This window comes from Paenibacillus sp. AD87, from assembly GCF_001659845.1.
Taxonomy (GTDB): domain Bacteria; phylum Bacillota; class Bacilli; order Paenibacillales; family Paenibacillaceae; genus Paenibacillus; species Paenibacillus marchantiae.
In genome coordinates this window covers 1-57,671 of sequence record NZ_LXQN01000016.1, presented here as the reverse complement: position 1 = coordinate 57,671, position 57,671 = coordinate 1, and the positions used below count along the sequence as shown (strand labels likewise).

General features: G+C 46.9%; 45 protein-coding genes, 9 tRNA genes, 1 rRNA gene and 1 other RNA gene (1 of these 56 running past the window's edge). 5 read left to right on the top strand and 51 right to left on the bottom strand.

All coding sequences use genetic code 11. The features are described 5' to 3' along the window. Positions 1 to 463, top strand: partial view of a hypothetical protein gene (locus tag gpAD87_RS23340; RefSeq protein ID WP_372829537.1) — the 3' portion only. Its footprint begins 218 nt before the window's first position; only the last 463 of its 681 coding nucleotides appear in the window; its start codon lies off the left edge, out of view; it ends in the stop codon at positions 461 to 463. Between the two features lie 323 nt (positions 464 to 786). Here gpAD87_RS23340 and gpAD87_RS23335 read toward each other — a convergent pair whose 3' ends face one another. After that, a complete protein-coding gene (locus gpAD87_RS23335) occupies positions 787 to 1,881 on the bottom strand; it encodes a carbohydrate kinase (RefSeq protein WP_064641209.1) in 1,095 nt (364 codons plus the stop codon). A gap of 327 nt (positions 1,882 to 2,208) precedes the next feature. Here gpAD87_RS23335 and gpAD87_RS23330 point away from each other — a divergent pair, with 327 nt between their 5' ends. Both gpAD87_RS23330 and gpAD87_RS23325 read left to right on the top strand, forming a co-directional pair. Beyond that, positions 2,209 to 3,390 (top strand): NupC/NupG family nucleoside CNT transporter, encoded by a 1,182-nt coding sequence (locus gpAD87_RS23330; protein WP_064641207.1) that lies wholly within the window; start codon positions 2,209 to 2,211, stop codon positions 3,388 to 3,390. A gap of 23 nt (positions 3,391 to 3,413) precedes the next feature. Further along, positions 3,414 to 4,343 carry a nucleoside hydrolase gene (locus gpAD87_RS23325; RefSeq protein WP_064641205.1) on the top strand — a complete coding sequence of 310 codons (930 nt, stop codon included), beginning with the start codon at positions 3,414 to 3,416 and terminating at the stop codon, positions 4,341 to 4,343. 184 nt (positions 4,344 to 4,527) lie between these two features. On the opposite strand, the gene ssrA is transcribed toward gpAD87_RS23325, so the two are convergent. The 10 genes from ssrA to gpAD87_RS23275 form a co-directional block, all read right to left on the bottom strand. Continuing rightward, positions 4,528 to 4,892: a transfer-messenger RNA gene (gene ssrA, locus gpAD87_RS23320) on the bottom strand. A 662-nt stretch (positions 4,893 to 5,554) separates the two neighbouring features. Next, positions 5,555 to 6,037: an SsrA-binding protein SmpB gene (gene smpB / locus gpAD87_RS23315; RefSeq protein WP_024629496.1), complete on the bottom strand. Its 483-nt coding sequence runs from the start codon at positions 6,035 to 6,037 to the stop codon at positions 5,555 to 5,557. A 180-nt stretch (positions 6,038 to 6,217) separates the two neighbouring features. Beyond that, on the bottom strand, positions 6,218 to 8,995 hold the full coding sequence (gene rnr / locus gpAD87_RS23310; protein ID WP_064641204.1) for a ribonuclease R: 2,778 nt from the start codon (positions 8,993 to 8,995) through the stop codon (positions 6,218 to 6,220). 451 nt (positions 8,996 to 9,446) lie between these two features. After that, complete coding sequence (secG, locus tag gpAD87_RS23305) at positions 9,447 to 9,680, bottom strand: preprotein translocase subunit SecG (protein ID WP_024629498.1); 234 nt, start codon at positions 9,678 to 9,680, stop codon at positions 9,447 to 9,449. 219 nt (positions 9,681 to 9,899) lie between these two features. Further along, positions 9,900 to 11,186 (bottom strand): phosphopyruvate hydratase, encoded by a 1,287-nt coding sequence (gene eno, locus gpAD87_RS23300; RefSeq protein WP_063566488.1) that lies wholly within the window; start codon positions 11,184 to 11,186, stop codon positions 9,900 to 9,902. A 239-nt stretch (positions 11,187 to 11,425) separates the two neighbouring features. Beyond that, positions 11,426 to 12,970 (bottom strand): 2,3-bisphosphoglycerate-independent phosphoglycerate mutase, encoded by a 1,545-nt coding sequence (gene gpmI, locus gpAD87_RS23295; protein WP_063566489.1) that lies wholly within the window; start codon positions 12,968 to 12,970, stop codon positions 11,426 to 11,428. Next, a complete protein-coding gene (tpiA, locus tag gpAD87_RS23290; protein WP_063566490.1) occupies positions 12,970 to 13,722 on the bottom strand; it encodes a triose-phosphate isomerase in 753 nt (250 codons plus the stop codon). Before tpiA ends, gpmI begins: the two co-directional genes overlap by 1 nt. A gap of 33 nt (positions 13,723 to 13,755) precedes the next feature. Continuing rightward, positions 13,756 to 14,937, bottom strand: a complete 1,182-nt coding sequence (locus gpAD87_RS23285) for a phosphoglycerate kinase (protein WP_024629502.1) — start codon at positions 14,935 to 14,937, stop codon at positions 13,756 to 13,758. Positions 14,938 to 15,086: 149 nt separating this feature from the next. Next, positions 15,087 to 16,094, bottom strand: coding sequence for a type I glyceraldehyde-3-phosphate dehydrogenase (gene gap, locus gpAD87_RS23280; protein ID WP_024629503.1), 1,008 nt, complete (start codon positions 16,092 to 16,094; stop codon positions 15,087 to 15,089). A gap of 108 nt (positions 16,095 to 16,202) precedes the next feature. Continuing rightward, the gene (locus tag gpAD87_RS23275; RefSeq protein WP_063566491.1) at positions 16,203 to 17,228 is read right to left on the bottom strand and encodes a sugar-binding transcriptional regulator; all 1,026 of its coding nucleotides are present in this window, start codon (positions 17,226 to 17,228) and stop codon (positions 16,203 to 16,205) included. 483 nt (positions 17,229 to 17,711) lie between these two features. On the opposite strand from gpAD87_RS23275, the gene gpAD87_RS23270 reads away from it, so the two are divergent. Continuing rightward, a tRNA-Arg gene (locus gpAD87_RS23270) sits at positions 17,712 to 17,786 on the top strand. Between the two features lie 177 nt (positions 17,787 to 17,963). Next, positions 17,964 to 18,560, top strand: a complete 597-nt coding sequence (gene clpP / locus gpAD87_RS23265) for an ATP-dependent Clp endopeptidase proteolytic subunit ClpP (protein ID WP_064641202.1) — start codon at positions 17,964 to 17,966, stop codon at positions 18,558 to 18,560. A gap of 190 nt (positions 18,561 to 18,750) precedes the next feature. Here the strand turns inward: clpP and gpAD87_RS23260 are convergent, their stop codons facing one another. The 40 genes from gpAD87_RS23260 to gpAD87_RS23065 all read right to left on the bottom strand — a co-directional run. Beyond that, entirely contained in the window at positions 18,751 to 19,848 is a 1,098-nt protein-coding gene (locus gpAD87_RS23260; RefSeq protein WP_064641200.1) for a PdaC/SigV domain-containing protein, read from the bottom strand. Between the two features lie 364 nt (positions 19,849 to 20,212). Then, the gene (locus gpAD87_RS23255; RefSeq protein ID WP_064641198.1) at positions 20,213 to 20,968 is read right to left on the bottom strand and encodes an SIMPL domain-containing protein; all 756 of its coding nucleotides are present in this window, start codon (positions 20,966 to 20,968) and stop codon (positions 20,213 to 20,215) included. A gap of 147 nt (positions 20,969 to 21,115) precedes the next feature. Further along, a complete protein-coding gene (locus gpAD87_RS23250) occupies positions 21,116 to 21,385 on the bottom strand; it encodes an HPr family phosphocarrier protein (RefSeq protein WP_017691248.1) in 270 nt (89 codons plus the stop codon). Between the two features lie 257 nt (positions 21,386 to 21,642). After that, complete coding sequence (gene whiA, locus gpAD87_RS23245; protein ID WP_063566495.1) at positions 21,643 to 22,581, bottom strand: DNA-binding protein WhiA; 939 nt, start codon at positions 22,579 to 22,581, stop codon at positions 21,643 to 21,645. Positions 22,582 to 22,587: 6 nt separating this feature from the next. Further along, positions 22,588 to 23,574: a gluconeogenesis factor YvcK family protein gene (locus gpAD87_RS23240; protein ID WP_064641196.1), complete on the bottom strand. Its 987-nt coding sequence runs from the start codon at positions 23,572 to 23,574 to the stop codon at positions 22,588 to 22,590. A 13-nt stretch (positions 23,575 to 23,587) separates the two neighbouring features. Next, a complete protein-coding gene (rapZ, locus tag gpAD87_RS23235; RefSeq protein ID WP_053782949.1) occupies positions 23,588 to 24,487 on the bottom strand; it encodes an RNase adapter RapZ in 900 nt (299 codons plus the stop codon). Positions 24,488 to 24,538: 51 nt separating this feature from the next. Beyond that, a complete protein-coding gene (locus gpAD87_RS23230) occupies positions 24,539 to 25,489 on the bottom strand; it encodes an ROK family glucokinase (protein WP_064641195.1) in 951 nt (316 codons plus the stop codon). A gap of 490 nt (positions 25,490 to 25,979) precedes the next feature. Next, on the bottom strand, positions 25,980 to 27,011 hold the full coding sequence (locus tag gpAD87_RS23225; RefSeq protein ID WP_082935328.1) for an AI-2E family transporter: 1,032 nt from the start codon (positions 27,009 to 27,011) through the stop codon (positions 25,980 to 25,982). Positions 27,012 to 27,171: 160 nt separating this feature from the next. After that, positions 27,172 to 28,131, bottom strand: coding sequence for a thioredoxin-disulfide reductase (gene trxB / locus gpAD87_RS23220; protein WP_064641193.1), 960 nt, complete (start codon positions 28,129 to 28,131; stop codon positions 27,172 to 27,174). A 170-nt stretch (positions 28,132 to 28,301) separates the two neighbouring features. Further along, positions 28,302 to 30,035 carry a tetratricopeptide repeat protein gene (locus tag gpAD87_RS23215; protein ID WP_064641307.1) on the bottom strand — a complete coding sequence of 578 codons (1,734 nt, stop codon included), beginning with the start codon at positions 30,033 to 30,035 and terminating at the stop codon, positions 28,302 to 28,304. 194 nt (positions 30,036 to 30,229) lie between these two features. Then, on the bottom strand, positions 30,230 to 31,984 hold the full coding sequence (locus gpAD87_RS23210; RefSeq protein WP_064641191.1) for a hypothetical protein: 1,755 nt from the start codon (positions 31,982 to 31,984) through the stop codon (positions 30,230 to 30,232). Positions 31,985 to 32,079: 95 nt separating this feature from the next. Continuing rightward, on the bottom strand, positions 32,080 to 32,952 hold the full coding sequence (locus gpAD87_RS23205; protein WP_063566505.1) for a carbohydrate ABC transporter permease: 873 nt from the start codon (positions 32,950 to 32,952) through the stop codon (positions 32,080 to 32,082). Positions 32,953 to 33,014: 62 nt separating this feature from the next. Next, entirely contained in the window at positions 33,015 to 33,911 is an 897-nt protein-coding gene (locus gpAD87_RS23200; protein ID WP_063566506.1) for an ABC transporter permease, read from the bottom strand. 136 nt (positions 33,912 to 34,047) lie between these two features. Then, complete coding sequence (locus tag gpAD87_RS23195; protein WP_064641190.1) at positions 34,048 to 35,649, bottom strand: extracellular solute-binding protein; 1,602 nt, start codon at positions 35,647 to 35,649, stop codon at positions 34,048 to 34,050. A 336-nt stretch (positions 35,650 to 35,985) separates the two neighbouring features. Further along, the gene (locus gpAD87_RS23190; RefSeq protein ID WP_064641188.1) at positions 35,986 to 38,238 is read right to left on the bottom strand and encodes a helix-turn-helix domain-containing protein; all 2,253 of its coding nucleotides are present in this window, start codon (positions 38,236 to 38,238) and stop codon (positions 35,986 to 35,988) included. A 291-nt stretch (positions 38,239 to 38,529) separates the two neighbouring features. Then, positions 38,530 to 39,477, bottom strand: a complete 948-nt coding sequence (locus tag gpAD87_RS23185) for a ribose-phosphate diphosphokinase (protein WP_063566509.1) — start codon at positions 39,475 to 39,477, stop codon at positions 38,530 to 38,532. Between the two features lie 270 nt (positions 39,478 to 39,747). After that, positions 39,748 to 40,572: a histidinol-phosphatase HisJ gene (gene hisJ / locus gpAD87_RS23180; RefSeq protein ID WP_064641186.1), complete on the bottom strand. Its 825-nt coding sequence runs from the start codon at positions 40,570 to 40,572 to the stop codon at positions 39,748 to 39,750. An 11-nt stretch (positions 40,573 to 40,583) separates the two neighbouring features. Further along, positions 40,584 to 41,312 carry a bifunctional phosphoribosyl-AMP cyclohydrolase/phosphoribosyl-ATP diphosphatase HisIE gene (gene hisIE / locus gpAD87_RS23175; protein WP_064641184.1) on the bottom strand — a complete coding sequence of 243 codons (729 nt, stop codon included), beginning with the start codon at positions 41,310 to 41,312 and terminating at the stop codon, positions 40,584 to 40,586. Next, positions 41,305 to 42,066: an imidazole glycerol phosphate synthase subunit HisF gene (gene hisF / locus gpAD87_RS23170; protein WP_063566512.1), complete on the bottom strand. Its 762-nt coding sequence runs from the start codon at positions 42,064 to 42,066 to the stop codon at positions 41,305 to 41,307. Before hisF ends, hisIE begins: the two co-directional genes overlap by 8 nt. Positions 42,067 to 42,297: 231 nt before the next feature. Further along, positions 42,298 to 43,032: a 1-(5-phosphoribosyl)-5-[(5-phosphoribosylamino)methylideneamino]imidazole-4-carboxamide isomerase gene (gene hisA, locus gpAD87_RS23165; protein WP_064641182.1), complete on the bottom strand. Its 735-nt coding sequence runs from the start codon at positions 43,030 to 43,032 to the stop codon at positions 42,298 to 42,300. Positions 43,033 to 43,377: 345 nt separating this feature from the next. Next, on the bottom strand, positions 43,378 to 43,998 hold the full coding sequence (gene hisH / locus gpAD87_RS23160; RefSeq protein ID WP_064641180.1) for an imidazole glycerol phosphate synthase subunit HisH: 621 nt from the start codon (positions 43,996 to 43,998) through the stop codon (positions 43,378 to 43,380). 3 nt (positions 43,999 to 44,001) lie between these two features. Further along, positions 44,002 to 44,631 carry an imidazoleglycerol-phosphate dehydratase HisB gene (gene hisB / locus gpAD87_RS23155; RefSeq protein ID WP_064641178.1) on the bottom strand — a complete coding sequence of 210 codons (630 nt, stop codon included), beginning with the start codon at positions 44,629 to 44,631 and terminating at the stop codon, positions 44,002 to 44,004. Continuing rightward, positions 44,624 to 45,928, bottom strand: coding sequence for a histidinol dehydrogenase (gene hisD, locus gpAD87_RS23150; RefSeq protein WP_064641177.1), 1,305 nt, complete (start codon positions 45,926 to 45,928; stop codon positions 44,624 to 44,626). The genes hisB and hisD overlap by 8 nt, the downstream gene beginning before the upstream one ends. Positions 45,929 to 46,035: 107 nt before the next feature. Then, positions 46,036 to 46,695, bottom strand: coding sequence for an ATP phosphoribosyltransferase (gene hisG, locus gpAD87_RS23145; protein ID WP_064641175.1), 660 nt, complete (start codon positions 46,693 to 46,695; stop codon positions 46,036 to 46,038). Position 46,696: 1 nt separating this feature from the next. Then, a complete protein-coding gene (locus gpAD87_RS23140) occupies positions 46,697 to 47,911 on the bottom strand; it encodes an ATP phosphoribosyltransferase regulatory subunit (RefSeq protein WP_064641173.1) in 1,215 nt (404 codons plus the stop codon). A gap of 477 nt (positions 47,912 to 48,388) precedes the next feature. Then, positions 48,389 to 48,916 (bottom strand): acyltransferase, encoded by a 528-nt coding sequence (locus tag gpAD87_RS23135; protein ID WP_064641171.1) that lies wholly within the window; start codon positions 48,914 to 48,916, stop codon positions 48,389 to 48,391. Then, positions 48,913 to 49,563 carry a pyrophosphatase PpaX gene (ppaX, locus tag gpAD87_RS23130; RefSeq protein ID WP_064641169.1) on the bottom strand — a complete coding sequence of 217 codons (651 nt, stop codon included), beginning with the start codon at positions 49,561 to 49,563 and terminating at the stop codon, positions 48,913 to 48,915. Before ppaX ends, gpAD87_RS23135 begins: the two co-directional genes overlap by 4 nt. Before the next feature lie 6 nt (positions 49,564 to 49,569). Continuing rightward, the gene (lgt, locus tag gpAD87_RS23125; protein ID WP_064641168.1) at positions 49,570 to 50,607 is read right to left on the bottom strand and encodes a prolipoprotein diacylglyceryl transferase; all 1,038 of its coding nucleotides are present in this window, start codon (positions 50,605 to 50,607) and stop codon (positions 49,570 to 49,572) included. A gap of 126 nt (positions 50,608 to 50,733) precedes the next feature. Beyond that, on the bottom strand, positions 50,734 to 51,672 hold the full coding sequence (gene hprK, locus gpAD87_RS23120; protein WP_063566521.1) for an HPr(Ser) kinase/phosphatase: 939 nt from the start codon (positions 51,670 to 51,672) through the stop codon (positions 50,734 to 50,736). A 263-nt stretch (positions 51,673 to 51,935) separates the two neighbouring features. Then, positions 51,936 to 53,060 (bottom strand): ABC transporter ATP-binding protein, encoded by a 1,125-nt coding sequence (locus gpAD87_RS23115; RefSeq protein WP_063566522.1) that lies wholly within the window; start codon positions 53,058 to 53,060, stop codon positions 51,936 to 51,938. 103 nt (positions 53,061 to 53,163) lie between these two features. Next, positions 53,164 to 54,231: a PucR family transcriptional regulator gene (locus tag gpAD87_RS23110; RefSeq protein WP_231952798.1), complete on the bottom strand. Its 1,068-nt coding sequence runs from the start codon at positions 54,229 to 54,231 to the stop codon at positions 53,164 to 53,166. A gap of 291 nt (positions 54,232 to 54,522) precedes the next feature. Beyond that, positions 54,523 to 54,595, bottom strand: a tRNA-Lys gene (locus tag gpAD87_RS23105). A gap of 7 nt (positions 54,596 to 54,602) precedes the next feature. Next, positions 54,603 to 54,688, bottom strand: a tRNA-Tyr gene (locus tag gpAD87_RS23100). A gap of 9 nt (positions 54,689 to 54,697) precedes the next feature. After that, a tRNA-Phe gene (locus gpAD87_RS23095) sits at positions 54,698 to 54,773 on the bottom strand. A gap of 20 nt (positions 54,774 to 54,793) precedes the next feature. Continuing rightward, a tRNA-Asp gene (locus gpAD87_RS23090) sits at positions 54,794 to 54,871 on the bottom strand. A gap of 9 nt (positions 54,872 to 54,880) precedes the next feature. Continuing rightward, positions 54,881 to 54,956 (bottom strand) — tRNA-Thr (locus gpAD87_RS23085). Positions 54,957 to 54,961: 5 nt separating this feature from the next. Further along, positions 54,962 to 55,037: transfer RNA gene (locus gpAD87_RS23080), tRNA-Val, on the bottom strand. Positions 55,038 to 55,046: 9 nt separating this feature from the next. Beyond that, a tRNA-Met gene (locus tag gpAD87_RS23075) sits at positions 55,047 to 55,123 on the bottom strand. Between the two features lie 47 nt (positions 55,124 to 55,170). Then, positions 55,171 to 55,262, bottom strand: a tRNA-Ser gene (locus gpAD87_RS23070). An 86-nt stretch (positions 55,263 to 55,348) separates the two neighbouring features. After that, positions 55,349 to 57,671 (bottom strand): 23S ribosomal RNA (locus tag gpAD87_RS23065); the annotation flags it as partial.

Here is a 57,671-nt window from a genome sequence, read left to right as displayed (position 1 = left end):
TAGGGAAATTGAAGATGCATTGCTCTTTCCCCGCACATTGCCCGTTAGTGAACAATACCCGGAAAACATTCTAACGAATATACGGCGCTTGGTTTTTTCAAGCTATGGACTGCTCGCAATCAACTTCCGAAGATTTTTTGTTCAAATTCTTGAATCCAATGTTGGGGAGCCCCCAACGACCACTCCGTTCTGGGAAGGGTCGACCTTTTCTCAAATCGAGCCTGCCATGGCCTTTCAATTTGGTATTCCAATCTTATTAGTGAGGGAGAAGGGAACGGACGTCAGTAATGGAATTTGGGCTGGAGGAATCACACCTCTCAACATATTTGTTGACTGGGATTCCGACAACCAATCCGTAGACGATTTCTTTAACAGTGTTCAATGGAGAGAGGTCTTTGCTTATTGGGCTGCAGAGGTAAGGGGTAACTATTTGCTTCGCACGGAGCCGTTGTTCAATAATTAATATGAGTTAAGAGATTTACTGCCGTTGACGATGGAATCGTTGCGTAGAGTGCAATGACGTAATCGTTCACCTCATACCTGTGTAAGAGGTGACTTTGGATTCGCCCTTTTTTGACCTTATAGATGCCAGTTTATTTGATGTTGCCTCAACCACACGATTTCACCATCCCCGACAGATTACGGAAAAGCAAAAAAGCGACCTAATACGGTCGCTTTTTTCAAAGTTGGTGGAGGCATGGGGATCGCCTACATAGTTATTGTTAAACCATGGTCCTATTTGACTCGCCATAGACATCGCCCATTAATGTAGCGAACAAGTAAATGTTATCGTGAATACACCTGTACGACTTCATGTATTTTTTCAGGTTTTAAAGATGTGCAAATCGATTCTTCCGTTTGAAGGGTAAGAACAGCACCTGCAAGTCCCAGCTGGCACGCGCTATGAAGCGATTCATTGTTCATGATTCCATATATGGCACAAGAAGAAAACGCGTCACCAACCCCTGTGGTATCCACAATATCCGTCAGGATAGAAGGCAAATGTCCAGATTCCTCCGAGGAAGAATAATACGCCCCCTGATCGCCAAGCGTAATCATTACTTGTTTAACGCCACGTCCTCTAATTTTTTCACAAGCGATCTGGCAATCCTCAATTGAGTCAATTCTCATGTCGGCAAGCACCTCTGCTTCAACTCGGTTGGGGAGCAACAGTTCTACTCCGTCGAGACGAAATGGAAGTTTTTGCGCTTTGGCTGCAGATGTAGGATCTATGTACAAAGGAATATGTTCATCGGCACAACGTTTAATGATATAGCTGATACATTCCTTAGGAATATTCGTATCCATAAAAACGGCTTGCGAGGAAACGATGTAGGACCACTTCTCCTCAAACATGGACGTCGTCATTTTTTCGTATATTTGCATATCATCCATCGAGACCACGCTCTCACCGGTTGGATCCAGAAGAGTGATGAAAATCCCAGTCCGCTCAGTTGGCAGCACCCAAACTTGACTAACATCAACACCTTGGCTCTTTATTTCATTTAGGATCCAGTCGCCTTCTTTATCGTCTCCGACACAAGTCATAATGGAAGTATTACAATTGAGCCGGCTTAAATTTTCAGCAACGTTGCGTGCTGCGCCGCCGCAGGATTCATTGATTTTTACCGGATTGGATGAAGAATAACTGATCATCTGATTCGATCGTGCTTTCTTGTCTATGTTGGCCCCTCCAATACAAACAACCGACGAGTCTTCCCGCAAAATATAAGCCCTTCCCTTGATTTCACCGCGTCTGGTCAAGCTGGCAATATAATTGGCAACCGTCGGACGGGATAAACCAACCTTAGCGGATAACTCTTGTTGAGATATATAAGGATTCATTTTTATATAGTCTAAAATTTGTTTTTCTTTATCCACGAAGTAACCTCATTTCTTCTTATATTCCTCAATACAACCGCGTGTTTGTCCCTCGTATTCATTATACAACTAAAATTACCTTCAAATGAATTCATGCAGTCGTGCCATGCAAAATTTAGCCATTTGTTATGGATTGTTATGGATCTCTAGCATCATGATTTAATTTTGTGTATTGACACAATAAAATGAAAGCGTATACTAAACATATGTTTTATATATAAACATTTGTTTATAACTATTAGGAGGTGTACATTGGCTGTTAATTATCTTGTGGACAGACAAGTCAATCTTGCATGAGACATTGGCATTAACATGGAGGAGATATACATGAATTTTGTTTTCTTACTAACTGGCCTTCTTCTTGTTTTTATTATTGGTTTTGCAGTAAGCAACAATCGCAAAAAAATAAAATACAACCGTGTTCTGATCATGTTGGTCATACAGATCCTTTTGGTTTACTCTATGATGAACACGAGTATAGGGATCATTGCGATTACAAAAGTGGGCTTGTTGTTTGAAAAGCTGATGGGGATTGCCAATGCGGGAATACAGTTTGTATTTGGCGGCTTGGCGAATGAAGGTCAAGTCCCGTTTTTCCTTGGCGTGTTAATGCCTCTTGTGTTCATGTCTGTATTGATTGGAATTCTGAATTATATCAAAGTATTGCCTTTCCTCATTAAATATTTAGGTCTGTTTCTAAGCAAAATAACGGGAATGGGCAGACTTGAAAGTTATTTTGCCATATCTACATCTGCACTTGGACAACCGGAAGTATTTTTAACCATTCTCAAACAAATCCCTCATCTGTCCAAAGAAAGATTATATACGATTTGTACATCTGCAATGAGTGCAATAAGCATGGCGATGGTTGGAGCATACGCCAATATGCTGGAGCCCAAGTTTGTTGTAACGGCTGTTGTATTGAATATTTTCAGCGCTCTTATCGTTGCCAATATCATTAATCCATATGATCTGGATGAGGATGAGGACTTAGTTGAAATTGAGGAAAAAGAACGGCTACCATTCTTCCGAATGGTTGGGGAAAGCGTAATCGATGGTTTTAAAATCGCCATTATTGTTGGTGCCATGCTGCTAGGATTTATCTCCCTGATGGAGCTGGTCAATGTGATTTTCCAAAGCGCATTACACGTTTCATTCGTTACGGTAATTGGTTATATTTTTGCGCCAATCGCCTTCTTAATGGGAGTTCCGTGGACAGAAGCTGTACAAGCAGGCGGAATTATGGCTACCAAACTGATTACGAATGAATTTGTTGCTATGTTGAGCTTTGGTGATATGTCGAACCAATTCTCCTCGAAAACGGTCGCTATTATATCTGTTTATTTAGTTAGTTTCGCAAATTTCGGAACGCTAGGCATCATCTCCGGATCAATCAAATCGATCAGCGACAAACAAGGAGACCATGTTGCGAAGTTTGCTCTTAAATTGCTGTTAGGTTCAACATTAGCATCTGTTATTTCAGGCACAATGATGGGACTTGTTATGTAAATAAAATGTAGAGGTGAAATATAATGACAACAAGAAAAGTGATTATGGATTGTGATCCAGGACACGATGACGCCATTGCGATTATTTTAGCTGCTGCACAACCGGAATTGGAGATTCTAGCGATTACAACCGTTTCCGGAAATGCAGAAATTGAAAAAACGACTCAAAATGCTTTACAAATTTGTGATTTGATTTCGTTAAATGATGTTGTGGTTTCAAAAGGGGCCAGTGAGCCTTTGGTCCGTTTACGTGAAAATGCGCCTGGCATTCATGGGGATTCAGGCTTGGATGGTCCTAAGTTTCCTGAACCTTCCCGCAGCTGGAGCGAAGAACATGGCGTTGATACCATTATTAGACTTGTAAAAGAGTCGACAGAGCCAGTTACCCTTCTTCCAACAGGACCGTTAACCAATATTGCGTTAGCTTTAACAAAAGCACCGGAAATTAAAAGCAATATTGATGAGATTGTACTCATGGGCGGCGGAACTATTGGCAACTGGACACCAACTGCTGAGTTTAATATTTGGGCTGATCCAGAAGCTGCAAAAAAAGTGTTTGATAGCGGTATTCCAACCGTAGTAATGGGACTGGATATTACACATCAAGCCTTGGCGACCAAAGAAGTGATCGACGAAGTAAATAAGATCGATAACCATGTCGCTAAAATAGTGGGCGAACTACTCGTATTTTTTGCATCGACCTATAAAGAAATGTTCGATTTTGATGGAGCACCGGTACACGATGTCTTGACTGTGGCCTATTGTGTGGCACCCGAATTGTTCAAGACTAAAGATGTGAATATTGTCGTGGAAACGAAAGGTGAGTATACCGCGGGAACAACCCTAGTTGATCTGCACGGGGTCACTGGTAGAAAAGTTAATGCCAAGTTTGGCTTAGAACTTGATGTAGACGGTTTTTGGAAACTAATGATTGACGCACTTAAAAAATACTAGAATCTAGTGATAGCACCTTTGGTTTGCTTCGTTGCATGTTGATTTGCTTTTTTTAAAATTTCCTGGAGGTGTTTTCGATCTTCAAACGTCTTGACCACCTCCGTTTTTATTATTGTTAAGGTTATTTATATTAAAAACCAAAAAGCCACCATCCAGATCACTGGTTGGTGGCTTTTACTAACTCTAATGGAGGCGAGGGGAGTCGAACCCCTGTCCGAAGATAACGACACATAAGCTTCTACGGGTGTAGTCACAGTTTTGATGTCACCCGAGTATCGCCCCGTAACCGGCTATACGTTGGGTCAGCCTGATTGTCTTCTTCAGCACACCCCAGGCGGAGATGTGACAGCGTATCCCACTACTTGTTAGCCCCTAATCCTGTCACATGGGCGATGCAGGTTAGAAGCACGCACACAGTTTCTTAGGCTGCGAAAGCGTAGTTTGTTTGTTGTTTGCCGTTTAATAGGCTTTAGCGTTGATGAAGCGGACGCGTCCCCACTACCCGCTACCCATGCTCGAACTATCCCCGTCGAATCCATAAACGCCCCCTCATATAAGAAGGGCTCCAGGATTAATCCGTGAATACGGAGCAAAGGTGCTGCACATCTTTTTCCTCCAAGGTAAAAAGATGCTTCTTTCAAACTCGGCATTCCTGTCTGCTACAAGAACATCATAACACAGGAACAATCACCGATATAGTACAGATTGCTGGAAGACGTTCCAGCAGACTGAGCAACTGTGCAAGCTTAACCAACACACATATGATGCTCAAGCGTCTACATATTATACCGCGTCCCTCAAGGGAAGTAAAGTTGAGTACCCAATGCCAACGATTCACAAACAGTTCCACTTAACTATCTTACCCACGATCCGAACAAACTACGCAGCCATCTGCAAACTTACTCCATCAACCTTGCCAATAAACCATACAGTTTTAACTTGTACTAACCTAACATCTTAATAGACAGGATACGTGGCAACAACTGGTGTATCTCATATCATAACCGGCACAATAATCTGACTGGCGCACGGCAAATGAGCGTGTTGCGCCAAACTCATTACACCGCTTCCCCTTTAACAAGAAACCTCTAATCAAAACAAAAAATCTCAAGCTCCACCCCATTACGGGCAACCTTGAGATCCTTATTTCTAACATGACGCGCTTATAACTAACTAACTTAACATGCGCAATTCAACACATAGCAACCCAATCAACGAGCCACCTTCTGCTTCTCGCGCAGTACCCGTTGAATATCACGTTGTGCATCGCGTTTTGCTGCAGACTCCCGTTTATCGTACTGCTTCTTACCTTTACCCAATCCGAGCAATAGCTTCGCATACCCGTTACGAATATAGATCTTCAGCGGTACAATGCTGTATCCGTCTTGCTTCGACAGCCCTAGCAGCTTGTGAATCTGCACTTTATGCATCAACAGCTTGCGCGTACGTGTTGGATCAATTGGATTATGACGGTTCCCTTGTTCAAAAGGACTAATATGCATATTGTGAATATGAATCTCACCGTTCCGAATCGTGGCAAATGCATCGCCAATATTCGCACGGCCGTTACGAAGAGATTTAATCTCCGTTCCGGTAAGCACCATGCCCGCTTCATACGTATCTTCAATGAAGTAGTCATGGGAAGCCTTTTTATTCTGTGCAAGCACTTTACTCTGTCCATCATTCTTGCCCATGTCCTCACTCCTTCTCCGTAAAATAAGCCGGTACCTATGCTCTACAGCAGCGCACCATACATTTTCTCAGGTACCACATGCCAGACCTTAATTGTAGCAAGGACCGCTGTTAAAATCAAGAAAGAGGCGGTCTGCGCCGCCCCTTCCCATTACACTCATTTCATGCTCAGCGAAACGCGATTACTTTTTCTTCTTCCGTACAAAAGCCGCCGTTCCGTTGGCTGGTGCGCCTTTACTCTTCTTGCGCTTACGGCGTGGTGCTCCGCCTTCCTGAACACCGCCCGGTGTAGCTCCTTCTCCGATAAACACACCGCTAGGTGAGGTGTTTTTGCGTCCACTACCGCCTTTGCCACCTTTACCTCCGCCTTTACCGGATTTGAAGCTACCTTCACCGCGACTGCTGCCGCTGTTCAGACCATTCCCTTGTCCACTAGCTGAAGTGCCTTCCTGGCCACCTGCTGTAGAGCTATAACCACCTTTGCCCGAGCCAAAACCAAAGCTTACCGCTCCCTTGCTCCGACCCGCTGATCCGCCGATATCTCCAGCACGACGCTCACCTCTCGGTTTGCCGCCACCTTTGCCACCCGCGCTTCCTGCTGTGTTCGAAGCTCCGCTACGACCGCCACGTCCGCCTTTGCTGCTCTCATCGGCAGATCTGCCCCCACGGCTGCCTCCAGCACCAGTTGGGGCGCCTTTACCACCACGCGAGCCACTGAATCCACCGGAACCACTCTTCGCACCACCGCGTGCTCCGCCACCAGCAGGACGTCCACCTTTACCACCACGTCCACCGCTGAAGCCACCTGGACGTTCGCCGCGAGGTTTCATATCAACCATTTCAAAGTCAATCGTGTACTCTTCCATGCTCACACGCGCCACTCGAATCTTCACCTCATCACCGATGCGGAAGACTTTGGAGGTACGTTCGCCAATCAAAGCCATATGTTGATCGTCAAAATGGTAATAGTCGTCTGTGAGCGCACTCAGGCGAATCAGACCTTCTACCGTATTTTCCAGTTCAATGAACATACCGAAGCTGGTAACACTGCTGATCATGCCTTCGAACTCTTCACCGACCTTATCAAGCATATACTCGGCTTTCTTCATTTTCTCTGTATCCCGCTCAGCTTCAACCGCCACACGCTCGCGCTCCGAAGACTGTTGCGCAATATCGGCCATACGTCCAGCCAAATACTCCTGACGTTTCTCAGGCAAAGCTCCATTGTTCTCAATCACTTCCCGAATAACACGGTGAATGACGAGGTCGGGATAACGACGGATCGGTGATGTGAAGTGACTGTAGAACTCTGCTGCCAGACCAAAGTGACCGGACATCTCGGAATCATACTTGGCCTGTTTCATGGAACGCAGCATCATTGTACTAATAACGGTTTGTTCTTTCGTTTCTTTGATATCCTCAAGAAGGGATTGAAGCGCCCGTGGATGAATCGCGTTGCCACGTCCTTTGACGTGGTGTCCGAAATTCGCCGCAAAGGCGAGAAAATTTTGCAGTTTTTCCTGATCTGGATCTTCATGCACACGATAAATGAACGGAACCTTCAACCAGTGGAAATGCTCTGCTACCGTTTCATTGGCTGCCAGCATGAATTCCTCAATGATTTGCTCCGCAATCGAACGCTCCCGTTTCACGATATCGACTGGTTTGCATTCTTCATCCACGATGATTTTGGATTCTTCAAAATCAAAGTCAACCGCACCGCGGCGCATACGCATCGCACGAAGCTTCAAAGCAATCTCTTTCATCAAGTGGAAATCATCCACTAGGTCCTTGTAACGCTCCAACAATTCAGGCTCTTCACCTTCAAGAATTTTACGAACGTTGGAATACGTCATCCGCTCTTTGGTCTTGATAACACTTGTGAAAATGTCGTGTTTCACAACCTTCATCTGGTCGTTGAACTCCATCTCACAAGACAGGGTCAAGCGGTCTACCTGCGGGTTCAAACTACAGATCCCGTTGGACAACCGTTGCGGAAGCATCGGAATAACACGGTCCACCAGATACACGCTGCATCCCCGATTGTACGCTTCCTGGTCCAGCTTGGAGTTCTCCTGCACATAATAGCCTACATCGGCAATATGAACGCCCAGACGATAGTTACCGTTAGGTAGTTTCTCCACATTGACAGCGTCATCGAGATCCTTCGCGTCTTCGCCATCAATCGTAACGATATTCAACCCACGCAGATCGCGGCGACCTTGCTGGATAATTTCTTCTTCCGTAATGGCATCCGGTGCTTTTTCGGATTCTTCCACCACTTCATCCGGGAAAGCTTCAGGCAGCTGATGTTTACGGATCACTGACAAAATATCAATGCCCGGTTCATCCTTATGACCGAGAATCTCGATCACTTCACCTTCTGCTGCTGCCCGGCCCTCTGGATAGCTGACGATTTTCGCAACAACTTTTTGCCCATCAACAGCTCCATTAAAGTTCGTCCGTGGGATGAAGATATCCCGGTTAATCCGCTTGTCGTCCGGAATGACGAAGCCATAAACCTCGTGGCTTTGGAATACACCGACCACTTGCGTGACCGCACGGGTAACAATACGGACAATCTCGCCCTCCAAACGCCCACCGGAAGGACCTTGAGAAGTCACTTTAACAAATACCGTATCTCCGTTCATCGCGCTTTTCATATCATTGGCATGGATGTACACATCCGGGTGTTCCCGATCCTCAGGGATGAGGAAAGCAAACCCCTTCGCATGAGCCTGCAAACGTCCGCGCACCAAATCCATACGTTCTGGCATACCGTAGCGGTTATTGCGAGTCAGCAAGACTTTGCCGGATTCCTCCAACGTATTAAGCATAATTAAAAAGGCTTTGAAATCAGCCGCGTCTTCAATCTCGAAGTGCTGTTCCAGTTCCTGATAAGTCATCGGTTTATAAGCGGTATCCCGCATGAAGTCGAGCAATTGTTGTTCTGTTATCATTAATATTCACCTCGGGAAACATAAAAGTGTAATCTTGTCTCATCTCTCTATGTATCGGAAACCTTACAAATAGAAAAACCAATTAACTCAGGCCTCACTATCTCATACCCTAGTATACACGAATTCAATCCGGCGCATCCGTACCCTGCAAAATAAACCAAGCATGCATGGCCCCTTGCATAACCGCGCTTTCATGCATCATAACAGCATTTATGCTACATGTGTTTTGCTCTCGAAAAGACTGAAAAGAATCGGCCCAGAACAGGGCGAATATGTAGGAAGGTAACCGAACGGAAGTGAGAAGAAATCGAAGATCAGAATCATGTGGTTCATTGGAAAAGACTGGTCATGGATGAATTTATTAAAAAACCTCCGTTTCTTCTCGAAACGAAGGTTAATCATTCAAGCGTTCCTGCTCGAAACTATCGCGTTACATAGGGCACTCCGACTCTTACTTGGAGACAACCGTAACGATGATAGACAAAATGAAGAATCCTGCACCCAGTACAACTGTTGCACGTTGCAGGAAAAGATCCAGTCCGCGCGCTTTCGTTTTACCGAAAAGATGTTCCGCACCACCGGAGATGGCACCCGCCAAACCAGCGCTTTTCCCGTGCTGCAGCAATACTACAGTGATTAGACCGATCGAAAACACCACGAGCAGCAATTTCAAAGCAATATCCATTCTTTCCACCTCCTACCCATGTGGGCATAACATCTCACCATAAAAACAGTTATTTTAATTGTAACACAGCTATTAACGTGATACAAGTAGTGGCATTTCCTCAATTACTCAGATATAGCCACCATTTTTAACCCTTTTAATCTTCTAAATAATTAAAATCAACTTAATAAAAAAGACAAGCCGGTTACCCGGCTTGCCCATGAGTTGTCGTAAGACAACTTATTTTTTGAGGTTGTAGAAACCTTTGAGACCATTGTATTGAGCCAGTTCGCCCAGTTGATCCTCGATGCGGAGCAATTGGTTGTACTTCGCGATACGGTCTGTACGGGAAGGAGCACCCGTTTTAATTTGACCAGCGTTTGTTGCAACAGCGATGTCAGCGATTGTGCTGTCTTCGGACTCACCGGAACGGTGGGAGATTACAGCAGTGTATCCTGCACGTTTAGCCATTTCGATTGCATCGAATGTTTCAGTCAATGTACCGATTTGGTTAACTTTGATCAGGATGGAGTTACCGATACCTTGTTCGATACCTCTACCCAGACGCTCTGTGTTCGTTACGAACAGGTCATCACCAACGAGTTGTACTTTGTCTCCCAATTTTTCTGTGAGCAATTTCCAACCATCCCAGTCATCTTCGGACATACCGTCTTCAATTGTGATGATTGGGTATTTCTCAACCCATGAAGCCAGAAGGTCAACATACTCAGCGGAAGTGTAAGATTTACCTTCGCCAGCAAGTGTGTACTTACCATCTTTGTAGAACTCAGTGGAAGCTACGTCCATACCCAGGAATACGTCAACGCCTGGTTTGTAACCTGCTTTTTCAATAGCTTCGATGATTGTAGTGATTGCTTCTTCGTTCGAACCAAGGTTCGGTGCGAAGCCGCCTTCGTCACCTACAGCTGTGTTCAGACCTTTGGAGCTCAGTACGGATTTCAGGTTGTGGAAGATTTCCGCACCTACGCGAAGAGCTTCTTTGAAGCTTGGTGCTCCAACTGGAAGAACCATGAACTCTTGAACGTCGATGTTGTTGTCAGCATGCTCACCACCGTTGATGATGTTCATCATTGGTACTGGCAGTACTTTAGCGTTAAATCCGCCCAGGTAAACGTACAATGGCAGATCCAAAGCGTCAGCAGCTGCACGAGCTACAGCCATGGATACAGCCAGGATTGCGTTAGCACCCAGTTTACCTTTGTTTGGCGTACCATCCAAAGTAATCATCAATTTATCGATACCCAGTTGATCCAATGCATCCATACCGATTACTTCTGGAGCGATTGTTTCGTTTACGTTTTTAACAGCTTGCAGAACACCTTTACCCAGGTAACGGGATTTGTCGCCATCGCGAAGCTCAACAGCTTCGTGGGCACCAGTGGATGCACCGGATGGTACAATAGCGCGTCCGATTGCGCCGGACTCCAGGTATACTTCAACTTCAACTGTAGGGTTACCGCGGGAGTCGAGGACTTCGCGAGCGTACACGTCAGAAATAATAGTCATGAGTGATAATCTCCTTTTAATTTGGAATTTTATTTTAATACGTTCAGAATAGTGAGTTTCACCAGGCCACTCCGCATGCAGTACCGTCTTCCGATCGCTGTTATCCCCTGATTTCTTTGAACTTGTTTTTATAAGTTGAAATCATGTGATAAAGGCGAACGCTTCGCTTCTACAGATCGGTTCTGCCCGCTTCGTTAAGGTTCAACTTAGGCCTTATTCAATAACCTATTAAAATTATATTATTTACGGGTAGCGATGACAGATGTACCTGTCATTTCAGCCGGTTTAGGCAATTGCATCAGGTCAAGAATCGTTGGAGCGATATCCGCGAGGATTCCGCCTTCACGCAGGGTAACGTTAGCATCTGTAACGATGAGTGGAACCGGGTTCGTTGTGTGAGCAGTGAACGGACGTCCTTGCTCATCGAACACCATATCCGCGTTACCATGATCCGCAGTAATCAGCACAACGCCGCCTTTAGCGAGAACTGCATCCACAACACGGCCCATGCATTCGTCTGTTACTTCTACTGCCTTAATGGTAGGCTCCAGCATGCCGGAGTGTCCAACCATATCAGGGTTAGCGAAGTTCAGAATGATGGCGTCATGTTTGTCTGCTTCAATCTCACGAACACATGCGTCAGCTACTTCATACGCGCTCATCTCCGGCTGCAAGTCGTATGTTGCAACTTTTGGTGAGTTAATCAGCACACGTGTTTCGCCCGGAAGCTCAACATCACGGCCGCCACTGAAGAAGAAGGTTACGTGCGGGTATTTCTCGGTTTCTGCAATACGCAATTGTTTCTTGTTGTTCTGTACCAGAACTTCACCCAGCGTGTTGTCGAGGTTTTTAGGCGAGTAAGCCACGTAACCTTCAACGGTCTCGCTGAACAAGGTCAGGCACACGAAGTGCAAGCCCACAGGGAACTTCGGACCGCGGTCGAAACCACGGAAATCCTGGTTCGTGAATACTTGCGACAGTTGGATCGCACGGTCAGGACGGAAGTTGAGGAAAATGACGGAATCGCCGCTCTCCACCAAACCTACCGGCTGGCCATCCGCTTTAACGATAACCGTTGGTTCAACGAATTCGTCAAATACGGATTTTTCATACGATTCTTCAACTGCTTTGAGTGGATCAGTGTATTTTGGTCCATCACCATAAACGATGGCACGATATGATTTCTCAACACGTTCCCAACGTTTGTCACGGTCCATCGCATAGTAGCGACCTTGAACCGTTGCGATTTGTCCTACACCGACTTCCTCGATTTTGGCAATCAGCTTCTGCATGAACTCTTTACCGCTATCTGGCATAACATCACGGCCATCCATGAAAGCATGAATGTATACGTCATTCATTCCTTCTTTTTTGGCGAGATCCAGCATAGCGAACAAGTGGTCGATGTGACTATGTACGCCGCCATCGGACAACAAACCATACAAGTGAAGCTTTTTACCGCTTTGTTTCGCTTCGCGAACAGCTTTAACGAGTGTCTCATTGTCGTAAAATTCACCGTCACGAATCGATTTGGAGATACGAGTCAAATCCTGGTATACGATCCGGCCGGCACCAATGTTCAGGTGACCTACCTCGGAGTTCCCCATTTGCCCTTCAGGCAAACCTACCGCTTCACCGCAAGCAGTGAGAGTTGTATGTGGGAATTGGCTCATAAAACGGTCATAGTTCGGTTTCTTAGCTTGCGCTACCGCGTTGCCTTCCACCGTGTTACGAAGACCAAAGCCGTCCATAATGATCAGTGCTACAGGTTTTGGAGCTGTCATTACTTCGCCCCCTCAACAAGCGCGATGAACGAAGCCGGCTGCAAGCTGGCACCGCCAACAAGCGCGCCGTCGATGTCGCTTTGTCCGAGGTATTCTGTTACGTTCTCAGGTTTAACACTGCCGCCGTATTGAATACGAACTGCATCTGCTACCTTTTGGTCGTACAGATCCTTCACCAACGTACGAATGTAAGCAATAACTTCATTCGCATCTTGGGAAGTAGAGGATTTGCCTGTACCAATCGCCCAGATTGGCTCATAAGCGATAACTACTTGTGCTGCCTGATCTGCGGACAGACCTGCAAAAGCAGCTTCCGTTTGCACTTTGCACACGTCTTTCGTTTGATCAGCTTCGCGCTCTTCAAGCGTCTCACCAAGACAAAAGATTGGAGTCAATCCGTGACGGAATGCTGCATGCAACTTTTTATTGACAGTCTCATCGGTTTCCGCAAAATATTGACGGCGCTCCGAGTGACCAATAATGACGTAATCCACACCCAGGTCTTTCAGCATCACGCCGCTGATTTCACCTGTGAATGCACCGTTGTCTTCAAAATGAAGATTTTGTGCACCAATTTTGATGTTTGTGCCTTTAACGGCTTCTACCAGGGATGGCAGATTCGTAAACGGTGCGCAAATAACAGTCTCTACGCCTTCAACTTCCGCTTTTCCTTTAACTTCCTGAATGAAGTCATTGGATTCGGAAACCGTTTTGAACATTTTCCAGTTACCTGCGATAATCGGTGTTCTCATGGTTTTCAACTCCTTCATGCTATAGCTTAAAGCTTACTTGTCGTTCAATGCAACTACGCCAGGAAGCACTTTGCCTTCCATGAACTCGAGCGATGCACCGCCACCTGTAGAGATGTGGTCCATTTTGTCAGCCAATTTGAACTTCTCAGCTGCTGCTGCGGAGTCACCACCACCAATGATGGTGTATGCTTCTGTCTCTGCACAAGCTTCAGCAACCTCACGTGTACCGTTAGAGAAAGGCTCAATTTCGAATACGCCCATTGGTCCGTTCCATACAACCAGCTTGGAGTTTTTGATCACTTCAGCATAGATTGCACGAGTTTTCGGTCCGATGTCCACGCCTTCCCAGTCTGCAGGGATGCCGTCGATACCAACGATTTGTGTGTTTGCACTTGCACTGAAGTCGTCAGATACAACGATATCTACCGGCAGGTAGAAGTTTTTGCCCAATTTTTTCGCTTTTTCAATGAAACCAAGAGCAACGTCCAGTTTGGAATCATCCAACAGAGATTGTCCGATTTCATGTCCTTGTGCTTTGAAGAACGTGTAAGTCAGGCCGCCACCGATGATTACGTTATCTGCAATGTTCAACAGGTTGTCGATCACATCGATTTTGTCTTTAACTTTGGAACCACCGATGATTGCTGTGAAAGGACGCTCAGGGTTGGAGATTGCTTTGCCCAACACTTCAAGTTCTTTCTCCATCAAGAGACCGGATACTGCTGGCAACAAATGAGCGATACCTTCTGTCGAAGCGTGTGCTCTGTGAGCTGCGCCGAATGCATCGTTAACGAATACGTCAGCCAGTTCAGCAAATTGTTTTGCCAATTCAGGATCGTTTTTCTCTTCGCCTGCGTGGAAACGAACGTTCTCAAGCAACAATACGTCGCCATTGTTCAGTTCAGCGATTTGAGCTTTTACTGTTTCGCCAACGGAATCATCCGCTTTAACGACTTTTTTACCGAGCAATTCGGACAAACGCTCAGCAGCTGGAGTCAAACGCATGGATTCAACCACTTCGCCTTTTGGACGGCCCATGTGGCTTGCCAAAATAACTTTAGCGCCTTTTTCGATCAAGTAGTTGATCGTAGGAAGCGTGGCACGAATACGTTTGTCATCTGTAATTTTACCATCTTCGAGCGGCACATTAAAATCTACACGGACAAAAGCCCGTTTTCCTGTCAATTCGATATCGCGTACACTTTTTTTGTTCATCTGTATTTCCTCCGCACCCATGTATTTGGTGGACCAATCAAGAGCTGAAATCCCTTGTCAATCCTGGTGTTTTTGAGAAATTTGCAAAATGTTGATATATAAAGAGCGGAAACAATAGCATCTGTTTCCGCTCTATGTTATTGCAGATATTACTTAATCATTTTTGCAAAGTGCTCCAAAGTGCGAACCAGTTGAGCAGTGTAGGACATTTCATTGTCATACCAAGCTACAGTTTTAACCAATTGTTGGTCGCCAACAGTCAGAACTTTAGTTTGAGTTGCATCAAACAGGGAACCGAAAGTGATACCTTGGATATCGGAAGATACGATTTCGTCTTCAGTGTATCCGAAAGTTTGTGGATCGGAAGCTTCTTTCATAGCTGCGTTAACTTCTTCAGCAGTTACTTTTTTGTTCAAAACAGTTACGAGCTCAGTCAGGGAACCAGTAGCTACTGGCACACGTTGAGCTGCACCGTCGAGGATACCTTGCAGTTCTGGAATAACCAGACCGATTGCTTTAGCAGCACCAGTTGTGTTAGGGATGATGTTTTCAGCTGCTGCGCGAGCACGACGGAAGTCACCTTTAGGGTGTGGAGCATCCAAAGTGTTTTGGTCGCCAGTGTAAGCGTGAATTGTAGTCATCAAACCTTGAACGATTCCGAATTTGTCTTGCAGAGTTTTTGCCATAGGTGCCAAGCAGTTTGTTGTGCAAGATGCGCCGGAGATTACAGTTTCAGTACCGTCGAGGATTTCATGGTTTACGTTGTAAACGATGGTTTTCATGTCGCCAGTAGCTGGTGCGGAGATAACAACTTTCTTAGCTCCACCTTTCAAGTGTTTCTCAGCTGCTTCTTTAGTTGTGAAGAAACCAGTACATTCCAGAACGATATCTACGCCCAGGTCGCCCCAAGGAAGTTCTTCTGGGTTACGGTTAGCCAATACTTTAACTTCTTTACCGTTCACTTTGAAGAAGCCATCGTGTACTTCAACATCGCCATCGAAGCGACCTTGAGTTGTATCATATTTGAGCAAATGAGCCAGCATTTTAGCATCAGTCAAGTCGTTGATTGCTACTACTTCAATGCCCTCTACATTTTGAATACGGCGGAATGCCAAGCGTCCAATACGTCCAAAACCGTTAATACCTACTTTAATCATGAGTAAGTTCCTCCCAAGTTTTGATTAATTTTTTTTATGAAACTTATATATTCAAGACAGACCGTGAAGTCCGTCAAGACAACAATGGTTGTGGTGAAAAGTAAACTCTTATTCCATTTCGGCAACGATGACTTCGGCAGCAGCCTCGTCAATAATCAGAATATCTTCCTGGCCAAATCGCAGCACGGAGTGTATAGCAGCAGCTTTGCTTTTGCCACCTGCAATTCCGATCACGACATCGGTTCGTTCAATATCCTGGAGTCGCATGCCCAGCGTAAGCATGGTGTGTACCACCTCACCCTGATCATTAAAGTAATAACCGAAGGATTCAGATACGGCCCCTTGCGCCTGAAGTTCATCTATGATCTCTGTCGCAAGTTTACGGCGCCGTGCCATCTCTACGGCATCACCGATTCCATGAATGACGATCCGCGATTTTCGAATCAGCTGCAGAATCTCCTGAACACTTGGGTCCTGGATTAGTGATTCGTAGGCATGATCACTAAGCAAATCCGGTACATGCAGGAGTTTGTATTGGGCCCCTACCCGTTTTGCCATCGTGGATGCAATCGTATTGGCCTGAATTTCGAGGCTTTCTCCCAGCCCACCGCGTGCCGGTACAAACCAGACACCTTTCAGCGATGTTGGCGGAGTCAGTTGCTCTGCGACTCCAGCCGTTGTTGAACCGCCAGTTACGGCGACAACATCGTTATCAGTCATAATATTACCCAGAGCCTTCGCTCCGGCTCTACCCAGTTCCCGTTTGGCAAATGGAGAAATGTCCGAATCACCAGGAACCACAACTACCTTTTGCAGACCGTAGGCTTGCTTGATGCGCTCTTCCAGTTCGGATAATCCGAACAGCTCTTTGGCGACGGGTTCCAACTGCTGCAGCAATTCATGCCCTGCCTCACTGATCTTCATCCCTGCACTGTCAATTTCAATAAGTCCCTGAGCCTTTAACAAATCGGTCTCAGCCCTCAGAACCCGCTCGGTCATCTGCATGGAATTAGCTAACGTTCTTCGTCCGATCACATCCGATAACATGATCTGGTGCAGAATCGTATACCTCTTCTTCAAGACATCCATGAGATCAGGCAGAAGCTGCTTTTGCACTTCTAAAATCGTTCGCATGCTTTCCACTCCCGCAAGCTTCTCGTTCCAAGCTTTCTTTCATGGCCCCAAAACGTCCCGGGTTAACTTTTTAAGTCCCACGTCTATTCTACCTAAAACTGACGTGACATGCAAGTGTTTCGAAGCGTTAATTCGACACGTTTCAGGCGTTTGTACGCGCCTATTTTCACAATGTCAATCTACTATGATCGAGAACAACCTGTTCGACACCATATATAGAAGCAAAGTAAAATTCTCATCTACATATTGCTTGCTATGGTTTTTCATATGGCATGTCCAAAACCTCTTTTAGCATTTACCTATTTGCGCTCTTTATCCACTTATTTTCATCATGATCAATTTCAGGGTAATCCAAACCAAAACAGCGAACATCAGCTTGCAATTAAATTACTCATGAGCTATAATCATTATTGCTGTCACATATTTGAAGCTTCTATTTCAAAACTGCTTTTATGCAACTATGTTTGCAGCAATAATCAATGTGCGCCCGTGGTCCAATGGATATGACGTAGGCCTCCGAAGCCTGAGATCCAAGTTCGATTCTTGGCGGGCGCGCCATTCTTAATTAGTAGCTCATAACACTCTTAACCAATGAAACCGAATAGGTTTCTTTTTTTTTAAACTTAGTTTGACTTTCTTTGACTTTTTGTTTGGAATTGTTTATGATGTGGGTAATACGGTAACAGTTTATATATAACACCAATTAACATTTACATTTCTGAGGAGGTTTTTCACGTGAGTTATATTCCAATGGTCGTTGAACAGAGCAACCGCGGTGAGCGCGCCTATGACATCTATTCCAGATTGCTGAAGGATCGTATCATCTTCCTTGGCAGTGATGTAAATGACGTTGTGGCGAATGCCATCATGGCACAGATGTTGTTCCTAGCTGCGGAAGATCCGGAGAAAGACATTCACTTATACATCAATAGCCCAGGCGGATCCATTACAGCCGGTATGGCGATTTTCGATACAATGCAATTCATCAAACCTGATGTATCTACCATCTGTGTAGGTATGGCGGCTTCGATGGGTGCATTCCTGTTGAACGCAGGTGCCAAAGGTAAACGTTTTGCATTGCCTAACAGCGAAATCATGATTCACCAACCACTTGGTGGTGCGCAAGGTCAAGCTTCGGACATCGAAATTCGTGCCCGCCGCATCCTGAAAATGCGTGATACTTTGAACCGCATCATCGCTGAGCGCTCAGGCCAACCGCTGGAGCGTATTGAGAAAGATACAGATCGTGACTACTTTATGAGTGCTGCTGAAGCTGCCGATTACGGTATCATCGATAAAGTTATTGAAAACGTAGGTTCCCAAGGCATCTAAGCCGAGGCGAATCACCAATTAAACGGATGTACCATATAGCCCACTCAAACGGCAACGCCCAGTTGAGTTGGCTATATGAAAAAAGGACGCTCTTGTCATATGACGAGGGCGTCCTTTTTATGAAGATAATTTAAAAGTGCATGATACAAATTCAATCGATTCAATTAACTTTCATAGAAAATCTAATACTTTACTTGTTGGCTGTTAAGCCACTGAACGGCTCTGTGCCTTTAGGAAGCAACTCTTTGTATGTGAACGGGAATTCTGGGAAGCCCTCCGCATAAGCTGTATACTCATACAACTGGAAGAATACAACTACACCTGTTGGTGTTACATAGAAATCCTGATCTTTATTCAGACCTTTATAGCCTTCAAGGTAACCACCGCTAGCTTTAAGCTGATCTCCAACTTTTTTGCTTACTGTCTGACGCACAGTTTTGTTATTTTGAATTACATCATCCAGACTCAATTCCTTGCCGGAATCCAGAGCAAAGGTGTGACCTGAACGGAACGTCATGCCATGTGCACCTGCATAGTCCTGATAACTTTGCGTAATGAGTCCAAGCACACCATTTTCGTTGTATGTCACGACATAAGAACTCTCAAATGCATATGGACGGTTCGCTGCTGCGTCACCAAATTCCTTAGTTTGTTTTTTGAAATCTGCTACAAAAGCATCGACTTCATCTTTCAGCACCTTGTTGATAGCTGCTTCTGCTTTATCGTTAGCAAGTCCGCTAACCTGAGGATATTGAATATCGACTTCAGCGTTCTTGATGCTGACTTTCACTGTTGCCGCTTTGACTGTCACGCTATTTTGCTTCACTTTGCTCAGCGTCAGTGTCTTGGCTTTGCCATCCCAGTTGCCCTGAACACCCAAATAATCTCTCATTGCAGAAAACGGAATATACAATCGGCCATTGATCAGCTTCGCTTCCACTTGTGGATAGTAGTTATTAATTCTAACACTCGGTGCCCCATCAATCAGGCTGATGGTCATCGTATTATTAGTTGCCGTTAAGGAGTACTCCTTAGCCTTTGCATCATATTTCAAGCTTCCACCTGCAACATCTTTCACTGCGGTAAGCGATACCCAAGTGGAGCCACCTTGAAGGAGTCCTTTTTGAGTAAGAGTTTTGCCTCCCGACTTCAGAGTTACCTCAGTAGGTGTTGTCACTTTCGTGGATACTGAAGCTGCCTGTACAGAACTATCCTGCCATACAGCCCCGCTCCCCACAATAATTCCTGCCGCCAGTAGTGCACTAGTCCATTTTTTCAATGATGTCATATATAAAACTCCTCTCTCGAATTCAAATTTGAGTGTCATTGCGTATGTATCCTGATTTGATCGTATGCCTCATACGCTCACCTCTTTATTATAATTAACCCAATTGCGGAAAGGTTTACAGCTCCAGTTACAATGTTGTTCGATCCAGATGCCTATAATGAAGGTTTTGTTACGAACAAATGGACAAAAAAGATACCAAAAACCAGCAATTCATTTCGTCATATTTCACCTCTTCTTTCCAAACTTCATCAAAGTGCGCCTTTATAACAAAAAAGACGCTGTCCGATGGACAACGTCTTTGTCATTATTGCCTTTCGCCCGCTCAAGCATATCTTTAACGGACATCCAGCCTTATTTATTTCACTTATTTCATTTCATAAGTAATATTCAGCGTTGTGCTTACTTTAACCTGTCCTGTTTCAATTTCTGTGCTACCAGCAGAATCAGCTGTCGCTTTGGACATCAAAGCCTCACTTGCATAGAACACAGGTACATTGGCGTCACCTTGGCTCACAGACAGAACAGCACCCAGTTGACGTTTAACCGCTTTTGCAATAGCTCCAGCTTTTACATCAGCATTAGCAACAGCTTTTTCAATCACCTGAGCTTCAAAGCTCTCCGGTTTTTCTACCGTAAAACGTACATTTTCAATATTGTTGGCACCAGCTTGGGATGCAGCATCCAGGAGTTCACCAATCTTGTCCATCTCCCGGTAAGTTACAGTCAATGTGTGATGAGCTGTGTACCCTTTGATCTTCTGTCCGTCTTTTTCACTATACGTGTAGTCAGGCTGTACGTAGAACTGGCTGGTTTGAATATCATCCGCACTGATTTTCCACGTACTTTTCAGCAGATTGCTAACCTTTTGAATTTTCGCTGCATTCGCTTTTTGCGCAGAGGCTGCGGTATCTGCCGTACTGTTCACTCCAATGGAAAGATAAGCGATGTCAGGCTTCACCTGAATCTCACCTGTACCCACAACGTTAATCACGTTTTGCTGTACCCCCTGTACCTCAGCAGCATATGCATAGTTACTAGGTGCCACCCAAGCAGTACCTCCTACTAGCAATGTACCTGCGACCATCACCGCGCCCAGCGGTTTCATCCATAATTTACCCATTACGTTAGCCTCCTTAAGTTTTAACATCACAAACTCAAATCGATTTGATACCTAACAGACGGGCTTAATTCCATAATGTTGCACTTGACAGTCATAAAACGCAAAAAAGCCCCTTTCGGGACTTCTTCATTGAGTTCAAATCATATCTTATTGGTTCTCAAGCTCTTCCTTGCTTACCAGACTAACTAAAGCGTTTACAGCCTGTTCGGCGTCCGCACCTTCTGCACTAATCTGGATTTCCGTACCAGTACTGATTGCAAGGCTCATGATCCCCATGATACTTTTTGCATTTACTTTTTTGTCGTCCTTCTCGACGAACACTTCAGATGAGTACTTATTCGCTTCTTGAACGAACAGTGCCGCAGGTCTGGCATGGAGACCCGTTTTCAAACGGACAACTACCGGGTGCTTTGTCATGGAAACTTACCCCCTATTATGAAATCTGGACATTAAATACACAATTATATTTATAACATTATACCATATAACCAGAGCAGGACCTAGAAGAAAAAACTTAGGGTGATGGGATGTCATTATTATGACCCATTTTAGCCTTTTTACATCACCTCATTACACCTTGAGCAGTTCTCCAAGTTCCTTATAGGCTGATTTTAAGCTGACCTTTAGGCGAAAACCAAAAGCAATCAGCTTTGCCAGGCTGCCCTACTTTTCATTTAACCGTAACGCTCGGTACGAACCTTCTCTGCCAGCTCATCAATCTTGCGGAGCCGGTGATTCACTCCGGACTTGCTGACTGTACCTTTAAGCAGTTCGCCTACTTCCTTCAAGTTGATATCCGGATGGGCGAGTCTGACTTCAGCCACTTCACGAAGCTTTTCGGGCAACGACTCCAGACCAACTTCCTTTTGCAACAATCTGATGTTATCGATCTGTCTGACGGCTGCTCCAATCGTTTTGTTCAGGTTCGCCGTCTCACAATTGACGATTCGGTTGACGGAATTACGCATATCTCGCATGATACGCACATCCTCGAACTTGAAAAGGGCCTGATGTGCACCAATGATACTGAGCAGTTCAATGATTTTCTCGCCTTCCTTAATGTATAGGATGAATCCTTTTTTGCGTTCTATACACCGGGCATTGAGATGAAATTCATTCGCCAGGTCCACCAGGGCCTGACAGTGCTCCTCATACATGGACGCAATCTCCAGGTGGTAGGATGAACCTTCGGGATTGTTGACCGAGCCTCCTGCCATAAATGCTCCTCGAAGATAAGCACGTTTACAGCAGTTATTTTTGAACAGCTCTCCACTGATCCCGGGAGTAAACAGAAATCCTTCGGAAACAATGTACAGATCTTTTAAAATCACCTGTACCATGGTTGGAATCCGAACAATATATACATTGTTCTTTTTCAGCCGCATTTTTTTGCGGACAAGCAATTCCGTATGCACTTGAAAATGCTTTTTAAGCAGAGAGTATGCCCGTCTTGCAATGGCGGCATTCTCCGTCGAAATATCCAAGATGACTTTTTTATTCGATAACTGCACCGCACCAAGCATACGGATGAGGGCTGAAAGTTCCGCCTTTTCGCAGCACGGTTCGCTTTCGATCATCGTTAGTTCTTTTTTGGTCTGTGCTGCAAACGACATGGGACTTCACCTCTTCCGTAACATCCAATTTTGTACAAGTTGATAGATGTGATGGCTCAGCTTGTCGGCATCATGACGCAGATAAGTCCGGAATAGGACCAACGTATCCGCAACCACTTGATAGCCGGCACTCTTCAGCACATTCATATCCAGCACAACTGGTTTAGCTCCTTTTTCCGCATACTTATTCTGCACCTGCAGCGGGATATCACCATTATTTACAATGACATAGTCGAAAACTTGTTGTCCTACATGTTCATGTACCGCCTTGAGGTGGTCACTCACCGTATAATTATCCGTCTCTCCCGGCTGTGTCATCACATTACAAATAAACATTTTTACTGCGTCAGCTTCAACGACAGCTTCAGCCAGCTTAGGTACAAGCAGATTGGGCAGAATGCTCGTGTAGAGACTACCTGGCCCAATCAGGATGGCGTCTGCCTGACGAATAGCCTCAACAGCCTCTGGCAACGGCTCCACGTGATCCGGTTCAAGGAAAACGCGTTTGATCCGTAAGCCAGCTTCAGGGATCTTGGACTCGCCAGTAACAATCGATCCGTCCTCCATCTCTGCATGCAGTATAACGGCCTGCCCGGCTGCGGGTAATACCTCACCCCGAACGGCAAACACGCGGCTAAGTTCCCGCACAGCGGTCACAAAGTCGCCCGATATATCCGTCATTGCAGCCAAAATCAAGTTACCCAGGCTGTGGCCTGCAAGCCCCGCGCCTGTATTGAAGCGATAATTCAGCATATCCGACAACAACGGTTCTACATCTGCTAGCGCCGTGAGTACGTTACGAATGTCGCCCGGAGGCGGCATTTGCAACTCATTACGCAGGATGCCCGAACTTCCTCCGTCATCCGCCACCGTCACGATGGCCGTGATGTCCAGCGGCTTTTCCTTCAAACCGCGCAGCATCACGGATAATCCGGTTCCGCCGCCCATGACTACAATTCTCGGACGTTCTCTTCGTGGTCCGGCTTCTTTCATCCCTTCACCCTCTTCAATGACGGTCCCGGTCGGCGTCGCGATGGCTCACGGTGACAGCCTCAGTTTCGCTGCTTCCCAACATTTTGCCCAAATATTCCGATATTGCTACCGAACGATGCTTGCCTCCGGTACAGCCGATTCCAATAATAACCTGGCTTTTGCCTTCCTTCCGGTATTGCGGAATCAGAAAATGCAGCATATCCAGCAGCTTGGTCAGAAACGCCTGCGTCTCCGGCCATTTCATAACATATTCATATACATCACTATTCTGTCCCGTATTCGGACGTAAATGTTCAATATAATGCGGATTTGGCAAGAAACGAACATCAAACACCAGATCCGCATCGATAGGAATACCGTATTTGAACCCAAACGACGTAATATTTACCGACAGCATATGGCTTTCCAGATGAGAAAAGCGGGATATGATGCGCTCTTTCAGTTGAGCAGGCTTCATCGTACTGGTATTCAGTACCTGAGTGGCGGAATTTTTGAGTTCCTCCAGCATCTTCCGTTCCAGTCGGATGCCGTCCAGCGGCATGCCCTCAGGAGCGAGTGGATGTCTGCGCCTGCTCTCCTTATAACGCTGGACTAATACAGAGTCTGTCGCGTCCAGGAATAATATTTCACAATGAATGGTAAAATGATCTTTAATATAGTTCAGTGACTCGGACAAAGCCGTAAAGAACTCACGACCGCGAAGGTCGATAACCAGTGCGACCTTGCCAATTTTGCCGTTCGATTGCTCAATCAACTCCGCAAATTTTGGAATCAATACCGGTGGAAGATTATCCACACAGAAGAAACCAAGATCCTCCAGGCTTTGTACTGCAATCGTCTTGCCTGCTCCGGACATGCCCGTAATGATAATGAGCGTGGCGCCTGTGCCCGGTGAAACTTCACCTTCAAGCATAAATGTCCCCTCCTTATCATATTGCTGTCGGATTATACTGTTACGAGGTTACTAGGAACGCAAGAGAAGACCTGCCGCGCCAACAATACCTGCATTATTGCCAAGCGTTGCTTCAAGAATCTTAACCCCTTCTTGCAGCGGTTCAGGTGTCAGTTTCGCAAATACAGTCCGTACTTCATCAAACAAAATATTACCCGCTTTGGATACACCGCCACCGATAATGAACATCTCAGGGTTAATCACAGCCGCTACAGCCGCCATTGATTTGCCCAGATAGAACGCTGCACGATTGACGATACGAAGAGCAACTTCATCGCCCTCCTTAGCTGCATCAAATACTTCTTTAGCTGCAATCTTGTCCACGAGTGCCAGTGATGTATGATCTCCACGCTCTACAGCGTCTTTGGCCATACGAATAATTCCGGTTGCTGAAGATACAGTTTCCACGCATCCCATTTTGCCGCATCCGCACTGAATGGCTTCCAGATCAGGAACAACACTGACATGACCAAGCTCACCAGCCATACCAGAGAAACCTTGATAGATCTTACCGTTCAAGATCAGTCCGCCACCAACGCCTGTACCAAGCGTATAACATACACAGTTGTCCACGCCCTTGCCAGCACCTGCCCAAGCTTCACCCAGTGCAGCCACGTTTGCATCGTTATCTATTTTGACTGGCTTGCCCAGACGTTCTTCCAAAATTGAACGAATGGCTACATTCCGAAATCCAATGTTAGGGGCAAGAACGATAATTCCCTCGCGTACATTGGTGAACCCAGCCACTCCTGCTCCCACACCTTCAAGCTGTTCCCAGCTGTAAGGCGATTCGGCAACGATATGACGGACATACTTCTCGATGTTGGCAATGACCGTGTCAACGCCCTTATCCACTTCAGTCGGTCCTTCATACGTATGCATAAGCTGACCGTGTTCATCACATATACCGACCTTGATTGCTGTTCCGCCGAGATCGACCCCAACGTAGATTTTCTCAGACATGCTACAAGCCACCTTTATCTATCTATAATAGTTTAATCCTACGTACCAACTATAATTGAAGGATACGCCTGGGTCAAGACGATAAGACCTTTGCTGTGATTAGCTTCCTCGCTATTGTGAACAACATCACAGGCTATTTTTGAATACGTATACAACCTTATTTGTCTCTATTAAAAACGCAGGCTTCATTCCTTCCTCCATAGAGGAGGAAGCCTCAACTCATGATATTGCATATCCACTCGTTCCATGCGTAAAAGATGACAATTGTCATCTGAATCTCATGACAATCCTTACTAATCACGTCTCAGACAGTTCGGTAAGATGGAAATATCTTATAGACCAGACGTGATTCAAGATAAGTTCACTCGTGGTTCAGTTGTTGCAACCCTTAGCCTAACGGCGCAAAAAACGCCTTCCTATAACAGGAGGCGTTTCTCTACTTTTATGAACAAACCTAAACCTATACCTTCAGCAGCTATTCAGCTACTGGTCACAGCTTCGTTTCCACACGTACGGGCTCTTCCGTTTTTTCCATCTTGTTGACGTCCAGAATATCGAGCAGGAAGACAAAGATCGGTATACCGATGATAAGCCCCCAGATCCCCAGGAAATGTTGAGACAGAATCAGTACGATAAACGTGTAAAACATCGGCAATTTGGTTTTGTGAGCCATCAGCTTCGGATTCAGGAAGTACGTTTCCAGCGCATGAATGATGATGATCATAATGATCACGATCACGCTGAGCTGTAATCCTCCCAGTTGATAACCGATCAAACACAGCGGAACTAGTGAGATGATAACCCCCGCAACGGGTACCAGACTCAGCATGAACACCAGAATGGTCAAGGCGAACAAGTACGGGAAACCAAGTATCCATAATCCTAGAATCGTCAAAGCTGTATTAAACACAGCAATCATCAATTGTGCCTCGATTACTTTACCAAAAGAAGATACAAACTTATCTCCGAGATAGGCCACTTCATTATAGAACCAGCCGATTTTGCTTGTTTTGAACTTGGAGGTAAACTTGGAAATCTCCCGCTTCTGCAACAAGAAGAACAGACTCAGGATAATGACCAACAGAATGAACTCCAACCATTTGCTTAACGCAAAAATATACTTCAATGCATCGTTGGTATAGTTTTTGATATCGAACGATTGAAGATAACCGGCAATTTTGGAAGCAAAATTATCTCCGTCAGCGGTATCGAGAAACTTCATTATCTCATTCGTTAACTGAACGACCTGATCCACAATTCGTGGTGAATACCTGGAGATGCCCAGTACAATGGCTGCAATAACGATAAGATAGAGAAGAATGACTACGACTTTATAGTTAATCGGAAATAAACGATTCAACTTCTCTGTGATAAAATGCTGCAACCTGTTCATGACATACGTCACCAGGAATAACAGCAAAATCATGTGCAGCATACTCCCCATGCTGAATAGAACCAAACAAAACAACAGCAGAATCAGAAAGCGCCGCACTGTTGCATTTTGTAACCAATCTTTTATCATTTCCCCCAAAGTCTTCACCTCACAGCTAATATGCCCATTATGTATACGATCTCATGCCCACTTTGGTTTCAAAAAAAGAGAAGCCTTCCGGCTTCTCACATCATGAGACTTCCCGTTGTCTCTTCTACTTAATTTATGCCAAACCATACCCTTTTCATGCTTACTTATCCAGTGTTTCGCTCCAGTCATGCACAATACTGCCTTCAAGGAATTTCTCGCAGTCCATTGCGGCCATACACCCTGAACCTGCTGCTGTAATGGCCTGACGATACTTCGTATCCTGAACATCACCACAGGCGAACACACCCGGAATGTTGGTCTCGGTTGTACCCGGTTTAACGACAACATAGCCGTGTTCATCCAAAGTAATCTGGTTGCTCAGGAAACCCGTATTCGGTGTATGTCCAATGGCAATGAATACGCCATCGGCTTCAAGCAATTCTTCCTGTCCAGTCTCGTTATTACGTACCTTAAGCCCTTTAACACCAAGAGCCTCAGGCACAACTTCGAGCGGTGTACGGTTCAAAGCCCAATTCACCTTCTCGTTGCTGCGAGCCCGATCCTGCATAATTTTCGAGGCACGTAATTCGTCCCTGCGGTGAACCAAGGTAACGTCTGTTGCAAAACGGGTCAGGAAGCTGGCTTCCTCCATCGCGGAGTCTCCACCGCCAACAACGACGATCTTTTTACCACGGAAAAAGAATCCGTCACATGTGGCACATGTACTTACCCCACGTCCCACATTCTCCTGCTCTCCGGGAATACCGAGATAACGGGCCGATGCGCCGGTAGAGATAATGATCGATTCGGCTTCCAGTTCACCGATGCCTCCAACTTTAACCTTGAAGGGCGGTTTGCTGAAATCCACTTCTTCCACCCAACCATTTTTGAATTCAGCTCCAAAACGCTCCGCTTGCTTACGCATATTGTCCATCAGTTCCGGACCCATAATGCCTTGCGGAAAACCAGGGAAATTCTCAACTTCCGTTGTCGTCGTCAATTGACCACCCGGCTGAAGACCTTCGATAACCAGTGGGTTTAGATTAGCACGAGCCAGATATATCGCTGCTGTCAGACCCGCAGGTCCGGTTCCGATCACAATCGTTCTGTATTTAGACATATAGATACAGCCTCCTTAATAAGGTTGAAAGTGTGTTGAGTGGCGATTAACTTGCTATGATGATATCCTACAGGCATGTCGAGACCTATTCGTTAAGTTTACCCGTTTTCCAGGCCTATGTATCCTTCACGCAATGAAGTCTATCCCAAAGCGAGATTTTCAAGGAACATTTACTGGACCGGTGGGTTGGAATTGCACACTTTATTGATTTGCCGTGCATATTTGCTGACTGTGGCAGCTGATATGCCATACCGGTCGGCTATGCTTTGGTAGGTCACTGGACGACTATGAATCTTAGCAGCCAGATATTCCAATCCCGCAGCCAAACCTTCAATTTGCTTTGTGCCAGGTACTTCCGGGTGCACGCGAGATACATAGTCTTTCCACAGCCGCTCCATTTCTTGCTGCAATTCGGCTTTGGCTTCAGACATCTGTAACGCACGGTCCACTACCGCCTGCCAATGCGAAGAAGCTTTCGCCTCCGTTTGTTCCGTCAACGATTCCATCTTCGTAATGGTTCGTTGGCTCAATGCAGTTAGCGGTCGCAGAACAGGAGAATCATCCTGCTCAGTTCCTTCTGAACCAAGACCGTTTAATACGGAACGAGCGGCTTCCACCAGATCCTGATCTTCACCAGGTTCCTCGATAAAGGATTGCAGCGCCTGCTGCACCTCGTAATCACCAATCATGCCAAGAGCATGAATGACCTGGAGCTTAGTTGCCCGATCCCCATGTCGCAACGCCCAGAAGAAAGAGGAACGGATCAAGGGATCATTTTTCATCTCTTCAGGTATGCCGTTGCCATAGTTCTCCCATTGTCTGAATTGCTCGTCAAATGGCAGATGATAGTGATAACTTAGTTTCTCCGGATCTTTCTCTCCCTGTCTCACAGCCTCAAGACCCGACAGATAGTACCGGGATACTTCCGAACCTGGATCCAGCTTGCCTACATGACGCCACAGACGTTCAGCGGAATCGTAACGTTCGGTATTATAAGCTGCGACTGCTGCATAATGTGCGAGAGCTGGGTCCGCAGCGGTTTCTTCATCCTTCAACAGCCGACGGAAATGTACATAAGCCGTATCATGTTGACCCAGGATACCCATCGTGGTAGCCAATTTGTAGACCTGTTCGTGCTGAAAAGGCACGATGACACGCAATTTTTTGATCAGAAGCAGCACTTGGTCGGCTCGATTCTCGTTCTGGTGAAAGATCGCCAGATTACACAGTGCGTGCAGATTACCAGGCTCCTGCTCCAGTACCTCGGCAATCGTCTCTTTCGCCTTGGGAAACAGCCCCATATAATAATAGGCAAGCGCCAAGTTGTTGCGAGCAGCCAAATAATCAGGATAATCGGGTGACATGCCTTCCAGCAGCTCAGCCGCCTGTGCAAACTTCCCTTGTTCCAACAATTCCCGCGCCTGATCGTGTTCAACGACACCTTTACGTGATTTGATCCGGTTCAGTTTGGCTGGTCGATCCAGCTCGTAGTACAGAAGCTCCATCATCTCTTCGGCTTCCGTCATAAACTGACCCTGGGTATCCTCCTCCAAATACGTAACAAGCGCTTGCTCAGCTTCTTCAAACCGATCCATATTCGCATAATTGTTTGCCATATAGAAATAACATTCCGTCATGGACGGATCTACCACGTCGAGCACATGCGCAAGAACGGCATTGGAAGCCTCGTAATCCCCCTTCTCTGATAATATACCCGCCATATTACAATGATTCACCGGATTTTCCGGTTCATATTCAACAGCTTTACGAAAATATTTTAATGCCTTGTCGACGTGATTACGGTCCAGCGAGCGGACAGCTCTCTCAAAAAAGAAAGAAGCATCCAAGTGAATCGGTATTACATTGGCAAGGTGTCCCTCAGCCCGCAGTAGCTTGCCCTTCATCTTCCAAGGCACCTCCTCTTTGCTTTCATTCATACTCTCCAGTATACCACATCTTAAGGCCCACTTCTCAATATGTAGTTTCATGTCGTTTATGCCAAAAATGCGCAAAAAAAGATGACACCCCCTCATCCCTTTCGAATGAAATGTCATCTTTTTGCTTCAAGTACTCTTCCTTATAGAGAGATTCATCAGAATTACAGCTTCAACGCCATGGATGGCGAAAGAGAGATATGAACTGTCTTGTGGAAAGGGGTCATAAAGTTAACCAGTACAACCTTACACTTATTTGGCAGCTTTGCCTCACGTACGGTTGCTGCCAAATGCCCTACCTCGCCTCCGGTCAGCTCAATCCAGTCATCTCCACAGGAATAACGCAACGTGCCGCTCTTCCACAGATAATGGCCTTCATCTGTCTCAAGCAATTCCCCCTGGGAAAGCTCGCCCTCGCTGCCGAACACGAAAGACAGCTGCACCATAAGCTGCTCCGGCTGCTCTCCCGCCAGCTTCAGGGTCCAGCCATTTTCCGTTCTTAATACTTCCGTCTGTACAAGGAACGTCTGTTCATGGGTGAGATCTCGACTCTGATGGGGCAACAAATACCACGGACTGATAGCTGTTCCCGCCGTCTCAGGCAGTTGGCTATCCGGGATCGGGCCGTAATAGCCTTTCCTCTGTTCGCCCGTCAGACGGTAACCTGCTGGCAATCGAGACATATGCTGCATCTGCACATACCCTGGATTAAAATAGGAGGCCAACTGAACGGCCAGCAGACGTACGGCACCATGACGAAGGGCAAAGAATGAAGGCACCTCCGTCATTACAGTCGCACTTGTATTACCGGAACGAATACGTGCTACAGGTGCGCCGAAGTCCGTATGCAACCGGCTGTGCGAGATGTGTCCATGATGACCTGCCGAATCCATTCGCTGTAAATAGCCCTCCCGCACAAATCGTTCATTCAGTATGATCTCGTACCGCTCAGGCAGCTGTTCCCGTGCCTTACCTGCCTGCTGCTGAAGCTCAGGCTCCAGCAGCAGCCGAACGAGCGCATTGACCGAGCAGACGCCGGGATCTGTTAACATTTCTCCCGCCCAATCGGCCATGCCGGCAAAGATCGGATCACCGTCCAACCGGGCCATAATGGCATAAGGCAAGTAATACGTTGATAAATCATGCACGCTCCCCAGATCCTGGCGACCTGAGTAATCTGTAACAACCTCACCTGTTGGATGTACAAGATACACCATCATACGAAGATTGAGTCTCACCGGGTCCAGCAATTCGGGACGGTTCAACAGGCGTGCCGCATGAATCAGCATGATGTCGCTAACCGCGCTGTAGATTCCGTTGCTTCGTTCAGTCCACTCCCCATCAGGCGTAATATCCATACCTTCAGCCAGCCACTGCTCTGCACGCTGCACAGCTTCCTCCAGGTCAAACAATTGATGCAGGAAACCGAGCGCCGCGCATAGCACCCAGCGATGATTCGGCGTATGACAGCCTCCAGTCAGCAAGACTGGAACAGTTCGTTCCAGAAACATGCGCATATTGTCCAGCACAGGTTGCAACGGCTCCCAGTCTTGCTGCTGAAGAAGTTGATATAACTGGGCATATCCCACGACAAGAAATGCGGTATCCGGCGGAGAATGGGAATTGGTCCAACCGGGGGAGATGGAGCCGTCTCCATGCTGATTACGGAGTACGTACTCCGATGCAAGCTGCAGACGATTTAACAGATCTTCATCCCGATAATAGATCGAATCCGGATTGGCGAGTGCTGCTCCCCAGTAACACATGTCCGTAGGTGTTCCGGTCGTATGGTTGACCCAAGCGATACCTGTAGAGGGGTCAATCGTTCCTCCAAAATAACGGCTTTCCGGATCAATCATTTGCCGGGATATCCCTTTTTGCACTGCTCTGTCATTGCTTTCCACCAGTTGTCTGTACATGTCCAGTCCCTCCAAACAAATGCCGATGAACGGAATATTCGGCGCAATAATTCTTGTCATCTGGTTAATCACGATTGGCTTAAGAAAACCTATGATCAGCCCTTAACAGCTCCAAGCATGGCACCGCTAACAAAATATTTTTGCAGCCATGGATAGACGAGTAGAATCGGTACGGTTGCAAAAATAACGGTGGCCGCCTTGAGACTTTCCGGGGTTAATGGAGCGCGGTTGGCACCTTCCATCTGTGTGAGCTCACTCACCATGTTGTTTTGCACCATTTGGAACAGTTTGAGCTGAAGTGGATACAGCTTAGGATCATTAATGTACATCAGGGAATCCTGGAAGCCATTCCAGCGGCCAACAGCATAGAACAACGCCAAAGTTGCCATGACTGGCATCGACAGCGGTAATATGATTTTCAACAGTGTGTGCAGATGTGAACTGCCGTCAATTTCAGCGGACTCCTCCAGACTTTCTGGTATACCATTGAAAAATGAGATCAGGATAATCAGGTTAAACGGACTGACCAGACCTGGCAGAATTAGCGCCCACGGCGAATTAAGCAAGTGCAAGTCACGAATGAGCAAGTACTCGGGAATGATCCCCCCGCTAAAGAACATCGTAATGATGATCACGTACATGAAGAGCTTGCGGCCCTTCATTTTTTTCTTGGTCAACGGGTATGCAGCTGCGATTGTGAACACCATGCATAACACCGTTGTCACAATCGTTAAGAGGGTCGTATATCCCAAGGAATACAGCATCGAATGATCGGAGAACACCTTAACATACGCATCCCAATTGAACTCCTTAGGAAAAATGGTGACTTCACCTGATGTAATGGCACGATTGGAGCTTAATGATATGGCAATCGTGTGCAGAAACGGAGCGAGACAGAACACGACGAACAAGCTAATAAACAGGATGATAACGGTATCAAAAATCCGGTTTGAGGTGCGTTCACTCATATGCGCACAACTCCTTTACTGATGGTATACATATAAAGCAGCTTAGCGTACCTTCTGTTCTTTTAAAGAATTCCTTCACCTGTTGTCTTTTTCGATATATAGTTCGAGCCGAGTACAAATATAAGTCCAACGACTGCCTGGAACAGTCCAACGACGGTTGCCAGCGTATATTGTCCCGATTCCAGCCCGACCCGGTATACAAAGGTACTGAGCACATCGGAATATTCACGTACTGCCGTGTTCCCGATAATATAAGGACGATCAAATCCGATGCTGACCATATGTCCCAAATTAAGAATGAGCAGAGTAACAATAGTAGGCTTGATGCTTGGCAGGGTTATATGCCAGATTTTCTTCAGCCGTGTCGCTCCATCAATCTCTGCCGCTTCGAACAATTCCTTATTAACACCCGTCAGCGCAGCCAGATATAGAATCGTTCCCCAGCCTGCACTTTGCCAGACACCTGTGAACAGGTAGGTCACAAGCCACGGGTTTTTCTCCGTCAAAAATGGAATCGGATTTAAGCCCATACTTTCAAGTACACCGTTTACCATACCGGATTGGTTGCCGAATAACTGGTACACAATTCCCCCAATAATGACCCACGAAATAAAATGAGGGATATACAGAATCGTCTGCGATATTTTTTGAAACCATTTAAACCGGATTTCATAGAGCATGATGGCTAATATAATGGGAGCAGGAAACGAAACGATCAGATCAAGAAAATTCAGCATAAAGGTGTTGCGCAACGTGGTGTAGAAATCTCGCATCCCGAATACCTCGCGAAAGGCATCAAAACCGATCCATTCACTGCCGTTAATACCTTGAAACAGATTAAAATCTTTAAATGCGATCTGAACGCCATACATCGGTCCGTAGCGAAACACCACGAAATAGATGAGGGGCAGTGAAATCAACGCGTATAATTGCCAATACCTCTTCAAGTATGCGGTCAAGTCGGTCTCCTCCTAACAACGAAGAAACACTGTGCCGCCTTAACCTCAGCCGACGGCACAAGTCCCTTCATGAATGATGCGATATCAAGCTTGTGTTCTTTGGATTCGTACGTTCATACATTCATATCTCCGACTATTATTTCGCAGCAAGCTCTTGAACCGCTTGATCCAGTTCCTTCTTCAGTTCTGTACCACCAAGGGACATGAAATCATTCATTTCCCGTTCATACACTGCGTCGAATTCTTCCGGTTTAGCCATTGCTGTTTTTACGATAATGACATTAAGCTTATCTTTGAGCGCCGTGCTGTACTTCATCTCTGCCTGAATCGGTTTGTCAAAAATGATGGGGCCTACCGTGTCGGTGTTAGCAATATCAATCGACTGTTTAAGCATTTCCTGATTATTTTGCGGGAAGCCCATGATCCATGCTTTTTCGTTGGTAGCCTGATCACCGATATTTTTACCATTTGAGATAATAGCTGTATCCCCTGCGTTGAACAGACGATCCTTCGCTTCCTGTGAAGCATCCTCTTTGACAACAGGAATTCCGTCTACGAGATCGTAGTTCTCTCCTTCCACGCCGCTGTAGATATCAATCAGATTATTGTCTGATGCCATCCAATCCAAATATTTGATTGCTTCCACCGAACGTTTGCTGCTCTTCGGAATCATGATGTACATGCCGTTTGAACCGTAACGGGATTTGATATGTTTGTTGTCTACGTTTGCATTGGTGTACGCATCAACCGGAAGCACTTTACTGCCCTGCGTATTTTTAAGCAAGTTATCCAGAGTGCCATCTGCATAGAAAATAGCGTCGACATCCTCAGACCAGTAGCCAATGTTTCCGTTCTGTACATCCTTCACCAGTTGAGCCTTATCTTCATCCAAACTGAAGTCCTTACTGATCAAGCCTTCATTGTACAGCTTGTTCATGAACTTCATGGCATCCTTGAAGCCCTCATGGAGAGGCAATTCATAACGTTGGGCATAAGTCAGATCCCCGCTGATCGGCTTGATGAATGAGTAGATCAGTGTTTCGAACTGAGCTGGCGCCAGTGCCATTCCCATTGGAATGTTTTTGCTGCCAAGTCCACCAGGGTCCTTCTCTTTAAATGCTTTCAAAGTGGTATACAATTCATCCGTCGTCTTCGGTACTGGCAATCCCAGTTTATCCAGCCAATCCTGACGAATATACGAGCTATATCTGCCTGTGATGGCACGTTTGCCAGGAACTGCGAACTGCTGGCCCTCTAATTGACCAAACTTAAGGGTGTCCTCGCCAAGGAATTTTTTCAGGTTCGGTCCGTATTGATCAATCAACTCTCCCACATCAGTCAGACCGCCTTGTTCGGCGTAACGATAAAACACACTTGAGTCATAAACAAATACAATATCCGGAACATCCGTATTACTCGCCATTAGGACATTCAGCTTGGTTACTTCCTCCGAGCGCTGAATCGGTACGAATTGTATATCAATGTTATTCGGGTCGCCGAACCGTTCCTGGATCAGTTTGGACAAATAGTTATTCGTAATGGTATAAGGCGAAGGACTATTCCCGCGGTCAAACACCTCCACTTTTAAAGTGACACGCTCGCCGTTGCCTGATGCACTGCCTTCTGATTCCTGATTCGATGCAGATGAACAGCCGGCTAGCAAGGAAACTCCCATTACCATAGTAAGCGCCAATCCCATCCATTTCTTTAGACTCCCTTTGGTTGCTTTTCCTGTCATTTTGTCATCTCCTTAGCATTGCGTGAATGTTTAAAGCTTGCCCAGAGTATTCCACATCTTTCCGCGCTCTGGCAATAAACTCGTTTCGGAAACGCTTACATAAGGATAATGGTTTATCCCGAGCGACGATTTTCGCAGACTGACTATATTCGTAAAGGACCCGAAAACAGGCGTAAATCAAGGATTTCTTGCATAAGCGCAAGCTTCCAAGACGGAATATAGGTTTACACTAGCAGCAAAAAAAAGGTGGAGTCCTACATGGCTTCTCCTGAGAAAAACCTGCATGAATTCCACCCTGTGCTTAGCACGGTATAATGCGTAGAATGAGCCTTTGAATTACGACTCGGAATCGTGATGTTCACGTTTCATACGGCGATAGTCTCCCGGTGTAATACCCTCAACCCGTTTGAATACACGTCCCAAGGTAATTCCATTGGCATACCCCACCTTCAAGGCAATGTCCTGTAGGGAAAGATCCGTACTCCGCAGAAGACGCTCCGTTTCCTTCATCCGCAATTCTGTAAGGAAGTCTACAAACTTCATATTGAACTCTGTCTTGAACAAATAACTCGCATGTTTGCCGGTAATCTGGAATCGATCGCTCAGATGTTTCAGCGAAAGATCAGGATTCGCAAACTGTTCTTCGATATAGTTTTTCATTTCATTGACCATCGCTTTGTAGCTCTTGGTCTCAGTTACCGACACATAAGTTCTGAACAAGTCCGTCAGGTCATCAAACAGAATGTCTTTGACACCTTCAAGTGTCTCCGCTTCTTTCATCAGCATCAACCACTTGTTTATGTTTTCCTCCGATAATTTCTCCTGCAGCTGTTCGGACATGACCGCTACTTCCCGGCTGAGCATCTGTAGCATCGCCTGAATCAAGGAGTGAATCTCATCATCTGGCAGCTTATCACGTTCAAAAGCCGCGAAGATCTCCTCCAGTTGATCACGCCACTGACTGCTCGACATCCTAAAGCGTTTAACAAAATCAGCAATCATCTGCAAATAAGTATAGGTATCAAGCAGCTGCTGCTGGGTTTCTCCATACCCGGCCAGAGCGACATCACCATCTCTCAGCAATCTGCGGTGCATCACAGTCTCAGCCGCTACGTATGATTCACGAATGGCCTTGATGCCCTCTGCGATCGGTCCGATACCGAAACTCAATGATATACGCAGATTCTGCTCAACCCAGGATCGGCATTCCTCTGCAACTAAGCGAATTTGCTCCGTCATATCCGGGTTACCGTCTGTGGACAGGAAAAGGATCGCAATCTGATCTGAGCTGACCCATTCGGTCCAGCATTGCATACCCGCATCGCGTGAGAGCTCCTGCAGCACATTCATTAACGCAAATTTGAGTGTATTCTGCTCGCCTCTCGTAAACCGTTCCTGGAATCCTTTCTCATATCGGTTGATTTCGCCAACCACAACAGCGAAGCATGACGAAGTATCCACGCCAGTTAACGGGGAAAGATCCTTTAATCGCTCTACCGCATGATCCAGATTCTCCCCATTCAGCAGATCGCTAAAAAGTTTGCTGCGCTGCAGCAGCACGTTTTCTCTGCTCTTTTTGTCCGAATCCATCATATGGTTAATCAGGTTTTCTAACACGCCATCAATCAATTTCATCTCATCGGTCCGTGAGCCCGATTGCTCCAGCACCCGAATCTGATGGGCTTCAATCCGATTCATAATAATCTGAATGGGTTTATAGTTGCGACGAGTGATATAGATAATATAGACGATTGCACAAATGACGGTAACAACCGCAATAATCACCCATACATAGGAAACCACCGAGACCCAACCATATAAGTTCCCCTCCTTGATCCCACTGGAGATCGTCAAACCCAATCTTTCCAGCGAAAGGGTGTTCAGCTCTTGGCCTTCTACAGCACCTTCACGATCTGAATGTGCATCGTAAACAACCTGACCGTCATGGTCAAGAATGCTCATGAAAGAAAGCTGTCCATTAACCATACTATCAATGCTCTGCTCGATGCTGCTCATCTTGATATTAATGACAAGCACCCCATCAGAGCCGAATGGCAAGGGCATATCCTTATCTACCGTCAACACCCGAATAGGCGTACGCTGATTAACTCCTGCATCGTATTCCCTGACAGGCTGCCAGCCTGAAGTAAGAGAACCAGAGTCGATTCGGTCGATCCATGCCTTGTCTGAAAAGCTATCTACCTCCTTGGAGCCGCTTGATGTTAAAACGCTTTCATTTTTCTTGTCATACAAATAAATGGATTGGATCCAAGGGTTGGAACTCGTCAGCTCACGCAAGTTTTGAGCAATGCTATACACGGTCTCTTTGCCCACCTGGTTCTGGCTATTAAAATAGTACTTATAGGCCTGCTCACTCTGCACCGCTTCCATAACCGACAACTCAATATCCCGGATCGTCCGGTCCAGACTGTCTACCAAATAGCTGGAGGAGATACGGTCTGCTTTCCTTGTTTCTTCCCTGGAGATGTCATTAATGAAAACAAAAGCGATAAAAATGAGTACGGTCATGGTAAGAAAGAAAATAGGAAAATAAGAAAACAGTAAACGATAATACCAAGTCCGGGACAATAGACCCCACTCCTCACTCCACGATACCGTTGTATAATAGCCGTGGTTCTACTGTTCATCACATCAGTTACATCTCTGGGATTGAATTCCCTATATACGCAGCCATAAAATCAATTTTAAGTTATTATAGCACAAGCCCCCAGGCAGCAAATGAGTAATCGATTCCCTCTTTCTCCTTAACTCATCCGCATCTCTATCCTAATCCATCATAAAAAAATAAAAACCGTGCTGAGCAGCAAACTACTCAAACACGGCACAATACACCTGAATTCACAAAACTGTGCTGCATGATTAAATCCCTGAATCTTTAAACAACGTCGCCATGGAGCCACCATCCACAATAATGCGAACAGCACGCGCAAGCATTGGTGCTACGGGCAACACTTTGAAGCATTCGGGATGGTCATCCGGCAGTGCGATGGAGTCTGTGACTACCACCTCGGCTATAGACGGGTGATTGAGCTTACTTAGTGCCCCGTCCGAGAATAGACCATGTGTTGCGCATACATATACGTTTTTGGAGCCTCGCTCCTTCAATCCTTCAACAACATTGAGAATTGTCGTTCCGGTATCGATCAGATCCTCAATAATAATTGGAGTTCGACCTTCAACATCCCCAATAACGTGCGTAATGATCGATTCATTGTGGCTTGGCCGCTTTTTAATCATAATGGCAAAAGGTGAATCCAGACGATTCGCCAGTTTCTCTGCCATCGAGGCTCGTCCCGCATCAGGGGAGACAACTACCGGATTTTCAATCCCTTTACTCAGCAAATAATCACTGATGAGATCCAATGATGTCATGTGATCCACAGGAATATTGAAAAACCCTTGAATTGCCGCTGCATGCAAATCAATGGTAACTACCCGGTTTGCCCCAGCAGTAGTTAACACATCCGCAACCATCTTGGCCGAGATCGGCTCACGCGGAGCAGACTTGCGTTCCTGACGGGCATATCCGTAATAAGGAACAATAATATTTACCGTACGCGCAGAAGCCCTTTTGGCTGCATCAATCATGACGAGCAGTTCTACGAACAACTCATTAATCGGATGAGATAATGATTGTATCAGAAATACATCACAGTTGCGGATCGTCTCTTCGTAGTGAACGTATATTTCTCCGCTCTTGAACCGGGACAGTTTGATCTTGCCTAGTTGTACACCCAGCTTGTCGCATACCTGTTCTGCCAGCTTAGGGTTCGATGAACCGGAAAAAATACGTAACGAATGCTGCATAATGCCCTCCCGAGGGTTGAAGTCCCAATATAATCCTTTATCAGTCTAAAAGTGAATGTTCAAAAAGACCCGTTTTCAGTACCGAGAAGATGGGATAAAGCTAGAAATGGAGTAGCGGAGCGTAGGCAAAACTACGTGAGCAACGAACATTTCGGCTGAATTCCAGCTTCGACGCTGATGATGCCATTAGGCATCCTTCGTAATCAAAAGCGGACTTTTTTGAACTACCTCTAAAAAGGTTATTTCCTACCCTCATTATACTCCACTACCTTATACATTTAAAGAAAGGAACGAGCGCTGTCGACCTTCAAAAACGGCTACCTCCGTACAGCCCAGCTCACGCAAGAGCGCCTCGGCCTCAGGCAGATAATCGCCTAGCTTCAGCGGATCATGTGCATCGGAGCCAAGGGTCAGCGGAATTCCCAATCGAATGGCCTCCGTTAACATCCGGCGACCAGGGAACATCTCTGCGCATGGCTTCGATAATCCTGATGCATTGAGCTCCATAGCACAGCCACTTTTTGCGATAGCTTGCAGTGCTGCGTTTTCAAGGGCTATACGCTCTTCAGTCTGCTCTGGTGCCGGAGTGAAGCCAAAGCGCTTGATCACATCTGTATGACCCATAATATCGTACATTCCCGTCGCTGCCGCTTTGCTCACAGCATCATAGTACTGACGATAGACTCCTAGTACGTCTTTGCCTTCCCAATGATGGGTCTGGCGAAAATCCGTAATGTCCCATTCCCCGAGAAAATGAACCGATCCAATCACATAGTCCCATGGGTAGCGTTCAATAATGGCCCGGATTTCGGTCTCCCAGCCTTCAATATAGTCGCCTTCGAGGCCGACACGCACATCGATCTGACCACGGTACCGCTCTTTCAGAGAAAAACACTCTTCCACGTAACGCGGCAGCTCATCCATGGGCATTGCCATCTCAGGATAATAGTGAGCGGGGTCTACATGCAGCAAAGGCATGTGATCCGACAGCCCGATCTGCGACAGCCCAATCTCCACCCCACGCTGTACATAAGCCTCCAGCTTGCCAACCGCATGACCACACCGCTCATGGTGTGTATGATAGTCTATACGCACAGGCTCGCCTCCTAATCGCGGCGAGGCCGCTCGTGGCGACGGCTCAGCTCTGACATGATGTCATCCAGCGGCAGCTTGCGCTCTTGCAACAGAACGAGCAAGTGGTACATCAGGTCACTGACCTCAAGACGAAGCTCGTCATTGTCTTTATTTTTGGCGGCAATGATCGTCTCGGACGCTTCTTCACCGATTTTTTTCAGAATTTTATCAACGCCTTTATCGAACAGGTACGTCGTATATGCACCTTCCGGACGCTCACGTTCACGCTCTGCAATGACCGATTCCAGTTCAGCCAGTACTTCAAAACGGCTTTCGGAGCTGGCACTTGCAGTCGTTGCAATAGAATCACCTGAAGTCTGATTTGCTGATTGCTCTGGCAAGCCCACGATTTCATTATGGAAACACGTCACTGCTCCGGTGTGGCAAGCAGGTCCGTTCGGCTTCACTTCAACCAGCAAGGTGTCACCATCACAATCGTATTTCAATGAAGTAATCGTCTGTACGTTACCTGAAGTTGCGCCCTTGTGCCACAGCTCTTGACGCGAGCGTGACCAGAACCACGTTTCACCGGATTCCAGCGACAATTTTAGGGATTCCCGATTCATATAAGCCATCATCAGAACTTGACGTGTCTCTGCATCCTGCACAATGGCAGGTACCAAACCATCGCTCCAGCGAATGTGTTCCACAACCTGCTCCAAGGATAACTGCTCCTTAATCTCATTGCTTACATTAGTCACGGATCTCCACCCCTTGGTCTCTCAAATGTTGTTTTAACGCCGGAACGGCGATTTCTTTGTAATGGAATATCGTTGCTGCTAGACCTGCGTCCGCTTTGCCTGTCGTGAACACATCATAGAAATGCGATTCCTTGCCCGCACCGCCTGAAGCAATGACCGGAATACGTACCGATTCGGATACCGCTGCAGTCAGCTTCAGATCGAATCCGTCCTTCGTTCCGTCCGCATCCATGCTTGTCAGCAAAATTTCTCCAGCGCCTAAGGCCTCCGCCTGTTTAACCCAGTCAAGCGCCTTTATCCCTGAAGGTTTACGTCCACCATGCGTATACACTTCCCATTCGCCCCAAGCCTCATTATACTTGGCGTCAATTGCAACGACGATACACTGGGAACCAAAGCGGCGTGCTCCGTCTGCAATCAGCTGAGGATTAAGCACAGCTGCCGTATTTACCGCAATCTTGTCCGCTCCTGCACGCAGAATGCGCTTCATGTCTTCCACCTTGGAGATCCCTCCACCTACGGTAAAAGGAATGGCGATCTCGCCTGCGGTTTGCCGCACTACTTCTTCCATCGTTTCGCGGCCTTCCACCGAAGCGGAGATATCGAGAAACACCAGTTCGTCCGCACCCTCGCGGTCATACAGCGCCGCCAGCTCCACCGGATCACCCGCATCGCGGAGATTGACGAAGTTAACGCCTTTGACAACCCGGCCGTCCTTCACGTCCAGACAAGGAATGATTCTTTTTGCCAGCATGCTCCTCTTCCTCTCTCCTGATGATCGCATACCTGTATAAGTTCAACTTAGAATATTCACACTAGCCACTCCGATGACAGAACAACCTTACGAGCGCTGTTATCCCCAGATTTTTTGATCCTTTTTTAAAGGGAAAATCCGGGGATAAAGGCGAACGTTTCACTTCTTCAGGTTATTTCTGTCCTCTCCGTTATCGTGCCAATGTTTATTTGAGCCTATATAGTATCGCTATTATTTATTTACCGCACGTACCGCTTCGGAAAGATCAATACTACCAGTATACAGCGCTTTACCTACGATTGCTCCTCCGACACCATCTTCCGCATGCTTGCTTAAACGAAGCAGATCATCCATGACACTAACTCCCCCGGAAGCAATCACCGTACGGCCACTCGCCTTCGCAAGAGACACGATCGCTTCCACGTTAGGACCCTGCATCATGCCATCACGGGAGATGTCTGTGAAGATGAAGGTTTCGGCACCAAATGCCGCCAGTTCCTTCGCAAGTACCTCGGCCTGAACTTCCGATGTCTCCAGCCATCCGCGTGTCGCCACATAGCCATTGCGTGCATCGATACCAATAGCTACTTTATCTCCGTAACGCCCCAGTACTTCTTCTGTAAAAGCGCGATCTTCAATCGCAGCTGTTCCGATAATAAGACGACTTACGCCGAGGCCCAACAAACGTTCTACATCATCCACTGTACGAAGACCTCCACCTACCTGAACAGGCACGTTCACGGCCGAAGCAATACGCCCGATCAGCTCATCATTCACGGGATGACCTGCTTTTGCACCGTCCAGATCCACCAGATGAACGTATGTACCACCTTGCTTCTCCCAGGAAAGAGCAACTTGAACCGGGTCATCGTTATATACCGTCTCCTGATTGTAATCTCCCTGCACCAGTCTTACACATTTGCCGTCCCGGATATCAATTGCCGGATATATGATAAAAGATGACATACAAGGCCTCCTGAATATATTCATATTTGTCTCTATATAAATTGAAACTAAAGAATATTTACACTTGCCACTCCGATGACAGAACAACCTTCCGATCGCTGTTATCCCCAGATTTTTTTTAAACCCCTTATTTAAAGGGGAAAATCCAGGGATAAAGGCGAAGCGTATGCTTCCGATGCAGCTTTCTTTCAGAAAGCTTTTAGCTCCGCTTCTTCAGGTTATTTCTGTCCTCTCCGTTATCGTGTAAATGTTTAGTTCAATTTATATAGATTAGATTTTATATAAGATTAGCTAGTATTATTTTATAAGGATGGAATTAAAAAATCATATGATCGCTGATTAAGATTACGCCTTCGATCCAGTTAACGCCAGGAAGTTTCCAAGCAGCTTCATACCCAGCTCTCCGCTCTTCTCCGGGTGGAACTGCATACCGAAATTGGAGCCTCTGCCAACAATCGCCGTAACCGGATGTCCGTAATCCGTTACTGCCAATAGATCGCTCTCTTCATCCGTACGTGCATGATATGAATGGACAAAATAGACATGACTTGCCTCAAGCCCCGCGAATAGCGGATTTTCCGGGTGCAGGAACTGCAATCGATTCCAGCCCATATGTGGAACCTTTAGTTCTCCCGGTGCGAATCGCACCACTTTACCCGGCAAAATATTCAATCCTTCATGCTCGCCATGCTCCTCACTTGAGCTGAACAACAGCTGCATGCCCAGACAGATCCCGAGAAGCGGTGTTGGTCCAGCTGCCGCTTCCTTCACCACAGCGTCCAATCCACTCTCTCGCAAGTGCACCATGGCATCGCCAAATGCACCTACACCTGGCAGAATCACACCATCTGCACCAAGAATCGCATCCCGGTCACCTGTGACCTGCGCTTCGTAGCCAAGACGTTCGACCGCTTTGCCGACGCTGTGCAGGTTCCCCATACCGTAATCGACAATTGCAATCGCCATCGTCTACAGCACTCCCTTCGTGGAAGGCACACCCGTTACACGTGGATCAATCGTTGTTGCCTCATCCAGTGCACGCCCCAGTGCTTTGAAGATCGCCTCGATCATGTGGTGCGTATTTTGTCCGTAGTGCACAATAACGTGCAGTGTAATGCGTGCTTCCAGCGCCAGTTTCCACAGGAACTCATGTACCAGCTCAGTTGAGAAGCTGCCCACTTGCTGAGATGGGTATTGTGCACGGTACTCAAAGTGAGGGCGGTTGCTGACATCGATGACTACCTGAGCGAGAGCCTCATCCATCGGTACAAATACACTAGCATAACGTTTGATGCCCCGCTTGTCACCCAATGCTTCACGAAGAGTCTGTCCCAGACAGATCCCGATATCCTCCACCGTGTGATGGTCATCAATATCAACATCGCCGCGCGCCTGTACGTTCAGATCGAATTGTCCATGCTTTGTGAACAGATCGAGCATATGATTCAGGAAAGGTACGTCCGTTTCAATCTCGGATTCCCCGGTTCCATCTACGGCAAAAGAAAGCTGAATGTTCGTTTCATTTGTTTTGCGGTCTACCTCTGCCTGACGTACAGCACCCTTGCTCTGAAGGTCCAAACCATTATCCTGCTTATCCATTATCCGATTCCGCCTTTCCTTCCTGTTCTAACCGTACAGCGATCGCACGGGCGTGTCCTTCGAGCCCTTCATGCCGGGCCAGCTCTATAATAGCCGCTCCATTTTGGAGCAACGCTTCCTTGCTGTAATAGATCAAACTTGATTTTTTGATAAAATCATCCACATCCACAGGTGAGCTGAATCGTGCCGTTCCATTTGTCGGAATAATATGATTCGGTCCCGCAAAATAATCCCCTACCGGCTCCGAGCTATACGGGCCGAGGAAGATCGCTCCGGCATTCTCGATCCGGCCAGCGTAAGCCATGGGCTCCTGCACCATGATCTCCAGATGCTCCGGTGCGAGCCGGTTCACCACATCGATTCCCTCATCGATGGAGTCGACCACAATAATCGCGCCATGCTGCTCCACGGAAGCAGCAGCGATATCGCGCCGCGGCAGTACTTCCAGCTGCTGCCGCACTTCGGCCTGCACGGCTTCCGCCAGCACGGCCGAGGTCGTGACGAGAATGGCCGATGCCATCTCGTCATGCTCCGCCTGCGACAACAGGTCGGCGGCGACATACACCGGATTCGCCGTATCATCGGCGAGCACCACAATCTCACTTGGCCCGGCGATACTATCGATATCGACTGCGCCATAAACCTCGCGCTTCGCGAGCGCCACGTAAATATTGCCCGGTCCACAGATCTTGTCGACCGGGGCAATGCTCTCCGTGCCGTAAGCAAGGGCGGCGATTGCCTGAGCGCCGCCAACCCGGTACATCTCGCTCACGCCTGCTTCCGCAGCAGCCACGAGAATGTACGGGTTAATGCCTTCGCCGCCGTTTGTTGACGGCGGCGTCACCAGAACAATCTCCGGCACGCCAGCCACCTGTGCCGGAATCACATTCATCAGCACCGACGAAGGGTACGCTGCTTTGCCGCCAGGTACATACACGCCGACCCGCTTCAGCGGCCGGATCACCTGGCCCAGCAGACTGCCGTCCGGCTGCCAATCCATCCATGAGTTGCGTTTCTGCTTCTCATGAAAAGCACGAATGTTAGCGGCGGCTTGCCGAATCGCCGTCACGAAGGAAGGCTCCACGGCTGCATAAGCCGCCTGCAGCTCTTCCTGCGGCACGCGTAGCTCCGCAGCCGTCAGCTTCGTGCGGTCCAGCTGCTCTGTGTAACGCAGCAGTGCCGCATCTCCTTCCCGGCGAATGTCGCTGACAATGCGCCGTACCGTTTCATTTTGCTCCGGTGTGCCGTATTCCACTTCCCGCTTCAAATCAAATTCCCGTGCAGGTACAATCTTCATGCGTACATCCTCCCTATCCCTGTAATGCCTGTGATGCGACTAATGCCTATTTATGCTATATAATCAATCATCAATTAGTGACTTCTGTTCCATCTTACATGCTTGATTTATCCTCGAAAAATTCCCGCCGACACCTCATTCGAGGCTGGAATGACCTGTTGGAGAGCATCGCATAAAGCCTGAATTCGTGCGTTCTTCATCCGATAGCTGACCCGATTGGCAATAAGGCGGCTTGTGATATCCAGAATACCCGTCATCTCCACGAGCCCGTTCTCACGTAACGTCTGTCCCGTCTCTACCAGATCGACGATTCGATCAGCCAGACCGATCAGCGGCGCCAGTTCGATGGAACCGTTCAGTTTGATAACTTCTACCTGCTGTCCCTGCTCGCGGAAATATTGGGAGGCAATCCTCGGGTACTTTGTTGCCACCCGCTGCTGAATGCCAGGTGTCCAGTCCGGTAGTCCAATAACAGACATGCGGCACTGTGCGATTCCCAGGTTCAACAATTCGTACACGTCCCGATTTTCCTCAAGCAGGACATCTTTACCCACAATCCCTATATCCGCTACTCCATACTCCACATACGTTGGCACATCCACCGGCTTCGCCATGATGAACTCCATCCCTGCTTCTGGCACTTCAATCACCAATTTGCGCGTATCGTCCACGTCTACCGGAATATCAAGCCCTGCTTCACGGAACAGTTTGGAGGCTTTCTTATAGATTCGGCCCTTCGGCATGGCTACCTTCAAAATATCCGACATCTCAGCGTCCCCCTCCATTTTTAGATCCGTACGTGATAACCTGCTCAGCCTGGATTGACTTGTTGCCTGCTACAGCTCCAGCGGTTGTCGTACTTGCCTCTGCCCCAGCTTCAGGAAGAAGGAACGTTACTACATTTTGACCGATGCTGCGTAGTCTCGCCGCCTCCGTTAGAGCCTCAGCCCGGCGTTCCGAAGTATATTGAATAAGTACAGGCTTCTTCTCTTCCATTGTAATTCCATGAACACCATCAATAATCCGGTTTGTTTTGAGTGCAAACCCTGTAGCCGGTAATGATCGGCCAAACTGCTGTAACAGATTATCATATCGTCCGCCACTGCATACCGGCGATCCGAGCTCTGCCGCATACCCTTCAAACGTCATGCCTGTATAATAGGAGAAATCACCAATCATCGTCAGATCAATTAATACATGCTCAGACACACCGTACGCTTCCAACACTTCGAATACTGCACATAGATGTGCAATGGACTGTGCAGCTTCAGTGCTTGAGCTCAGCTCTGCTGCGTGTGTACATACCTCTTTACCGCCACGCAGACGCAAAATGGCTTCAAGCTGTTCCTTCAGTTTCGGTTCTAGATCCAATGCTTCAATGGATTGGCGATAGCCGACATAATCACGTCCCAGCAATCCTTCTTTCAACTGCTCCTGTTGTACCGTTTTACCCGGAATGACTTCTTCCAGTAACCCGTTCAGAAATCCCATATGACCCATCGCAATTTTAAAGGAAGATACACCCGCTGCCTGCAAAGAAGCGATCGCAAGTGCTACAACTTCTGCATCTGCCTCTGGCGAATCATCACCGACAAGCTCTACACCTGTTTGGAAAAATTCCGCCTCACGTCCTGCTTCCTCTTCAATGGAACGAAACACATTCGCATGATAGGACAGACGCAGTGGAAGTTCCTCATCCTTCAATAGAGAAGAGACCACCCGTGCAATCGGAGCTGTCAAATCTGATCTTAGCACCAGCGTAGTCCCGCGACTGTTCAATAATTTAAACAGCTTGCGATCCGATGTGGAACTCGCTACACCTACAGTATCGTAGTATTCAATCGTTGGCGTTATGATTTGACGGTAACCCCAGCGTTCCATGCATTCCAGTACATTCCGCTCAATGGTTCGCAGCTTGGTCACCACATGTGGTGTATAGTCACGAAAACCTGTCGGTTTTTCAAAGCCTTTTGGTTTGGACATTGGTATTATTCACCCCGAGTCAGTAATTTAAGATTGGTAGACGTTCTATTTCAACAGGATTTATGTAGTGTAAATCCCCATTCTATCTTGTAACCTGAATTCTTATTGTTGCTGCCAGGCAGCCTTCAGAAAATGTTTAGTAAGTGTTCATTTATGCTTAATTATACTTAACTTTCATCTCACTTCTTTAACATGGTAAAGTGCTAACAAACTAAAGGATATGGGATATGATAACATGAATGACTATCCATCGTCAACAATGCGGCCCCTTTGGGTTGCTTGCACTACATCCTCCATTTTGATCCCATTGCTGAACATGAGTCTAATTATTTGTATACGAAAAAAGCTGCCATCAGCAGCTTCCTTATTCCAGTCCGTTCGACTTATTGCTCTTCCCCTGACTGAATCAATTCAGGTTAATTTTCGTATCCTTTGTTGGTGATCTTTTCAGATATGTCCGTAGGCCGTCTCCCAAAATCATTTGTTTTCATCAGCCTTTATGACAATTTCCTCCACTGAAGCATTCGAGCGAGACAGATCACGAAGTGGATTTCCTCCAACAAAAGCCCCCGGAGCTACATCCTTATGAACAACTGCTCCTGCAGCTACTACCGCACCGTCTCCAATGGTCACACCCGGCAGGATGGTTGAATTTGCACCGATCAGTACATTTTCCCCGATAATCACCTCACCGAGTCTGTACTCTTTAATAAGATACTCGTGAGCCAGGATCGTGGTGTTGTAACCAATCACGGAATTTTCGCCCACCGTAATTTTCTCCGGAAAGAACACATCAACCATCACCATCAAACCAAATGCCGTATGTTTACCCACCTTCATGCCAAGCATGCGACGATAGATCCAGTTCTTGACCGACAAAATCGGGCAGTACCGTGACAACTGAATCCAGATAAAATTACGCACGCCTTTCCACGGACTCACTGTCTTGTAGATATGCCAAAGTGCGTTATGACCTTCTACGGGATAGCGGGTTACTTTTCTCATGAACGTTCCGTTTCAATCAGCTTGAGCAAGTCCTTCATGTCGTGCAAAATGTAATCCGGGTTATAGCCGCTCAATACGGCCTCTCCCTTAAGGGACCAGGCTACGCCTACCGCAAGCGCACCCGCGTTCTGTGCCGATTGAATATCGACTGGGCTGTCACCCACCATCAATGTTCTGGAAGGATCTGCACCCAACTCTTCGATCGCCTTTAGGACCGGTTCAGCATGCGGTTTGGGATTGGTTACATCGGTAACTGTTACAATCGATTTCATATACTTCAACAGGTCGAAACGCTCCAGCACCTTAAGAGTAGATGGACGAATCTTCGTTGTGACAACACCCATCACAATTCCTGCCTCATGAAGAGCTTCAACGACTTCAATCACGTGAGGAAAAGGCTGAACCATCGCCTCATGATGAACGTCGTTGTACGCCCGATATCCTTTGACATACTCCGCAACATCCTCTTTCCCAGAAAACGTACGCATCTGATTCTCCAGTGTTCCTCCCATATGAGGAATGATCTGTTCGCGTGTCCAAGGGGTAGATAACTGCAAATCCTCCATTACATGAAGGAAAGAGTTAATAATTAGTTCATTCGTGTCGATGATCGTTCCATCCAGATCAAACAAAACCGTGTCAATCATGTTGCATTACTCCTTTTTCTCTTCAGCTTGCTTCAGATCCTCTTTGGTCGAGACTGGAGTTACCGTGTCCTCTTTGCCTGCAACCGGGCCCGTTTGCACCATATCATCCGATGATTCTGAAGGAACCTTGGAAGATACAATTGGATCGCTATACCGTACATCTGCCTTGCCTGTCATTCTTCTCACGACGATGAAGACTACCGCAACAATAATGATCCCAATAGCCAGCAGCTGCGAAATTCTTACGTTACCGTAGGCTGGATCAAGATATCCTTGCTCGAAGCCCATAGCTGTCATCGGTGACCATAATCCATTAACCATGGAGGCAACCCATTGCGGAGCCTGGAATCCCAGACTGTCGGTACGCAGCGCTTCGATAAAGAATCGACCGATCGAGTACCAGATAAAATAGGACATAAACAGCTCACCAGCACGCAGGAACTTCTGACGACGAAGCACCAGCAAGATGATCAGACCAACAAGACTCCACATCGATTCATACAAAAATGCAGGATGATGGAATACACCTTCCACGTTCATCTGATTAACGATAAAGTCTGGCAAATGAAGCTTGTCTCTCAAAAATGATTCTTCTACAGGACCGCCATAGGCCTCCTGATTTACAAAGTTACCCCAGCGTCCGATCATTTGTCCAACGATCAATCCAGGTGCACAGATGTCGGCCATGCGCCAGAAGTTATACCCTTTACGACGGAAGAAAATGACTGCACATATGATCGCACCAATCAGTGCGCCATATATGGCGATACCACCATTCCATATTTTAAAGACATCCCAGAAATTATCCTTATAATCGTCCCATCGAAATGCCACGTAGTATATGCGGGCACCGATAATGGCAGAAGGCACACCAAGCAGAACCATGTCCATGAACACTTCCTGCGGAATGTTATATCGTTTGCCTTCCCGGATGACGAGCAGCAAACCTACAAGTGCCGCTGTACCGAGAATAAGCCCGTACCAGTGAACCTTTAACGCTCCGATGGAGAACGCTATCGGGTTCAACAGTAATAATGTATCCATTCATTCACACTCCTATAAATTGACTCATTCACAAGCATGACCAACTGCTGTATGTCTCCAACGCTCTATAAAGGAGTAAAACACATCAACAATTGGCCTTTAATCATATAATAGATCCTTCTCTTCTTAGTCCATGTCTTCCATATCTTCAGAGATCGTTGCTGTCAGCTTGTTCGTAAATTGCAACGCAGCATTCAACCCCATCTGTTTCAAGCGATAGTTCATTCCCGCTACTTCAATGATAACAGCCAAGTTCCGCCCCGGACGAACAGGAATCGTTACAAGCGGTACATCTGTGTCAATGATGCGTGTCGTCTCTTCATCCAGACCAAGACGATCATATTGTTTATCCTGCTGCCAAGCTTCCAGACGAACAACCAGTGTAATTCGTTTGTTATTACGAACCGCACCCGCACCGAACAATGTCATTACGTTGATGATGCCGACACCACGGATCTCAAGTAGGTGACGGATCAATTCTGGCGCAGTTCCGTGCAGCTGGAAGTCTGATGTCTGACGAATTTCTACCGCATCATCGGCAATCAATCGGTGACCACGTTTCACCAGTTCCAGTGCAGTTTCACTCTTACCAATGCCACTGCTACCGGTGATTAACATGCCTACTCCATACACATCACAGAGTACACCGTGAATTGTTGCTGTAGGCGCCAGTTTCTTCTCCAGGAATCCAGTAATCCGGCTGGACAGAATCGTTGTAGCCATGTTGCTGCGAAGCACAGCAAGGTTCTGTTCTTCACTGATGTCAATCAGTTCCTGTGGCACTTCAAGTCCACGGGTTACTACGATACATGGCGTTTCTTCCGTACAAAGGCGCTGCATCCGATCACGGCGCTCATCTTCTGGCAACATTGCAAAAAAGGCCAGCTCTGTTCTACCAAGAAGCTGTACCCTTTCTTGGGGATGATATTCAAAATAACCGGCCATTTCCAGGCCAGGACGGTTCAAATCGTCTACAGTAATGACTCTCTTCAGCCCGTGAGATCCAGAAACAACCTCCAACTGGAACTGTTGTACCAATTCAGATACTTTCACTTTTTTCGCCATTTGTCTCTTCCTTTCAGCATTCGCTGCCCTCTATGTACATCAGCATTAGCGTCATTCCATTGCATTAATAGCGCATTCATGTTGTTTGTTACAGCATCTAACCTTCAAATAATCTTAAATGAATTCCGGGATGAATGCAATCTTGGCTTCCACCCGTGTATGAGTAAAAAAGCCCCTTCCAGCAATAACGGAAGGGGCTCAGATTACCATGTATGATTGCGTTAACTGATAGATTCTATCGTTACCGATGAATCTCAGTACTATTAGTCTTGAAGAAGAACGTTTGCTTCAGTCTCTTTGTCAAAGATATGAACTTTGTTCATGTCAATTGCCATTTTAACTGTGGAACCATCACGAGTGTTGGAACGTCCGTCTACACGTGCGATTGTAGTGTCGTTACCTACACCGCTCAAGTAGAGGAGCATTTCGTGACCCAGGTTCTCTGTTACGTCTACGTGTGTAGAGAATACAGAGTTCGGGGATGCTTCCAGGAATACTGGCTCTTCGTGAATGTCTTCTGGACGAACACCCAGAATCACTTCTTTACCAATGTATCCTCTTGATTTCAGCACTTGTGCTTTACCTTGTGGGATTTCAACGTCCACACCAGGAGCTACGAAATGCATGCTAGCACCTTGCTCAGCCAATTTACCCGAGATAAAGTTCATTGTCGGGGAACCGATGAAACCAGCTACGAACAGATTAGCAGGGAGGTTGTAAAGCTCTTCCGGAGAAGCAGCTTGTTGGATGATACCATCCTTCATAACTACAATTCGATCACCCATTGTCATTGCTTCGATTTGGTCATGCGTTACGTAGATAACGGTTGTTTCCAAACGTTTCGCAAGTTTAGTGATCTCAGCACGCATTTGACCACGCAATTTTGCATCCAAGTTGGAGAGAGGCTCATCCATCAAGAACACTTGTGGATCACGGACGATCGCACGTCCCAGAGCGACACGCTGACGTTGACCACCGGACAATGCCTTAGGTTTACGCTCAAGCAAATGTTCAATATCCAGGATTCTAGCTGCTTCACGTACACGTTTGTCGATCTCATCTTTTTTCACTTTACGCAATTTCAGACCAAACGCCATGTTTTGGTATACGCTCATATGCGGATACAAGGCATAGGATTGGAATACCATCGCGATATCGCGGTCTTTAGGAGCAACATCATTAACGACGCGGTCACCGATATAGAGTTTACCTTCAGAAATTTCCTCAAGGCCTGCGATCATACGCAGTGTTGTTGATTTACCACAACCGGACGGACCTACCAGTACCAGAAACTCTTTATCTTTAATGTCCAGGTTAATATCAACTACTGTTGCTTTATCAGAACCCGGGTATTTTTTGAAAATATGCTCTAAACGTACACCAGCCATGATTGTTGCCTCCTCAGAGATCATTTTGTAATCGAATACATTTTGTAGTTTTATATTAACCCATTTGCATGATGTTTGACTATTCGCAAACTGCACAAAATTATCAAAGCTTTTTCGTCACTTTGTACATAAGCAATAAAAGTCGCACCAGAACGGCACTTTCGAAGTTTCTGATATCATATCCAATCTCCTGTTTGATCTTATCCAAACGATATACCAAGGTATTTCGATGAATAAAGAGTCGCTTTGCCGTCTCACTCACATTACAATCGAGATTGAAGAAGGTCTCCAGTGTAGCCAGTGTTTCACTATCACTAAACAACACAGTGCCTTTCCCCGTTTCCTGTATAAAACGAAGTCGCTGTTGCACAGGAATACTATCTACCAAACGCTCAAGGTGCAGATCCCAAGGAAGATGAATGTGTTGCACGACATGGAAAGCTCTGCCCAAGTGAACACTCTCTTGAAGAAGTGCCGTGACAGAAGATAGCTGTTTTGCAGGAATACACGGTAAGGATGCAGATAAATGAAATACACCCGCCCATTCACTGGCTACCAATTCATAGAGCCCCTGACAGAAGGCTTTCAATAAATCTTTTCTGGCTTCCGTCGTATCCTCTTCAGCTTCGCCTGTGACAATCTGTTCATCACCCAGAAACACCCACTCCTGCGCTCCCACAGGAATCAGTATAATCTCTTCACCGAAGTAACTTTCGAGTAACTTGTTCAATTCCTTCGAACGAATACGATGAGCATCAGGTGTCTCACATTGCAGCAAAAATGGGATTTTCTCTGTGTTCAATTCTCCATCCAATGAAAAATGATCCGGAATAGGTTCCTGCTGAACTCTTTGCTCAACCTGTTTCCGAAGCCACTGTCCCAATTCAGCAAGCTGTTGTTCTCTATCGTTTTCATATATCACAGGCTGTTCTTCATCTAACGATTCCCTATGACTAGTAATGAGAAGTTCAATTAAACGCTGTACTTCCAGCGTAACGGCATCAACAGAGCATCCCCAATATAAAACAGTACCTTCTTCCTCGTTCATCCCGATTTTAAAATATATTTGGTCTTCTGTACGCCAACTGCTTACATCCTTTGCTAATCCATCCATCATCTCATCATCACGCAAGAAACCTTCGGCCTCTTTTGTAAGAGTATTATGAGCCACTGGAACAGTTCTACGGTGAGCTGAGCTCAATCCATATTGATTCCATTCTTCTATAGTTATCACGGATTCGTCCAATGTAGTACCTATAATTGCTTCGATTTGTTTTTTTAGATCAGGTATGAGCTTCATATAATGAACGCCACCACTCTGCTTTTTTCTATTATTTTATCATATCTTGCGCAGCATCGCCTTTTTCAGTCTTTATCAAAGTTTCCATATTATTAATTTATTTATCTATAACAAAAAAGAGTGATTAATCAAATTAATGATCAATCACTCTTTTTCAAAAGATGAGTCATGAAGGGCTCGAACCTTCGACACCCTGATTAAAAGTCAGGTGCTCTACCAACTGAGCTAATGACTCGAAAAACTGGTGGAGGATGATGGATTCGAACCACCGAACCCGTACGGGAGCAGATTTACAGTCTGATGCGTTTGGCCGCTTCGCTAATCCTCCAGGATTACATGGTGGCTCGGGACGGAATCGAACCGCCGACACGAGGATTTTCAGTCCTCTGCTCTACCGACTGAGCTACCGAGCCTTATTTAATTTTTAGATTAATGGCGGAACCGACGGGATTCGAACCCGCGATCTCCTGCGTGACAGGCAGGCATGTTAGGCCAACTACACCACGGTTCCAGGCATTAATGGTGCCGGCGAGAGGACTTGAACCCCCAACCTACTGATTACAAGTCAGTTGCTCTACCAGTTGAGCTACACCGGCGTATATGGTGGAGGCTGAGGGGATCGAACCCCCGACCCTCTGCTTGTAAGGCAGATGCTCTCCCAGCTGAGCTAAGCCTCCTGGGTAATATGGTAGCGGCGGAGGGGATCGAACCCCCGACCTCACGGGTATGAACCGTACGCTCTAGCCAGCTGAGCTACACCGCCATATTAATAATATTGATCTTGATTGCTTGTCCACCTTAAGGTAAAGATGGCGGAGAGAGAGGGATTCGAACCCTCGCACCGCTTACGCAGTCTAACCCCTTAGCAGAGGGTCCCCTTATAGCCACTTGGGTATCTCTCCAAATAGACAATCATGAACAATGCTTACAAGGATTGCTCCCTGAAAACTAGATCCGAAACGAAATGTGCGACTTATAACTTGCATATTTGGATAAGCCCTCGACCGATTAGTACTGGTCAGCTCCATGCATTGCTGCACTTCCACCCCCAGCCTATCTACCTCGTCGTCTTCAAGGGGTCTTACATACTGGGAAATCTCATCTTGAGGGGGGCTTCACGCTTAGATGCTTTCAGCGCTTATCCCTTCCGTACATAGCTACCCAGCGGTGCTCCTGGCGGAACAACTGGTACACCAGCGGTACGTCCATCCCGGTCCTCTCGTACTAAGGACAGCTCCTCTCAAATTTCCTACGCCCACGACAGATAGGGACCGAACTGTCTCACGACGTTCTGAACCCAGCTCGCGTACCGCTTTAATGGGCGAACAGCCCAACCCTTGGGACCTACTTCAGCCCCAGGATGCGATGAGCCGACATCGAGGTGCCAAACCTCCCCGTCGATGTGGACTCTTGGGGGAGATAAGCCTGTTATCCCCAGGGTAGCTTTTATCCGTTGAGCGATGGCCCTTCCATGCGGTACCACCGGATCACTAAGCCCGACTTTCGTCCCTGCTCGACTTGTAGGTCTCGCAGTCAAGCTCCCTTATGCCTTTGCACTCTTCGAATGATTTCCAACCATTCTGAGGGAACCTTTGGGCGCCTCCGTTACTCTTTAGGAGGCGACCGCCCCAGTCAAACTGCCCACCTGACACTGTCCCCGCACCGGATTACGGTACCAGGTTAGAACCTAGATACGATCAGGGTGGTATCCCAACGGTGCCTCCACGCAAGCTGGCGCTCACGTTTCAAAGGCTCCCACCTATCCTGTACAGATCGTACCCAAATTCAATATCAAGCTGCAGTAAAGCTCCATGGGGTCTTTCCGTCTTGTCGCGGGTAACCTGCATCTTCACAGGTATTAAAATTTCACCGGATCTCTCGTTGAGACAGCGCCCAAGTCGTTACGCCATTCGTGCGGGTCAGAATTTACCTGACAAGGAATTTCGCTACCTTAGGACCGTTATAGTTACGGCCGCCGTTTACTGGGGCTTCGGTTCACAGCTTCGGATTGCTCCTAACCGCTCCCCTTAACCTTCCAGCACCGGGCAGGCGTCAGCCCGTATACTTCGCCTTACGGCTTCGCACAGACCTGTGTTTTTGCTAAACAGTCGCTTGGGCCTTTTCACTGCGGCCCCCTCGTGCTATTCACACTACCGGGGCACCCCTTCTCCCGAAGTTACGGGGTCATTTTGCCGAGTTCCTTAACGAGAGTTCTTCCGCGCGCCTTAGAATTCTCTTCTCGCCTACCTGTGTCGGTTTGCGGTACGGGCACCATCACCTGGCTAGAGGCTTTTCTTGGCAGTGTGAGATCATGACCTTCGCTACTATAATTTTCGCTCCCCATCACAGCCCAGCCTTAACGATGTGCGGATTTGCCTACACATCAGCCTCACTGCTTAGACGGACATCCATCAGTCCGCGTCACTACCCTGCTGCGTCCCCCCATTGCTCATAACGGCTTACGGTGGTACAGGAATTTCGACCTGTTGTCCTTCGACTACGCCTTTCGGCCTCGCCTTAGGTCCCGACTTACCCTGAGCGGACGAGCCTTCCTCAGGAACCCTTAGGCTTTCGGCGGATCAGATTCTCACTGATCTTTTCGTTACTCATACCGGCATTCTCACTTGTATAATGTCCAGCGCTCCTTACGGTACACCTTCAACCCTTATACAACGCTCCCCTACCCCTGATGCAAAGCATCAAGCCATAGCTTCGGTGGTGTGTTTAGCCCCGTTACATTTTCGGCGCAGAGTCACTCGACCAGTGAGCTATTACGCACTCTTTCAATGGTGGCTGCTTCTAAGCCAACATCCTGGTTGTCTGTGCAACTCCACATCCTTTCCCACTTAACACACACTTGGGGACCTTAGCTGATGGTCTGGGCTGTTTCCCTTTTGACAATGGATCTTAGCACTCACTGTCTGACTCCCGGAAGTAAGTCTATGGCATTCGGAGTTTGACTGAGCTTGGTAACCCTTGCGGGCCCGCACCCAATCAGTGCTCTACCTCCACGACTCTGTTTTCCGAGGCTAGCCCTAAAGCTATTTCGGGGAGAACCAGCTATCTCCGAGTTCGATTGGAATTTCTCCGCTACCCCCACCTCATCCCCGCATTTTTCAACATGCGTGGGTTCGGGCCTCCAGTGCGTGTTACCGCACCTTCACCCTGGACAGGGTAGATCACCCGGTTTCGGGTCTACGTCCACGTACTAAGTCGCCCTATTCAGACTCGCTTTCGCTGCGGCTCCGGCTCTTCACCTTAACCTTGCACGGGAACGTAACTCGCCGGTTCATTCTACAAAAGGCACGCCA

What these genes read in the sequence shown, in the direction of transcription:
- hisF (WP_063566512.1), bottom strand. Translation starts at nt 42,066, where the DNA reads ATGCTGGCAAAAAGAATCATTCCTTGTCTGGACGTGAAGGACGGCCGG.
- hisD (WP_064641177.1), bottom strand. Translation starts at nt 45,928, where the DNA reads ATGAAGATTGTACCTGCACGGGAATTTGATTTGAAGCGGGAAGTGGAA.
- gpmI (WP_063566489.1), bottom strand. Translation starts at nt 12,970, where the DNA reads ATGACAGCTCCAAAACCTGTAGCACTGATCATTATGGACGGCTTTGGT.
- gpAD87_RS23240 (WP_064641196.1), bottom strand. Translation starts at nt 23,574, where the DNA reads ATGAAAGAAGCCGGACCACGAAGAGAACGTCCGAGAATTGTAGTCATG.
- gpAD87_RS23205 (WP_063566505.1), bottom strand. Translation starts at nt 32,952, where the DNA reads ATGAGTGAACGCACCTCAAACCGGATTTTTGATACCGTTATCATCCTG.
- whiA (WP_063566495.1), bottom strand. Translation starts at nt 22,581, where the DNA reads ATGTCGTTTGCAGCACAGACCAAAAAAGAACTAACGATGATCGAAAGC.
- gpAD87_RS23135 (WP_064641171.1), bottom strand. Translation starts at nt 48,916, where the DNA reads ATGAGAAAAGTAACCCGCTATCCCGTAGAAGGTCATAACGCACTTTGG.
- gpAD87_RS23195 (WP_064641190.1), bottom strand. Translation starts at nt 35,649, where the DNA reads ATGACAGGAAAAGCAACCAAAGGGAGTCTAAAGAAATGGATGGGATTG.
- secG (WP_024629498.1), bottom strand. Translation starts at nt 9,680, where the DNA reads ATGGATATTGCTTTGAAATTGCTGCTCGTGGTGTTTTCGATCGGTCTA.
- hisA (WP_064641182.1), bottom strand. Translation starts at nt 43,032, where the DNA reads ATGTCATCTTTTATCATATATCCGGCAATTGATATCCGGGACGGCAAA.
- gpAD87_RS23225 (WP_082935328.1), bottom strand. Translation starts at nt 27,011, where the DNA reads ATGATAAAAGATTGGTTACAAAATGCAACAGTGCGGCGCTTTCTGATT.
- hisB (WP_064641178.1), bottom strand. Translation starts at nt 44,631, where the DNA reads ATGGATAAGCAGGATAATGGTTTGGACCTTCAGAGCAAGGGTGCTGTA.
- rnr (WP_064641204.1), bottom strand. Translation starts at nt 8,995, where the DNA reads ATGATAACAGAACAACAATTGCTCGACTTCATGCGGGATACCGCTTAT.
- gpAD87_RS23210 (WP_064641191.1), bottom strand. Translation starts at nt 31,984, where the DNA reads ATGTACAGACAACTGGTGGAAAGCAATGACAGAGCAGTGCAAAAAGGG.
- trxB (WP_064641193.1), bottom strand. Translation starts at nt 28,131, where the DNA reads ATGTCTAAATACAGAACGATTGTGATCGGAACCGGACCTGCGGGTCTG.
- gap (WP_024629503.1), bottom strand. Translation starts at nt 16,094, where the DNA reads ATGATTAAAGTAGGTATTAACGGTTTTGGACGTATTGGACGCTTGGCA.
- gpAD87_RS23325 (WP_064641205.1), top strand. Translation starts at nt 3,414, where the DNA reads ATGACAACAAGAAAAGTGATTATGGATTGTGATCCAGGACACGATGAC.
- smpB (WP_024629496.1), bottom strand. Translation starts at nt 6,037, where the DNA reads ATGGGCAAGAATGATGGACAGAGTAAAGTGCTTGCACAGAATAAAAAG.
- gpAD87_RS23330 (WP_064641207.1), top strand. Translation starts at nt 2,209, where the DNA reads ATGAATTTTGTTTTCTTACTAACTGGCCTTCTTCTTGTTTTTATTATT.
- gpAD87_RS23230 (WP_064641195.1), bottom strand. Translation starts at nt 25,489, where the DNA reads ATGTCTGAGAAAATCTACGTTGGGGTCGATCTCGGCGGAACAGCAATC.
- hisH (WP_064641180.1), bottom strand. Translation starts at nt 43,998, where the DNA reads ATGGCGATTGCAATTGTCGATTACGGTATGGGGAACCTGCACAGCGTC.
- gpAD87_RS23250 (WP_017691248.1), bottom strand. Translation starts at nt 21,385, where the DNA reads ATGACAAAGCACCCGGTAGTTGTCCGTTTGAAAACGGGTCTCCATGCC.
- ppaX (WP_064641169.1), bottom strand. Translation starts at nt 49,563, where the DNA reads ATGATTGACACGGTTTTGTTTGATCTGGATGGAACGATCATCGACACG.
- gpAD87_RS23275 (WP_063566491.1), bottom strand. Translation starts at nt 17,228, where the DNA reads ATGCGAACGATTTTAGAAGTGCAAAAGCAGCTTCTGCCTGATCTCATG.
- gpAD87_RS23260 (WP_064641200.1), bottom strand. Translation starts at nt 19,848, where the DNA reads ATGACATCATTGAAAAAATGGACTAGTGCACTACTGGCGGCAGGAATT.
- gpAD87_RS23140 (WP_064641173.1), bottom strand. Translation starts at nt 47,911, where the DNA reads ATGTCCAAACCAAAAGGCTTTGAAAAACCGACAGGTTTTCGTGACTAT.
- lgt (WP_064641168.1), bottom strand. Translation starts at nt 50,607, where the DNA reads ATGGATACATTATTACTGTTGAACCCGATAGCGTTCTCCATCGGAGCG.
- hisG (WP_064641175.1), bottom strand. Translation starts at nt 46,695, where the DNA reads ATGTCGGATATTTTGAAGGTAGCCATGCCGAAGGGCCGAATCTATAAG.
- gpAD87_RS23285 (WP_024629502.1), bottom strand. Translation starts at nt 14,937, where the DNA reads ATGAACAAAAAAAGTGTACGCGATATCGAATTGACAGGAAAACGGGCT.
- tpiA (WP_063566490.1), bottom strand. Translation starts at nt 13,722, where the DNA reads ATGAGAACACCGATTATCGCAGGTAACTGGAAAATGTTCAAAACGGTT.
- gpAD87_RS23185 (WP_063566509.1), bottom strand. Translation starts at nt 39,477, where the DNA reads ATGCAGCATTCGTTACGTATTTTTTCCGGTTCATCGAACCCTAAGCTG.
- rapZ (WP_053782949.1), bottom strand. Translation starts at nt 24,487, where the DNA reads ATGCTTGAAGGTGAAGTTTCACCGGGCACAGGCGCCACGCTCATTATC.
- gpAD87_RS23115 (WP_063566522.1), bottom strand. Translation starts at nt 53,060, where the DNA reads ATGGCTGGTGTACGTTTAGAGCATATTTTCAAAAAATACCCGGGTTCT.
- gpAD87_RS23215 (WP_064641307.1), bottom strand. Translation starts at nt 30,035, where the DNA reads ATGAAGGGCAAGCTACTGCGGGCTGAGGGACACCTTGCCAATGTAATA.
- eno (WP_063566488.1), bottom strand. Translation starts at nt 11,186, where the DNA reads ATGACTATTATTTCTGACGTGTACGCTCGCGAAGTCCTCGACTCCCGC.
- hprK (WP_063566521.1), bottom strand. Translation starts at nt 51,672, where the DNA reads ATGGCGAAAAAAGTGAAAGTATCTGAATTGGTACAACAGTTCCAGTTG.
- gpAD87_RS23255 (WP_064641198.1), bottom strand. Translation starts at nt 20,968, where the DNA reads ATGGGTAAATTATGGATGAAACCGCTGGGCGCGGTGATGGTCGCAGGT.